The following is a 57,088-nucleotide window of genomic DNA, read 5'->3' as shown; positions in this document are numbered from 1 at the left end:
GGCTCTGGTCGACGTAGCTGAGCTGGACCGTGTCGCCGACCTTGATGTCGCCGGCGTCGGCGGCCACGCCACCTTCGCCACCGGCGGCTTCGACCAGCATGCGGAACAGGGTCGTCTTGCCGGCGCCGTTCGGGCCGATCACGCCGACGATGCCGGCGGGCGGCAGGGTGAACGAGAGATCGTCGAACAGCAGCTTGTCGCCGAACGCCTTCTTGAGACCGTCGACCTCGATCACCGTGTCGCCGAGGCGCTGGCCCGGCGGGATGGCGATCTCGAGACGCCGGTCGGCATCGGTCGACTGCTCGGCTTCCTGCTGCAGCTTCTCGTAGGCGGCGAGGCGAGCCTTGCCCTTGGCCTGGCGGGCCTTCGGGGCCATCTGGACCCACTCGAGTTCGCGCTGCAGTGAGCGGCGGCGTGCCTCGTTCGACTTCTCCTCCTGGGCGAGGCGAGCTTCTTTCTGCTCGAGCCACGACGAGTAGTTGCCCTCGAACGGGATGCCACGGCCGCGGTCGAGCTCGAGGATCCACTGGGCGACGTTGTCGAGGAAGTAGCGGTCGTGGGTGATCGCCACGACGGTGCCGGTGTAGTCCTTGAGGAAACGCTCGAGCCAGTAGACCGACTCGGCGTCGAGGTGGTTGGTCGGCTCGTCGAGCAGCAGCAGGTCGGGCCGCGAGAGGAGGAGGCGGGCGAGTGCCACACGGCGCTTCTCACCGCCGGACAGCTTGGTGACGTCGGCGTCGTCGGGCGGGCAGCGGAGGGCGTCCATCGCGATGTCGACGTTGCGCTCGAGCGACCAGGCGTCCGTGGCGGCGATCTTGTCTTCGAGTTCGGCCTGTCGCTTGCCGATCTTGTCGTAGTCGGCGTCGGGGTCGGCCCACTGGGCCATGACCTCGTTGTACTCGTCGATGATCGACTGGACGGCGGCGACGCCGTCCATGACGTTGCCCTTCACGTCCTTGTTCGGATCGAGCTCCGGCTCCTGGGCCAGATAGCCGACGGTGAAGCCCGGCGTGAGACGTGCCTCGCCCGAGTAGCCGTCGTCGAGACCGGCCATGATCTTGAGCAGCGACGACTTGCCGGCGCCGTTGGAGCCGATGACGCCGATCTTGGCGCCGGGGTAGAACGACAACGAGATGTTCTCGAGCACCGTCCGATCGGGCGGATAGTGACGAGCGAGCTTGTAACACGTGTAGATGAATTCGTGCGCCATGACGCGCGAGAGGCTACCTGCCGTCCTCTCCGGCGCTCGTCGTCAGGCGAGGATCGACCGGAGCTCGGTGAGCAGCGCGAAGCTGGTCTCGTTGCCGACCAGGCCGGCCTGCATCCGGTTCATCATGTACGCCATGGTGACGCGGTTGTCGAGATCGTTGACGACGATCGATCCGCCCCAGCCGCCCCAGTAACACACCCGGCCGCTCGTGATGCCCGCCGCGTCGTCGGGATTGGCGATGGCGTAGCCGAGGCCGAAGCACACGGGCATGCCGAGCACGAGGTCGACGCCCGACGACTGCACGTCGAAGATCCGCTCGATCGTGTCGGCCGACAGCAGTTGCGTGCCGCCGGCCGCGCCGCCGTTCGACACCGCCGACTGGATCGTCGCCACGGAGCGGGCGTTGCCGTGGCCGTTGGCGGCGCCGATCGTGGCATTGCGCCAGCCCTCGGTATGGGCGATCGACGCCTCCGGCGCCGGACCGGTGAACGTCTTGATCATGACGCTCTCCATGTCGATCTCTTCCGGCATCGGGAGGGGCGGCGGCGGGACGACGTTGCTGATGCGACCCCAGTTGCTCTCGGGTGACCCGATCGTGAAGTCGGCGCCGAGCGGGCCGGCGATCTCGTCGGCGAAGAACTGCTTGAGGCCACGACCGTCGACTCGGCGGATGACCTCGCCGACCAGATGGCCCTGGTTGAGGGCGTGGTAGCCCGAGGCGGTGCCTGCTTTCCACCACGGCGCCTGGGCCGCCAACATCTCGGTCGCCTTGTCGTCGTCGAGGATGTCGTCGGGCGTGACCGGCTGGGCCCATGCCGACACGCCGCTGGTGTGGCTCATCAGGTGCCGCACCTCGATGTCGCCCTTGCCGTTCGAACCGAACTCCGGCCAGTAGGCCGCCACCTTCTCGTTCGGGTCGAGCTGTCCGCGATCGATGAGCAGGAGTGCCGACAGCGCCGTCATTGTCTTGGTCGTCGACCACACGTTGGTGATGGTGTCCGACTCCCACGGCTGCGTCTTCGCCTCGTCGGCCCAGCCGCCCCAGCAGTCGGTGACGACCTCGCCGTCGACGGCCACGGCCAGCGACGCGCCCAGGTCGTACCCGTTCTCGAGCTGCTGGTGCAGGATGCGGGCGAGCGGCTCGAAGCGGTCGTCGATGGTGCCATGGAGATCGGTCATGGCCGGAACCTAACGAGCAGATGGCTGCATCGACGAGGGGAGCGACGGATCGTCGACGCGGACAGGGACACACCGACAAGACTGGACGAATGGCGAACGCACTGGGAGGCACCGACGTCCACGACCTCTGGTCCGATTCGGTCGAGGACACCTTTCGCATCTTCGTCGGCCACTGTGGCGCCGAGCCGCGCGGAGTCCTCGTGGTGACGGATGCGAACGGCCTGTTCGGGCTCACGGTCGACACGGTTCGAATGATGCAGATCCCCGCGCTCGTCCCATCACTTCTCGTCGTGGGCGTGGGGTACCCCGACGCTGCGACCATCGTCGACACCATCAGCGTCAGGACCCGAGATCTCACCCCGACGCCGATCCCTCGAGCCGCCGCCTCGGGTGGTGCCGACGCCTTCATCGAGTTCATCTCGACCGAGCTGCGACCGTGGTTGTCCGAGCGGTTCCCGGGCGCGTCCGACGACACCACGTACTTCGGCCACTCGCTCGGGGGACTGTTCGGAACGTACGCGTTGCTCACCGCACCGACCACCTTCGATCGGTACATCGTGAGTAGTCCGTCGCTGTGGTGGGACGGCGAGGCCATCTTCGACATCGAACGCAGTGCGAGCGAACGAGATGGCCTGCGCTCGGAGGTGTACTTCGGCATCGGGTCGCTCGAGACCGACGCCGGTCGCCGCATCGAGGGTCGGAACCTCCCGACGGGGCACGTCGCGAAACCGCCGTCGGCGCATCTCGACATGGTGGCCGACATGCGCCGATTCGTACGCCAGCTCGCCTCGAGGAGTGATCCGACTCTCACGCTGGTCAGTGCCGAGATCGACGACGAGTTCCACGCCACGGTCCCCGGCGCTGTCCTGAGTCGCGCGCTTCGCACCTTCTTCGCGACCGCGGACCACGGCGGCGTCGACTGACCGAGCCCACCCGTCGACCGCGCTCGTTCGCGTCAGGCGGCGGGGAGTTGTTGGAGGTGGATGAGGATGGTGTCGATGGGGTTGGTGGGGGCGATGTCGGGTGGGCGTTCGCCGACGGGGAGGATGATGGTTCCGTCAGGGCGTTGGGTGTGGGGGCGGCCGTGGTCGTCGTGGACGATGGTGAGGCCGTCACGGTGTTTGATGCGGTTGTGGACGCCGCAGAGTGGCACGGCGTTGGTTTGGTCGGTGGGGCCTCCGGTCGACCACGGTTCGTTGTGGTCGACCTGGCACATTCGTGCGGGTAGTCGGCAGCCGGGGTAGATGCATGTGCTGGCGAGCAGGAGTGCTGCTTGTCGGGCGGGTCCGGTGAAGAGGCGTTGTTTGGTGCCGTAGTCGATGACGTGACCGTTGGAGTCGACGACGACTCGGCGGACGTGGCCGGTGAGGAGGGCCCGGAGGGCGATCATCGGGTGGATTTTCGAGCCGGTGGAGGTTTCGCAGCGGCGTTCGAGGAAGGCTTCGGGGTCGTCGAGGAGTGCTTCGGCGAGGCCGTTCATGGCGGCGTCGAGCTGTTCGCCGGTGTCGGGGTCGGCGATGATTGGTTGGTCGTCGATCATGTCGCCGGATGGGAGGGTGATGCCGGCGTGTGTGAGGACTTCGTGGGTGGAGTGGTCGTCGATGATGATCGCGACGGTCGGTTCGGGCAGGGCGCGTCCGTCGGGTGATGCGGCGGCGGCGGCGACCATGGCGATGAGGGCGTCGAAGCGTCGTTGGCCGGCGGTGCGCGGCAGCGGCCATTGTTCGGGGTCGTCGGGGTGTTCGGCGCGGCGTTGGGTGAGGTCGTGTTGGTATTCGGCTTCGACGAATGCTTCGAACACCGCGACGAGTTGGGTGGCTTGGATCGGGTCGCCGCCGGAGGCTTCGATGACGACTTCGCCGTTGAGGTCGACGACGCGTGCGTCGCGTGATTCGACGGCGTCGGCGAGGTCGGCGAACGCGCCGTCGGTGTCGAGTTGTTCGATCAGGGCGTCGATGTCGCCGCGGAACTCGGCGTAGGAACGGTGTTCGGCGAGTTCGACGAGGACGTCGACGATCGTGCCGAGCAGGTTCGCGATGCGCGGGTTCTGGAAGATGCGGCCGATCTGGAGGGCGTGGTCGGTCGAGAACCGTCCGGCGGCGAGGGCCTCGCCGATGGTGGGGTGGGTGTCGAGGAGGCGGGCGAGGGCTCGGTCGCGGCCGATGGTGCCGTCACCGCAGTCGAGTTCGCTTCGGAGCCAGCCGGCCGACGATCGGTGGGTGATGCGGTAGATGCCGCGGTTCTCGGCAACGGCGATCAGGGCGGCTCGTTCGGCAGCGGCGGAGCGGGCGGCGAGTTCGTTGGCACGCAGCGCTTCGGTGATCTCGGCGTCGGTCATGCCGACCACGGTGTCGAGGACGGCCTCGAACATGGATCCATGGTAGCAGACACACGTTCGCTACAACAGCATGAAGGTGTAAAGATCGTGATAATTGGAAGCTACTTCCCCACGTACATCTTGGTGGCTTCGTGGGCGTTCGCCGGTAGGAACGAAGCATGGAGACGGCCGCCGAACGCTTCGACCTGCAGATCGCCCCCACGCCGGGCTGGAAGCGGCCGATCCTCGCCGTGGCGGCGTTCGCCGTCGGCTTCGGCGCCAATGACTCCCTGTCGACCGGCGGGCGTCGCGCCCGAGTGGTCGAGCGAGCGTCCGGCACCGTGGTGCACACCGAGACCGAGCCGTGGCTCACGAACGGTGAGACGGCGTTCGACTCACTCGTGAGCGATCACGCCGACGCCTCCGCCGAGGCGTTCGCCGCCCGTTGGCTCGGCTGACCTCTCGTCGCCGGCGGAGCTTCGTTCCGCCGAGTGTGCCCTCCTGGCGTCAGGCCACTGCGAGCCCAACGATCTGGTTTCGATCGAAGAACACGGCGGCCACTCCAACCGGACTCGGTTGCGGCCTCAGTTGGCCTCGATGACCGTGCAGGGGAACGACTGACCGATGGTCAGGCCGCTGTTCGACTGGCCGCCGGCCTTCGTGTAGCTGCCCCCGGCCGGGATGAAGGCGTCCCAGTCGTCGCCGCTGAGGGTCACACTCGTGGCATCGCTCGCCGCGACGGTGGCGTTGTGCCAGCCGCCGAGCGGAACCTCGCCGGTGGTGATTCTCACCTTCCAGCTGGCGAGGTCGACCGTGCCCTTGTTCGTCACGGTCAGGCTCACGGCGCCACTGTCCTTCCACCAGATGCTGGTCGTGTCGAGCGAGCAGGTCACGGCGTCGAGGTCGGGCTCTGGCGTGACGTCGGTGCACGAGAAGGTCTGGCCGGCCGACAGACCGCTGCCGCTGAGCTGGCCGCCGGTCGTGATCGCCGCGCCGACTGCGATGGTCCCGTTGTGGCGGGCGTTCGAGACGATGGTCGAGGTGCCCGATGCGACGGCGGTGGCGTTCCAGGTCCGCAGCGCATACCCCTTCGTGTCGACCTCGACCGCCCAGGTGCTCACGCGGCGATCGCTGTCGTTGGTGACCTTCAGGGTCACGTTGGCGCCGCTGCTCCATGCGTCGGTCACCGTGAGAACGCAGGCCGTGCCGGCCGGCACCGGCTTCGCCGGAGCGACCGTGGTCGTGGGTGCCGCGGTCGTGGCGGGTGCTGCGGTCGTGGTGGGTGCTGCGGTCGTGGTGGGTGCTGCGGTCGTGGTGGGTGCTGCGGTCGTGGTGGGCGCGGCGGTGGTCGGGGCCGCGGTCGTGGTCGGGGCGGTCGTCACGGGCACAGCGGTCGTCGATGAGGCGACGGTCGTCGTGCTGCCGTCGGCGCGGACGACCCGGTAGGTGGTGTTCTCGACGACGACGTCGTGCAACTCCGATGCCTCGCGCAACAGGCCGGCCGACACGAGTTCGTCCTCCTCGGCGTAGTGGCCGAACTGCGCGGCGTAGGCCTCCTGCGCCGTCTCGATCGTGCGCTCGTCGGCGGCGATCGTCGCCGCCTGCGCGTCGTCTGATCCGCCCCGAACGGCGAAGACCACGATGGTGGCCAGGATCCCGAGCACGGTGATGACCACCAGCATCTCGATGAGCGAGAACCCGCGATCGCTCGAGGTGGTGGGGGAGGGCTGCGTCGTCATGGTTGCAGCATCCCCACTTTGCATCGATTTTAAACTCTTAACGCAATCTCTTGATTATCGCTTGACGAACGAGAACCCGGCTGCGCAAGCGCGCCCCCGGCGCTACAGGGAGTAGACCCTCGACGCCGTGCCGCGGAACAACTCGTCCTGTTCGGCGTCGGTGAACTCGTCGGCGATCTTCTTGAAGGCGTTCCACACCGTTCGGTACGACAGCGAGAACCGATCGACCGGGAAGTTCGACTCGAACATGCAGCGCTCGGGGCCGAAGCACTCGATCGTGTGCAGGTAGTGAGCCCGCTGCGCGGCCACGAACTCGTCACTCGTCGGCGGACGTTCGGCCGCATGCCAGCCGTACCCGTTGTCGGGCATCGCCATCCCGCCGAGCTTCGCCACCACGTTCGGGCACTCGGCGATGTCGGCGATGTCGACCTTCCACTGCTCGAAGATCTCCTCGCGGTGGTCGGCCCACGGACCGACCCCGAGCGGTGTCCCGAAGTGATCGAGCACCATCGTCGTGCCCGGCGTCGCACGAGCGAGCTCGAGAAAGTCGCGGTTCTGGTCGTGGTAGTGCCACGAGTCGTAGGTGAACCCGCGCTGGCCCAGCCGGGCGACACCTCGTCGGAAGTCGGGCTGGTGGGCCAGGTCGGCCGGTGCGCGCCCCGGGATGCGGAGTGCCTCGGGTCGGCTGCACGAGGCGAGGGCGTGGCGGACGCCCTTGAAGAGGCCGCCACCGGCGTCGACGTGGAGATCGAGGAGTTCGTCGAGATCGTCGCGCCGCAGATCGATGCTGGCGACGATGCCGCCGATCAGCCCGGTCGTATCGGCGGCAGCCTCGGCGGCCACGAAGCGGGTCTCGCCCAACGACTGAAGGTGTGGTTCGGCCTCGTGGTCGTAGCACGAGTGGCACTCGATGAACACCGTCCGCTCGATGTGGTGACCGTCGCCGGCGTCGGCATGCAGATCGGCCATGCCGTACGGGATCGCGCCGTCGGGCTTCCACAGGTGATGGTGCGGATCGACGATCGGGCGGTCGGGGTCGATCACGTCCTCCACCACCTGGTCGAACCATTCCTGTGTGCCGGGAGCCGCTGCGGTCATCCGCCGATGCTGCCAAGCCGGTCCACGCCCGAACGTGTCGGAGCGACGCCAGACTGGGCGCATGCTCCCCGACGAGGCCCGCTCCGCGCTCGACCGATGGTTGGCGGTCCACGACGAGGTGGCGCCGGGCGTGATCGAGGGGCTCTACGCCGTCGGTTCGCTGGCCCTCGACGATTGGCAACCCCGCTCCGACATCGACATCGTCGCGTTCACCGCCGACCCTGCCACCGACGACGACGCTGTCCTCCTCCGCGAGGCGCACGACGTGGCGACGGCCGAACTCGACCGGTCGATCGACGGGCCCCGCCTGGCGTGGGGTGACGTCACCGTCGCACCGATCTCGCTCCACCGACCGTGGTCGCTCGACGGCGAGTTCCGCCACGACGGTGACTGCTTCGAGATCAATCCGATCACCTGGTACACGTTGGCCGTCCACGGCGTCGCCGTTCGCGGCCCAGACCCGGCGGCGCTCGGGGTGGTCACCGACGTCGACGACCGCCGGATGTTCGTGCGCGACAACGTCGGCACGTACTGGAAGCAGGTGGCGGAGACGATCAACGCGGCAGCCGACGACCCCGAACGATCGCAGTTCGACGCCGAGGTCACCGAGTGGTGCGTGCTCGGCATCGCCCGCATGTTCGCCACGTATCGAACCGGCCGTGTGTTCTCGAAGTCGGCGGCGGGGGAGTACCTCGTCTCGGAAGCGCCGGAGTACGGGCCGCTCGTCGACCACGTACTCGCCATCCGTCAGGCCCCCGAGGCGCTCGAGCCGGTCGACCGGGCGACGGCGGCCGCCACGGCGGCGCTGCTCGACCGGGTCGTGTTCACCATCACCGGCTGACCGGGCGCGATCTAGGATCAGCGCTGGCATGACGACCGGACCGTTGCAGCGATGAGCCCGAACTCGTACGGGATCGGGATCGACATCGGCGGGACGACGACCCGTGTGGTCGTGTTCGACCACGCCGACCGGGCCGTCCACCACGACGTGGCCCCGACGGTGCCCGGCCCCGAGCCGCTCGTCGACGATTTGACATGTCGCGTCGCCGCCGCGATCGAGGCATCGCCGTCGCGACCGTCCACCATCGGGATCGGGATCCCCGGGACGGTGCGAGACGGTGTCGTCGCGATGGCGCTCAACGTCGGCATCGACGGCAAGCTCGATCTCGCCGGCCGACTCGCCGATCGGACGGCGTTGCCGGTCAGGGTGGAGAACGATGTCAACGCCGCGGCGCTCGGTGCATGCACGGCGCTGTTCGCCCCCGACTCGAGCTTGACCTACCTCAGCATCGGCACCGGCGTCGCTGCCGGCACGGTCGTCGCCGGCGACATCGTCCGGGGAGCGGTCGGCGCAGCCGGCGAGCTCGGTCACGTACCCCTGCCCGGCCGAGTCGAGCGGTGTGTCTGTGGGCAGTCCGGTTGCATCGAGGCGATCGCGTCCGGTCGTAGCGTCATCGCCCGCATGCGCGCCGAGGGACTCGACGGTGCCGTCGTCGAACTGTTCGAGACGGCGGATGGCTCCGGTGTCGCAGCCGAGACGGCGGCTCAGATCTGCGGCGACATGGTCGGCGCGCTCGGTTGGGCGGTGCAGCTCGCCGTGCTCATGAACGATGTCGAACACATCGTCCTCGGCGGGGGCGTTGCGGTCGCGCTCGGCGATCGCCTCGCCGACGCGGTCCGGTCCGATCTGGCCGAACGTGAGCGGCGGGCACCGTTCCTGCGTGAGATCGACCTGTCGGGACGCGTGCGTGCCGCTGTGCCGGGTATCGAGCTCGGTGCCTTGGGCGCTCACCGCTCCGCGCTCATGACCGTCGGGAGTGAGCGGTGACGGCTGCCGGAACACTCTGGTCGTCGTACGACGACATCGCCCGCAGGGTCACACTCCGATTCGAGGCGGCGATCGACCTCGATGCCGGCTGGCAGCTCGCCTTCACGTCGCTGCAACAGCTGACCCCGATCGACAGCGACGCAATCGAGCTCGTCGAACAGCTGGCCAGCTATCACCTCGTCACCGCCTCGGAGCCGGCCTCGCTCGCCGCCGGAGCCTCGTGGGCGATCGGTGAGTGCGAGGTCAGCCATCAGGCCCGCCATGCCAACGACGGCCCGGCATCGTCGTACGTCGTGACGGCGGACGGTTCGACGATCGCGGTCGACGTCGTCCCGATGACGGGCCCGCCGGCGCTCGCAACCGCTCGGCCGAGCGTGCACGACCTCCAGTTGGGCGACACGCCGGACGATCGCCCGGCACTGCTGCCGTACCCGTCGCACGTGGCGGTCACCGACGACACGAGAACGTCGACGACGACGGCTCGCCTCGCCGCGTTCGACGATGGCGCCGATGTCGCGTGGCGAGCGACCGAAGCGCTCACGACCCGTCGCGGCCGGCCCGTCCTGACCGATGACGGGATCGCCACGGTGTCGGCCCGTCTCGACGCCCGGTTGGGGGCGTCGGCCTACCGCATACTCGTCGACGGCACGTCCGTCGAGGTGACCGCGGGTGACATCGACGGTTTCCGGTACGCGTTCGTCACGCTCGCGCAGTGGTTGCCGTGCGGTCTGCCCGCCGCAGCGCGTGTCGTCGACCGGCCCCGGTACGCATGGCGTGGCGTCCATCTCGACGTCGCCCGTCAGTGGTTCGAACCCGACGTGGTCGAGCGTCTGATCGACGATGCGGCGTGGCGCAAGCTGTCGCGAGTCCACCTCCACCTGACCGACGACGAGGCCTGGCGGCTCCCGGTACCGGCCCACCCGGTGCTGACCGAGATCGGTGGTCGGCGTGGCCACGGCCTGCCGGTGCCACCCCTGCTGGGCTCGGGCGCCGATCCCACCGGGCGCGGCTACACGCCCGACGAGATCGGTCGCTGGGTGCGGCGCGCCGACGAGTTGGGTGTCGTGCTCGTCCCCGAGATCGACCTGCCCGGCCATCTGCATGCCGCACTGGTGGCGATGCCGCAGCTGCGCGACCCCGACGACACCTCGGCGGCCACGAGCGTGCAGTACTTCGTCGACAACGTGCTGGTGCCCGGCGCCCCGGCGACCCGGCGGTTCATCACCGACGTCGTCGACGCGGTCGCCGAGCTCTTCCCGTCGTCACCGTGGATCCACGTCGGCGGCGACGAGGTCCCCGACGGTGCGTGGAGCGGTTCGCCGATCGCCCGCGAGTGGGCGCGTGCGAACGGCCTGTCGACGACGAACGAGATCGAGGCGGCCATCCACCGCGAGGTCGTCGAGGCGATCCGCGAACGAACCGGTCGCGCTGTGGGCGCCTGGGAGGAAGCGGCGCGCACGAGGGGTGCCGTGCCGGGTGACGGGTACGTCGTCGGCTGGCAGTCGATCGACATCAATCGCGAACTCGCTGCCCGCGGCTTCGACGTCGTCATCGCTCCGGGTCAGGCCTACTACCTCGACATGGCCGAGAACAGTGCGTGGGAGACCCCGGGCATGAGTTGGGCGGGCGCGACATCGCTGGCCGACGTGTGCGCGTTCGACCCCGAGTCGGGCTGGTCGCCCGCCGAGCGCGCCCACATCGTCGGGCTCCAGGCGTGCCTGTGGACCGAGTACGTCCACGACGAGGCAGCGATCCGCGATCGCTTGTTTCCGAGGCTGGATGCGATCGCCGAGCGTGCATGGACCGGCTCCATCGTCGGCGGGCCGTCGTCGGTCGACCGCCGCTCCGCAGCCATCCGCTGAGCGGCACGTAGGGTGGCGCCATGACCGGTGGACGCACGTTCGTGGTGCTCGACGTCGGCGGGACGACGGTGACGGTCGCCCGTGTCTCGGCGTGCCGGATCGACGGTGACCCGACCACCGTGTCGAGCCGCCAGTCCGAGCCGGCCGCCTCGATCGTCGGGCACTTCGTGTCCCTGATCGCCGACGTCGTCACGAACGAGACGAGCTCGGTCGTCGTGGCGATGCCCGATCCGTTCGACTTCGAGGCCGGGGTATCCCACATGGAGCACAAGTTCGCGGCGCTGCGCGGCGTCGACCTCGGTGCCGAGCTGCGAGCCCGCACGGGGCTCGAGCCGTTCTTCGTGCACGACGCCGCAGCCGCAGCGGTCGGTATGTGGGTCGAGCAGGGGCGCCCCGTCGGCAATGTCGGGGCCGTCACGCTCGGCACCGGGGTCGGCTCGGCGCTGTTGATCGACGGTGTGCCACAGCCGGGCCACGACGATCTGTGGGCCACGCCCTATCTCGACGGCACGTTCGAAGACGTCGTGAGCACACGTGGCCTGCGAGCCGACCATGCAGCGCGCTCCACCGACGACGTGAACGTCGCCGAGATCGCCGTGCGAGCGTCACACGGCGACGAGTCGGCCGTGGCGGCGCTGCACTGGTACGGCCATCATCTCGGTCTCGGCATGGCCCGCTATTTCCACGTGGCCGCTCCCGACGTGATCGCACTGTCCGGTGGCATCACCGGAGCCTGGCCGCAGTTCGTCGAACCGATGACCGCGAGCTACGTCGACCACGGTGGTACCGGGCGGCTGGTCCGATCGACCGCCGAGTATCCGGCGTTGATCGGTGCGGCGGCGCTCGCCGAAGCCCGTCCCGTCTGACCTGCATGCCAGAATCGCCGACGATGCCACCGTCGAACGCACCCCTCCTCGCCGCCGGACCGGAAGTCGTGGCGATCCCGGGTCCGAGCGTGATGCCCGCTCGCGTCCTCAACGCGATGCACCGCTCGATGCCCGACATCTACGCCGGAGACCTGACCGATGTCATCGACGAGGTGTTCGATGCGCTGCCGGCGATCGCCGGCACGACGAGCCGGGCGTTCGTCCCGATCGGCAACGGTCACGCCGGGTGGGAGATGGCGCTGTCGAACACCCTGTCGCGCGGCCAACTCGTGCTCGTGCTCGACTGCGGCCGGTTCGCCGCGATCTGGGGCGAGATGGCCGAGTTCAACGGGCTCCGCGTCGAGACGATCACGGCCCCGTTCGGTCGGGCGATCGACCCGGCCGTCGTCGAAGAACGGCTCGCCGCCGACACCGGCCACGAGATCGCAGCGGTGCTCACGGTCCATGTCGACACGGCGTCGTCGGTGCGCAACGACATCCCGGCGATCCGGTCGGCGATCGATGCGGCCGGCCACCCGGCGATGTTCATGGTCGACTGCATCGCCTCGATGGGCTGCGAGCGGTTCGAGATGGACGCATGGAGGGTCGACGTCACGATCTCGGCCAGCCAGAAGGGGCTGATGACGCCACCCGGACTCGCCATGGTGTGGGCCGGCCCGAAGGCGTTGGCCGCCCACGAGTCGGCCGACCTGCGCACGCGGTACTGGGACTGGACGTACCGCACCGAGGACGGCCCGTACTACCTCCGCTTCTGCGGCACGCCGCCGGTGTCACACCTGTTCGGCCTCCGCGAGGCGCTCCGCATGATCGACGAGGAAGGCCTCGAGGAGCGCTACGCCCGACACGTCCGCCTCGCCGACGCAGTCCGGGCTGCGGTGCGTGCCTGGTCGACCGAGGGCGGTCTCGGGTTCACGGCGGCTGTCGCGGAACAGCGCTCGCACGCCGTCACGTCCATCCGGACCGGGTCGATCGACGCCGATGCGCTGGCCCACCGTTGCCGCGATCAGTTCGGTGTGACCCTCGGTGTCGGGATCGGCGGTGAACCCGGCACCTCGTTCCGCATCGGCCACATGGGCCACGTCAACGCGCCGATGGTGCTGGGCGTGCTCGGCGCCATCGAGTCGGCGCTCGCCGACCTCGGCGCCCCGACGGCCGGCTCGGGCGTGGCCGCGGCGAGTGCGGCGATCGCCGCCGCCGGCCACGACGGGTGAACGTCCGCGTTCAGATGTGACGGACGTCGTCGCTCCGCCCCTTCACCGATCGTTCATCTTCGTCTAGCGTTCGTGCCCATCGAGGGGGCAACGATCGACGTCACGTTCTACGGGGTCCGGGGGTCCACCCCCTGTCACGGTCCCGAGGTCTCGCGCTACGGCGGCAACACGTCGTGCGTCGCCGTCGACGTGCCCGGACACGACCCGATCATGTTCGATCTCGGCACCGGATCGCGTTACCTCGGCGTCGAGCGCAGCACCGAGGGCTTTCACGCCGACTGTTTCGTCAGCCACCTCCACTGGGACCACATCCAGGGCCTGCCGTTCTTCCCGCCGCTCCTCGCCCCCGGGAACCGGCTCGACCTGTATGCGCCCCGTCCCGAACGCCACGAGTCGGTGGCCGACGTGATCGACACGATCCTCTGTCCGCCCCTCTTCCCGGTCGGTGTCGCCGACCTGCCCGGCGAGGTGGTGTTCCACGATCTCGGCAACGACGAGGTGCGCATCGGCGACGTCACGGTGACGAGCCGGTACATCCCGCACATCGGGCGCACGCTCGGGTACCGGGTCGACTGGAACGGCATCTCGGTCGCGTACCTGAGCGATCATCAGCAACCCGGCGTCGACGTGTACGACATGTGCCCCGGCGTCGAGGCGCTGTGCCGAGATGTCGACCTGCTGATCCACGACGCCCAGTACACCCGCGACGAGTTCATCCAGCGTTCGACGTGGGGTCACTGCACGATCGACTACGCGATCTGGACCGGCAAGGCCGCCGGCGCCAAGCAGGTCGCTTTGTTCCACCACGACCCGATGCACGACGACCGCATGCTCGATCAGGTCGCCTCGGTGTGCGGACGTCACTGCACCCCCAACGTCGTGGTCGCTCGCGAGGGGCTCACGATCCAACTCGGCGCGTGAACACCGTCGGCATCGTCGCCTCGGTGCTGCTCGGCGCCGTGTTCGTGGTCGCCGGCGCCTCCAAGCTCGCCGCGGGGGAGCAGTGGCGCACGGACGCCCGCAACCTCGGCGCCCCCGACGTCGCCGCCGTGGCGGTGCCGTGGATCGAACTCGTCATCGGTGCCTTGCTGATCGTCCAGCTCTGGGTGCCGTGGCCGGCGGTGGCGGCCGCGCTGATGCTCGTCGCCTTCTCGGCCCTGCTCGCCGTGCGCATGCGCGACGGCGATCGCCCCTCGTGTGCGTGTTTCGGCCAGTGGTCGGCGTCACCCATCGGCCCCGCCCACCTCGCCAGGAACGCCGCCTTCCTCACCCTCGCCGCCCTCGCCACGTTTGCGTGAACAAACTGCGGAACTATTCCGCAGTTTGTTCACGCCTTCGTCCGGGTCGGGCGTCAGGGGGTGGTGGGTGCGGTGGTGGTGAGGATGAAGGCGAGTGATCGCGACTCGTCGCGCCAGGCTTCGTAGCGGCCGCTGGGGCCGGCGTGTCCGGCGCCCATCTCCGTTCGGAGCAGGAGCGGCACATCGTTCGTCCGGACGTCTCGCAGCTTGGCGGTCCACTTGGCCGGCTCGTGATAGCTGACCCGCGGGTCGTTCAGGCCGGCCGTGATGTAGAGGGCCGGGTACGCGGCGGCGACCGTGTTGTCGTACGGCGAGTACGACGCCATGTACGACGCGAACGGCTCCGACCGCGGGTCGCCCCACTCCTCCCACTCGGTGACCGTGAGCGGGAGCGACGGATCGCTCATCGTGGAGACGACGTCGACGAACGGCACTTCGGCAACGGCGGCGGCGAAGGCGTCCGGGCGCATCGTGATGCAGGCACCGACGAGCAGACCGCCGGCGCTGCCGCCGCGGATGGTGAGCCGATCGGGTGCGGCGACCTTCGTCTCGACCAGGTGGTCGCGGACGGCGAGGGTGTCGGTGAACGTGTTGCGCTTGTGGAGCAGCTTGCCGTCGAGATACCAGTTGCGGCCGAGTTCGCCGCCGCCACGCGGGTGGGCGAGTGCGAACACGACGCCACGGTCGAGCAGTGAGAGGCGAGCGACCGAGAACCACGGCGGCATCGACGCCTCGTACGACCCGTACGCGTAGATGCAGGTGGGTGCCGTGCCGTCGAGCGGCGTGTCGACGTGGCGGACGATGTCGACCGGCACCTCGGTACCGTCGTCGGCTGTCGCCCAGAGACGCTGCGACACGTAGGCCTCGAGATCGACGTTGGGGGTCGGCACCTGCTTGACGACGGTGACGTCGCCGGTCGTGACGTCGACGTCGATCACCCGACCCGGCGTGGTGAGCGACTGATGGCTCAGCCGGAGCGTCGTGGTGTCCCACTCCTCGTTCGGGCCGAACTCGACGTCGTGGGGTTCGGGGTCGATGGCCAGCACCGTCTGATCGCCGGACCGTGTCACGACGCGCACCTGCGGCTGGCCGTGACGCCACTCGTGCAGCGCGAGGTGGCCGGCGAACGGCTCGATCCCCGTGATGCGTCGCCCTGGTTCGTGACCGATCAACTCCGACCAGTCGCCCGGCGCATCGATCGGCGCCTCCATCACCCGGAAGTCGACGGCGTCGTCGTTCGTCAGGATGACGAGACGATCGCCCCAGTGGTCGACGTGGTACTCCATGTCGGCGGCCCGCGGACGGATCAGCAGCGGCTCGGCGGTCGGGTCGCTCGCAGGGATCAGCAGCGATTCCGACGACAGCTTGCTGCCGGACTGGATCACGATCCACTCGCCGCTCCGGGTGCTGCCGATGCCGACGAAGAAGCGCTCGTCGTCGTCCCGGTACACCTCGACGTCGTCGTCCTGTGCCGTGCCGACCCGGTGCCGCATCACCCGGTACGGGCGCTCCTGCTCGTCGGGCATCACGTAGAACAGGTGGTCGGCGTCGGCCGACCACGCCACGCCCGCCCACGTCGAGTCGTGCAATTCGTCGGCCAGATCGTCGCCGGTGTCGAGGTCGCGGATGCGGAGGGTGTAGTGCTCGGCGCCCGTGACATCGGCCGACCAGGCGAGGCGGCGATGGTCGTTGCTGACCTCGAAGGCGCCGAGGTCGAAGAACTCGTGTCCGTCGGCCTCCGCGTTCTGGTCGAGCAGGACGAACTCGGTGGCGGTGGCAGCAGAACGCCCGCGGCAGTGAATCGGGTAGCTCTGCCCCTCGACGGTGCGGCCGGAGTAGAACCATTCGCCGAACGGCACCGGAGCCGCCTCGTCGGTTTCCTGCACGCGCGACTTGATCTCGCCGAACAGCGTGTCGAGCAGTTCCCGGCGCTCGGCGAACCACCCGTCGGCGTAGCTGTTCTCGGCCTCGAGGTAGGCGATCGTGGCCGGGTCGTCGCGTTCTCGCAGCCACGCGTACGGGTCGTCGACCGCGCCGGTCGGGCGCTGCCAGGTGTGAGGACGTCGTTCCGCTCGGGGTTCGTTCACCCGGAGCAGGCTACGGCCTGGGAGCGCATCGACTCGGCGCTCTAGCGTGGCCGCCATGAGCAGGTTCGACGTCGTCGTGGTGGGCAGTCTCAATCTCGATCTGGTGGCGCGGGCGACGCGCCTGCCCGGGCCGGGCGAGACGGTGAACGGTTCGACGTTCGCCGAAGTCCCCGGTGGCAAGGGGCTGAACCAGGCCGTGGCGGCTGCCCGCGCCGGGGCGCGCGTCGCCATGGTCGGAGCGGTCGGCGACGACAACGCCGGCGACGTGCTCCGGAGCGTGCTCGCCGGCGACGGCATCGACGCCGCCGGCCTGTCGATCGTGTCGGGTGTGCCGACCGGCCGCGCCCTGATCGGCGTCGACGACGCCGCCGAGAACTCGATCATCGTCGTGCCGGGAGCAAACGCCCACGTGACGCTCGGTGAGGTGCCGGCGTCGAGCGTGGTGATCGCACAGCTCGAGATCGATCCGGCCCTCGTCGCCGAGGCATTCCGGACCGCCAAGGCGGCCGGGGCGACGACCGTGCTCAATCCGGCGCCCGCCGAGAACGTCACCGACGAGGTGCTCGCACACTGCGACATCGTCATCCCGAACGAACACGAACTCGAGCTGCTCGGTGGCGCCGAACGACTCGCCGAACTCGGTGTCACGACGCTCGTCGTCACGCTCGGCGCGGCGGGTGCCGACCTCGTCGAGGCGGGCAGCGACCCGGTCCGCATCGACCCGTTCCCCGTCGCCCCGGTCGACACGACCGGCGCCGGCGACGCGTTCTGTGGAGCGCTGTCGGCGCGTCTCGCCGCCGGAGACGAACTGCCCGACGCACTGCGCTTCGCCGCCGCGAACGGCGCCTTGGCGACCACGGTGGCCGGGGCGGTGCCGTCGCTCCCGACCGCCGACCGGACCCGCGCCCTGATCGAAGGACGTCCGGTGCCACCGCCCGCCGACGCCGACGCCGTACGCTCGCCCGCCGACACCGCAGCGGCCTATCTCGCCGCCTTCGCGACCGGCGAGCCCGAGCAGGTGGCGGCGAACGTCACCGACGACTTCGTCAACGATCACGCCTCCGCACTCGGCTCGGGCTGCGAGGGCATCGACGAGTACCGCCGACGTCTCCCCGGATTCCTCGGGTCGTTGCCCGGCCTGCGCTACGACGTCGAGCAGCTGATCGTCGACGGCTCGAACGTCGCCGCGCCGTATCGGCTCACGGCCACGAGCGACGGCAAGCCGGTCGAGATCCGTGGCGTGATGGTGATCGAGACCCGCGACGGCAAGGTCGCCAAGCGCACCGACTACTGGGACGCCCTCACCTTCCTCCGCCAAACCGGCCAAGCCTGACCCCATTCGTCGGGATGATCGGGACTTGCGGCCCTGCTGCCCTCTGGTTACCCGGTGGTAACTTGAGGGTGTGGGAATTCCGCTCCGACACGTGACCCTGCACGGGCACGACGTGACGTACCGGCTGGCCGAGGCCGGCTCCGACCGTCCGACGTTGCTGCTCATCCATGGGCTCGCCGGCAACTCGCGCACCTGGAAAGACGTCATGCCGGCCCTGGCCGACGACTTCTCGGTCCTGGCGCCCGACCTGCTCGGGCACGGCGAGTCGGCCAAGCCGATGGGCGACTACTCCCTCGGCGCGTTCGCAAGTGGACTGCGCGACCTGCTCGCCAAGCTCGATATCGGTTCGGTGTCGGTGATCGGCCACTCGCTCGGCGGTGGGGTCGCGATGCAGCTCGCCTATCAGCACCCCGATCTGGTCGATCGGCTCGTGCTGATCGGCAGCGGCGGACTCGGGCGCGAAGTCAGCTGGATCCTCCGACTCCTCACGTTGCCCGGCGCCGAGTACCTCATGCCGCTGTTCTTCCCGCCGATGGTCGTCGACGGCGGCAACGAGGTCGGCAAGGCGATCCACGACCGCGGTTGGAGCGTGCCGCACTTCGGCGAGATGTGGCGGGCCTACGCCTCACTGAGCCAGGCCGAGAATCGGCGAGCGTTCGTCAAGACGATCCGGTCGGTGATCGACCCGGGTGGCCAGACCGTGAACGCGACCGACCGGCTGTACCTCGCCGCGGCCATGCCGACGCTCATCGTCTGGGGCGACCAGGACGGCATCATCCCCGTCCAGCACGCGTACGCCGCCCATGAGGCGATCCCGCACAGCCGACTCGAGATCCTGGAGGGTTGCGGCCACTTCCCGCACGTGCAGGAGCCCGAGCATCTGGTCGAGGTGATCCGGGAGTTCGTGAAGACGACCAGTCCACTCGAGGGCGGCCTGCGTCCGTTCCGCGACGCCCTTCGCAGCGCCTGACGCGGCCCGTCAGGTGGCGACGAGGGCGGCGAGGCGGCGGCGCCATTCGACCGAGGCCTTGTCGGCCTGGACGCTGGCGGTCGCCTGTTGGTCGAGGGGCAGGACGCCGGGCACGCGTTCGAGCATGAACTTGTCTTCGGCTCCGATGCGTCGGTCGAAGGTGATGATCTCCTCGGCCGGCACGCTGAAGTCGTCGTTGCGCCACACCACGAACGTGAAGTACGACGTGGTGTCGTCGATCGGGGTCGAGCACAGCAGGATGATGTGGTCGAGGCCCGTCTCGTAGTGGATCGTGCTGCGGACCGTGAACGGCAGGTGCATGCCGGTGCTCATGCGGCGATGGACCGTGTCGCCTTCCTGCCCCGATGACTGGGCGCCGCCCTTGTCGTTGCCGACTTCGACCTCGTAGGCGTACCCGTACCAGCCGTCGTCGAGTTCGTCGAGGTCGATCTTCGGCACCTCGAACAGGTCGTCGTTGCCGAACGTGTCGCGGTGGACCCAGCCGAAGTGGGCGATGTCGAGGAAATTGTCGGTCATGCGCGTCGCCGATGTCTGCCACACGTCGACGCCGGTGTTGATCCGGCGGTACTCGGGATTCGAGTCGTACGAGATCATCGGGATGTCGCCGTGCGGCTCGGCCGGGCACAGCCACACCAACCCGTACGCCTCCTGGGCGTTGATCGCCGGCAGGTGCGCCTTCGGAGGCACCGGCTTGCCCTGGCCCGACGACGGCACGAGCACGCACGTGCCCTCGGCGCCGAACGTCCAGCCGTGGTACGGGCAGGTGAGGCAGCCGTCGGCCACGGTGCCGATGCTGAGGGGCGACTCGCGGTGGGTGCAGCGATCGGGGGCGGCGACCACCCGACCGTCGGGGCCGCGCCACACGACGTACTCCTCGCCGAGCAGCTTCACGCCGATCGGCGTTTCGTCACCCGGGACGCCGAGATCGGTCGACTCGGCGACGGGGTACCAGTGGTGGCGGAGTGCTCCGTGTTCGATCAGCATGGGGTCCTCATCATTCGTCTCGATCACTCGGATCGACCCTTCGACGCTCGAGCATCGGAATGGTCTGATGGTCTAACCATAACGCACGGGTGGGGCCACGGTCGAGCGGAGGGCGTCGATCAGTCGTCGCACGGTGGGACGGTCGATGCCGACGCCGAGGAGCACGACGGCGTCGTCGTCGACGGGGAGTCTGGCGGCCATACCGCCCGCTTCCACCGACGTCGCGGCGTCACCGGCGACCTCCCCGACGATCAACGCTGTGGTGACGTGGCGGGCCGTGCCGACGCCGACCGACGTGGAGCCCGCCTCGGCCAGCGCGCCGAGCAACTCGTCGTGGTGGAACAGTGCCCGGCCGCCGCGCTCGACCCGCAGCGACGTCTCGATGGTGCCCGGCGCCTCGCCCGACCGGCCGAGCGAGTACTCCTCGACCAGTTCGCACGTGGCCTCCTCGGCGAGGTCGACCCGGGTCGTCGCCCGGTGATTGGAGCCACGGACCGTGATCGTGGGTTCCGGAGCCAGCACGAGCCGGCCGCCGGCTCCGACGGCGACCGTGGTCGTCATCGACGACACGGCGGGCGTCGGTGCCGGCCAGACGAGCATCGCGCCGATCGAGCCGATCGACGCCGTCGCCTCCGAGCCGATCACGACGTCGAGCTCGAGCTCATCACCGCCGACCGGCGACGCAGCGGTCGCGGCGAGCATGATCCTGTCGCCACAGCGCCTGACGGCGAACGGGGGCTCTGCCGTCCGATCGACGACCTCGTCGCGGCCGTGGCGGCGCTCGACGCGGATCCGAGCGGCGGCGCGCACTACGCGGCGTTCCGTACCGCGAGCAGGCTGCGGATCCAGTCGGCGACCGGGCCCGCCGCCACGTCGCCGACCATCGACGTGAGTACGACCGGGCCGCCCGATCGCCGTTCGACGGCATCCGCGTACATCCGGTCGACGTCGGAGCCGACGTGCGGAGCGAGGTCGACCTTGTTGATCACGAGCAGATCGGCGAGGGCGACGCCGGGCCCGCCCTTGCGCGGGACGTCGTCGCCGCCTGCGGTGTCGAGGACGAAGATCTGGGCATCGACGAGGCCGCTCGAGAAGATCGCGGTCAGGTTGTCGCCGCCGGACTCGACCAGGGTGACGTCGACCGGACCGTGCCGGGCCTCGAGCTGTTCGACGGCGTCGAGGTTGGCGGCGATGTCGTCACGAATGGCGGTGTGCGGGCAACAACCCGTCTCGACCGCCATGATGCGCTCCTCGGGCAGCACGGCGGCCGCCTTCAACGCCTGGGCGTCTTCCGACGTGAAGATGTCGTTGGTGACCACCACGAGCGACAACTCGTCGCGCAGCGAGCGGCAGAGTTGGCCGACGAGCGTGGTCTTCCCGCAGCCGACCGGGCCGCCGATGCCGATCCGCAGGGCTCGACCCCGCGGGAGCGGCTTCGACGCGGTGATCGATCGGTCGGGGAACAGTTCGCCGTCGGGATGGTGCGGGGGCATGGGGTTCTCCGGGTTCTGGTCGTGGGTGGGGCGTGTCAGGCGACGAACAGGCGGGCGTCGAGCGATCCGTGGTGTTCGCCGAGGATCTCGGTCAGGAGCCCACCCGATGCAGGCAGGTGGGCGGGGTCGTCGACGAGCCAGGGTTCGTCGACGAGTGCGGTCGCGGCAGCCGTTTCGGTGGCTTCGGCCTGCACGGCGGCGACCTCGATCGGGTCGAGGCCGAGCAGCCGGACTCCGGCCGTCGCGACCGCGCCGGCGAGATGGTGGAGCGCCAGCACCGCGGCATCGACCGGTCGGGCGCCGGCCGACGCTGCGGCGGCGCCCAGCGCGATCGGTTGGTGCGGGCCACCGGGTGTCGCGGCGACCTCGGCCAGCGCCGCCGACGGCCACGTTCGAGACGCCACTCGCACGAGCTGCCGCCCCAGCCGCCGACTCGCGTCGCGCAGGTAGGGCGAGGGCATCCGAGCCGAGTACTCCCGGTCGGTCGCGGCCAGGTCGGATGGGGTCAGACCCCAACCGACAGGTCGGCGGCCTTCCGCATCGATGAGATGTCGGTTGGGGTCTGACCCCATCCGACAGGTGAAGGCCGTGAACGCGGCGTCGGTCCGGCCGGTGGTGGCGAGTCGTGCCCGTAGGTAGCGGTCGAGCGACTCGACATCGCGGACGTCGCCGATCGCGACGGCCTGCTCGGTGCCGGCGGAGTGGGCGTGCCCACCGGTCGGGAACCGGGCGTCCGCGAGGAGCAGGAGGGAGGGGGCGACCATCAGAACAGGAAGTAGCGCTGGGCCATCGGCAGCTCCTCGGCGGGTGCCTCGGTGATCAGCTCGCCGTCGATCCGGACGGCGAACGTGTCGGGGTCGATGTCGATGCGCGGTGTGGCGTCGTTGAGTGGGAGGTCGGCCTTGCCGCGTGAGCGGGTGTCGGCGACCGGTCGCAGCTCGCGTGCGACCCGCAGGCGGTCGGGGAGGCCGTCGTCGAGGGCGGCCTGAGCGACCCACGACACGGAGCGACCCGGTGCAACGGCCGGTGCGGCACCGAACATCGGACGGGGCAGCTCGGGCTGCGGCGTCGGGATCGACGCGTTGGCGTCGCCCATCGTCGCCCAGGCGATCATGCCGCCCTTGAGCACGGCATGGGGACGGACGCCGAAGAAGGCCGGGTCCCACAGCACCAGGTCGGCGAGCTTGCCGACCTCGACGGAGCCGACCTCGCGCTCGAGACCGTGGGTGATCGCCGGGGCGATCGTGTACTTGGCCACGTAGCGCCGTGCGCGCAGGTTGTCCGCGGCGCCGTCGCCGGGCAGCGATCCGAGCCGTCGTTTCATGACGTGTGCCGTCTGCCAGGTGCGGATGACGACCTCGCCGATGCGGCCCATCGCCTGCGAGTCCGACCCGATGATCGAGATCGCACCGAGGTCGTGCAGGACGTCCTCGGCGGCGATGGTCGAAGGCCGGATGCGGCTCTCGGCGAACGCCAGGTCTTCAGCCACCGCCGGGTTCAGGTGGTGACAGACCATCAGCATGTCGAGGTGTTCGTCGACCGTGTTGACGGTGTGCGGCCGCGTCGGGTTCGTCGACGACGGCATGACGTTGGGGTGACTGGCCACCGTCATGATGTCGGGAGCGTGACCGCCGCCGGCGCCTTCGGTGTGGAACGTGTGGATCGATCGGCCGCCGATCGCGTCGAGCGTCGACTCGACGTAGCCCGCCTCGTTCAAGGTGTCGGTGTGGATCGCGACCTGCACGCCCGACTGGTCGGCGACGGTCAGGCAGGCGTCGATCGCCGCCGGGGTCGTGCCCCAGTCCTCGTGCAGCTTGAAGCCTGCCGCACCACCGCGCAGCTGTTCCCACATCGCCTCGTGATCGGTGGTGTTGCCCTTGCCGAGCAGCGCCACGTTCACGGGCCAGTGATCGGTCGCCTCCAGCATCCGTTCGAGGTGCCAGGCGCCGGTGACGGTCGTCGCCTTGGTTCCCTCCGCGGGGCCGGTGCCCCCACCGACGATCGACGTGATGCCGGCGGCAAGCGCCTCGTCGAACAGTTGTGGGCAGATCAGGTGGACGTGGCAGTCGATCGCTCCGGCAGTCACGATCTTGCCGTTGCCGGCGATCACCTCGGTCGACGGACCGATGACCAGTGCCGGGTCGACACCGTCCATCGTGTCGGGGTTGCCGGCCTTCCCGATGCCGACGATCCGTCCGTCGCGGAGACCGATGTCGGCCTTGACGATGCCCCAGTGGTCGAGCACGACGGCCCCGGTGATGACGACGTCGGGTGCGCCGTCGACCCGGCGCAGGGTCGACTGGCCCATGGACTCGCGGATCACCTTGCCGCCGCCGAACACGACCTCGTCGCCGCCGGCGCAGTGATCCTCGGTCACCTCGATCCAGAGGTCGGTGTCGGCCAGGCGGATGCGGTCTCCGGTGGTGGGCCCGTAGAGGGCGCGGTAGCGGGAACGATCGATCGTGCTCATGAGGCGCTCCCTGTCGTGTCGTCGGAGTTGTCGTGGGCGTCGTCGAGCGCGCCCCCGACTTCGCCTCGCAGGCCGGGGATCACACGGTTGCCGACGAAGGGGACGAGGTCGACGTCCATGGCGATGCCGGGTTCGAATCGGATGGCGGTGCCGGCGGGCACGTCGAGGCGGTGGCCGCGTGCGGCCTTGCGGTCGAACGCGAGCGCATGGTTGGCCTCGGCGAAGTGGTAGTGGGAACCGACCTGCACCGGACGATCGCCCTCGTTCTCCACTCGGAGCTGCAGCACGGGTCGTCCGATGTTGATCTCGATCGGGTCGTCGGGGCCGACGATCTGACCCGGCACGAGGTCGCCCGGCGGCTGTGACCCGCTGCCGATCGGTTCGTGCAGGGTGACGAGCTTGGTGCCGTCGGGGAAGGTGGCCTCGACCTGGATCTCGGGTACCAGAGCGGCGACACCGTCCATCACGTCGTCGGTGGTGAGCACGTGGCGTCCGGCTTCCATCAGGTCGGCGACTCGACGTCCGTCGCGCGCCGCCTCGAGCACCCACGCCGTCAGCACCGCCACGGTCTCGGGGTGGTTGAGACGCAGGCCGCGTGCCCGACGGGCGAGTGCGGTCTCGGCCGCGCCCCGCACCATCAGGCGCTCCTGTTCGTGGGGCGTCAGCCGCATGGGTTCATCCGATCAGATCGAGTGCGACGCCGGCGTGGCAGCCGACGGTGCCGTCGACGACCTGGGTCACGCCCAAGTCGACGGCCACCGAAGCCAGAGAATAGGCCTCGTCCATCGTGAAGCCGCCACGGTCGACCATCAGCCGCAGCACCTGGTCGGCCGCCATCTTCATCGCCTCGTCGAGGTCGTCGCCGAAACCGTGCGTGTACCAGTGGGTGTCGGTCTTGAGGAGCGGGCTCGTCGTGGAGACGTCGTCGGCGAGCGACAGGCGCAGGGTCACGTCGAGCGAGGCTTCGATCGCTGTGCCGCACATCTCGCCGTCGCCCTGGGCGAAGTGGGGGTCGCCGACGTAGAAGCCGGCTCCCTCGGCGAAGACCGGGTAGTGCACGGTGGCGCCGGGGCCGAACCGCCAGTTGTCGACGTTGCCGCCGAACACACCGGGCGGGATGCTGCTGCGGCGTTCGCCTTCCGGAGCGACGCCCATCAGGCCGAGGTGCGGCCGGACCGGAACGGTGACCTGGCGACCGAACGGTTCGCGAGCGGCCGGGTCGGGCGGTGTCACGATGCCCGGGATGTCGTACAGCTCGAGCGTCTTGAAGTCGTAGCCGAACATCGGGCGGGCGCTGGTGGGGAACGAACCGTCCGACGGCATGTCGACCAGTTCGTAGATCGTGATCCGCTCCTTGCCGAACTCCTGGTGGAACAGGCCCCAGTTGGCCGCGCAGTTCGAGCCGTACGGCATGCGAGGCTTCATCGAGAGCAGCTCGACCCGCAGGGTGTCGCCCGGCTTCGCGCCACGGACGTTGATCGGCCCGGTCATGATGTGGACGCCGGGGGAGCGCTCCGACTCGGGGATGCCGTCCCAGATCTTCGTGACGCCCTCGTCCATCAGGAGATCGGGCGCGTCACCGGAGTGGTGGGTGACTGCCTCGATGGTGATCGTGGTGCCGGGCTCGACGTCGAGCACGGCGGGTTGCTCCCGGTCGAGGTAGCCCCAGTAGCAGGTGTCCGGCGTCGCCATCAGTCGTTCCGTCATTGGACTGACCATAAGACCAAAGCGTGAACGCCATGTTTCCGGTCGGTCACGATCCCGGTTCTCGCCGCGACATGAAGGCAGGATCGGCGGTAGACCCGGAGGGCATGTCGACCACCTCGCGCCTCACCCTGCTCGTCGCGGCCGTCGCGCTCGCAGCCGCTGCATGCAGCGGCTCGGACGCCGCCGCACCGGCGACCACCGTGCCTGCGACGACGGTGCCCGTCACGACCGCAGCGCCGACGACCGTCGCTGCGACGACGACGGCGGCGACGACGGCAGCAGCCCCGACGACCGCAGCGGCGCCCGTCGACGACGGCACCGTCGATCTCGCCGACTGGCGGTTGACGATGGAGGTCCTCGACGAGGCACGGTGGAACGACCTCGCCGAGGAGACATCGGCGATCTACCTGATCGGTCCCATCCACGACGAGGACAATTCCGTGCTGGAGCTGACGGCACAGCTGCTGCCGAGTGATGCGATCGCACTCGACGGTGACATCGGCATCGGGTTCGCGGCCGACGTCGGCGCCGACGGGCTCGCCTTCCTCACCGGCACCTGCGAGGTCGGCAGCTTCTCGTTGTGCAGTGTCGTGTCCACGACCGCCGGCGGCGAGATCGTGACCGACGACTCGATCACCGATCTCGAACTCGACTTCCACGAACTCCACTACGACGACGACGGCGAGGGCTTCTGGAGCATCAGGTACCCCGAGATCGACTGCACGACGTCGGAGGCGCTGCCGTGTGTCGACGTCGCCGCCGACGAGACAATGGTCGGCTGCGTCGTCACCCACGTGGACCCCGACGGCATAGTCGATCAGGAGTGGGACCTGCTCGAACACCTCCCGGCCGACCTCTGGGAGTTCCAGCGTGGCAACGCCGTCACCTGGAATCTCGACCCGGTGCACTGCAACAGCGTCGAGGTCGAGGACGACACCGGGCTGCTGCTCGTATCGACGCGCAACCTCAACACGCTGTTCGCGCTCGATGTCGAGTCCGGTGAACTGGCGTGGACATTCGGGAGCGATGACGGTGCGGCAGCGCTCGACGTGGCCGACCCAGGCGGCCTGCTCGGCGATCCGGGCTCGGAACCCCAGCAGGCGCTGCTGAGCGCTCCCCACCATCTCGTGCCGCTCGGTGACGGCCGCTATTCGGTGTTCGACAACGCGAGCGACACCGAACGACCCGCCCGAGTGATCGTGTTCTCGGTCGACGGCGATGTGGCGACGATCGAGACGGTGATCGAGGATGCGACCGGGGCCAACTCCGGCTGTGCCGGTTCGGCGTCGCGTCTCGGCGAGTCGGACGACCTGTGGGTGGTCGCCTGGGGGTGCTCGGCGACCGGGGTGTCGATCATGGCTGCGGACGGCACCGAGATCGCTCGCGTGCGCGACGTCGACGGCACGGCCGACGGCCGTCGCCAGACGGTCGACGAGGCGGTGGAGCTGATGGTCAGCTACCGCGCCCTCGTCGCCGAACCCGGTCTCCTCCGCTGAGGAACCGGCGGTCGTCCGGCCCCTTCCGATCGCGTCGGGTCGGACGGCCCTGGTCGGCGACGTCGTCGAGCGCGACGCTGTCAAGCGCGGCCTGGCGGCGAGTGCTGGTGCCGTACTCGAGGAAAGGAAGGCAGCCATGCCCGTTGACGTCACGGTCGAGAACTTCGCACGAGCCGAGTCCGACACGGCGATCAGGAAGGTCGCCGGTGCCGTCGGTCTCAACACCTGGGTTCATCTGCGCCGACCGACTCCGATCGATCGCCAGGACGTCATCCGGATGAACTACGACACGCTGTACTCCTCGGCGGTGCTCGACCTGGCCGAGCCGGCGACCGTCGTGATGCCCGAGACCGGCGGCCGATACCAGAGCCTGCACGTGATCGACCAGGACCACTACAGCTTCGCGTTCACCGAACCCGGCGAGTACGAGCTGTCACAGGATCGGGTCGGCACTCGATACGCCTACTTGATCGTCCGCACGTTTCTCGACCCTGCGGACGTCGCAGCGACCAATGCACTGCAGGACGGCCTTCGGATCGAGGGCGGCGGGAGCGGAGCACTCGACCTGCCCGACTGGGACCTCGAGCAGTTGTCGATCGCACGCGATGCCCTCAACACGCTCGCCAAGCTCGGGATCAGCAACGAAGGAGGGTTCGGAGCGAAGGGGGACGTCGACCCGATCAAGCACCTGGTCATGGCGGCCGCCGGATGGGGAGGCATGCCGCTGCAGAACACCTTCGCCGTGCTCGGCTCGGTCGAGCGCAACGACGGAACGCCACATCTCGTGACGGTCCGTGACGTGCCGGTCAGGGCGTTCTGGTCCGCGATCGTGTACGACGCCGACGGCTTCATCCCCGAGAACGACCAGGGCGTGTACAGCTACAACAACGTGACCGCCACACCCGATCCTGACGGGTCGATCACCATCCGTTTCGGTGGTGACCCGAACCTGGGCAACGTCATCCCGGTTTCGGAAGGCTGGAACTACGTCGTCCGGATGTACGAGCCGGAACCCGAGATCCTCGACGGATCCTGGACGTTCCCCGAGATCGTCCCGGCCTGACCACACCGGAAGCGGCGCCGCTCGACTCCACGGGCGCCGCTACGGTCGACCCATGAACGACGACGAGCTCGCTGCAGGCCTCGCTCCGACACCGGGGTACCGGTACGCCGACGTGGTCGGTGACCGATTGTTCGTCGCCGGTCAGGTGCCACACGACGAGCACGGGACCGTGGTGGGTGTCGGCGACCCGCGCCGGCAGGCGACCCAGTGCCTCGACAACCTTCGCAGCGTGATCGGTGTGCACGGATTCGAACTCGCCGACGTCCGACAACTGACGATCTACGTCGTCGGTGAGCACACGAACCTGACGACGGCGTGGGACGCGGTGACCGCGTGGTTCGAGGGGCCGGTGCCACCCGCCACGCTGCTCGGCGTCAACGACCTCGGCTACACCGACCAGCTCGTCGAGATCGACGCCACCATCCTGCGAGCCTGACGGCTGTCGAGTTCAGCTGATCAGTCCCGGTTGTTCGACACCCAGCAGCTGGCCCAACGGCCGGTGGCAGCCCCGAGCGCGCAGGAGCTGCTCGTCGCGCTCGACGTTCCGCGCGATGGGCGCCAGCCGAACGAGGCTGAACGCACTGAACGGCAGTCCGACGAAGTAGACCCACCACGGTGCGGCGCCGACCGAGAGTCCGAACGCCGCCAGCGCCGGGATCTCGGCGATGGCGACGCGCAGGAAGAAGCGGCTCCGGTAGCTGTCGACGAGCGAACCGTCCGACGTGCAGTCGAGGCGTCGGGCGACGAACCGGTCGCCGAGCAGCGACGCGAGCCCGACGATGACGATCAAGCCGACGGAGATCGCCGGATCCCAACGCTGCTCGTCGTTGCCCAGCATGAACGCCACGACGCCGATGAGGGCGAACGCGCCGCAGAACTGGAGGAAGAGTTGTCGGAGCCTCGCGAGCTCACCGTCGTCGGACGGCGACCTCGTGGCGTTGAAGAACCGCATCGCCTCAGACTGGCCGGTCCGGCCGTCGAGACGGTGGATGTGTTCGTTCGTACCGGTGAGGAGCGTCGTCACCAGACGCCGATGAGGCTGCCGGCGAGGTAGAGGGCGGCGACGATCATGAAGATGCGCACGAGTTGTTCGCCGCCCTTGACGGCGAGCTTGGCGCCGAACCAGCCGCCGGCGAGGAAGCCGGCAGCGAGGATCAGCGCCGGGCCCCAGACAACGTCGCCGTTGATGATGAACACGGGCAGGGCGATCGCCGTCACGACGAGGTTGATGAACACCTTGATGTTGTTGGCGGTCACCAGGTCGTAGCCGGCCCGCGTCAGCGCCGTGAGCAGCACCAGTCCCACGCCGGCCTGGAACGCGCCGCCGTACATACCGATCCCGAGAAAGACGGCGAAGGTGACCCACGCCGGCCACGGCTCGACCTCGAGCTTGGGCTTCGGCTTGAGCACGGTCAGGATGACGATCGGGATCATCAGCACCCCGAAGACGGTCTCGAACGTGTCGTCGGCGATCTGGCTGATCGCGACCGAGCCGATGACCGAACCGATCACCGTCGGCAGCAGCACCTTCGACGAGCCGTCGAGCGACGTCGCCTTCGAGTTGCGGAACGACAGCACCGCCGATGCGCTGGCGGCGAGGATGCCGACACGGTTCGAACCGTTCGCCTGGTTGCCGGGTACGCCGGCGAGCACCAGCAGTGGCACGGTCAGCGCGGACCCGCCACCGGCCATCGTGTTGATGACGCCGGCGGCCAGGCCGCCGACGACGAGGAGGATCGCCTCCCACCAGGTCATGAGTCACGCTCCATCGCGTCGGGCATCACAGAACGGGGAACTTCGCCCGGTCGGGCAGTCCGGAACGGGCGACGATGTCTCCGCCGCGCTGCTGGGCCTCGGCCCACAGCGCCGCTTCGTCGATCGTCGTCATGTGGCCATCCTCCACGACGACGCGGCCGTCGACCAAGACGGTGTGGACACCACGACCGTCGGCCGACCAGACCAGCTGGTTGACGACGTTGAACAACGGTCGCCACTCGGGCCGGTCGGTGTCGTGCAGCACCACGTCGGCACGCTTGCCGACTTCGAGCGAGCCGATCTGGTCGTCCATCGTCATCGAGCGAGCGCCACCGAGGGTCGCCATCTCGAGCGCCTTCTCGGCTGGGAACATCTGGGGGTCGATCCGGCCGTCCTTGAAGAGCCCGGCGACGAGGTAGGTGGCCCGCATGAGGTCGGAGTAGTTCGAGGCGTTGTTGCCGTCGGTGCCGATCGAGACGTTCACGCCTCGCTGCACCATCTCGGGCATCTTGCCGATCTGGGTCACGCCGTAGCTGACCTTGAGCGCGGTGGTCGGGCAGTGGGCGACACTGGTGCCGGTGCGAGCCATCGTGTCGATCTCGCGATCGTCCACGTGGACGCAGTGCGTCGCACAGGCGTCGTCACCGAGCACGCCGATCTCGTCGAGGTGCTCGAACGGGCGCTGCCCGAACTCCGCGATGAAGCCGTCGGGGTCGGACTTGGCGGGCGACATGTGGAAGCTGAGTCCGACGTCGTGGGTGTCGGCGAGCTCGCGCGCCGCCTTCCAGAGTGGGTCGGAGCAGGTGGTGTGGCCGACCACCGTCGACCAGGCACCCAACCGACCCTCGGCGAACGAGCGGTAGCGGGTCAGCTGGTCGTCGAGCCGGGCGATCGCCTCGTCTGTCGTTTGCCGGTACACGTCGGGTTCAGGGGGAAGATCCCACACCCAGGCGCCGAGGCGTCCCCGGATGCCCGTCTCGGCGAGACCGTCGAACACCTCGTCGAGGAGGCGGACGGTGCCGGCTTCGAGGAAGGTGGTGGTTCCCGACCGCAGCATCTCGGTGGCTGCCAACTGGGCGGAGCACCGCTCGTCACCCTCGGCGTAGGCGGCGTACAGGTTGGTGAGCCACACGAACACGTTCTCCTCGAACGGGGTGTCGTCGGGCACGTAGCCACGGGTCAACGGTTCGCCGGTGATGTGGATGTGGGTGTTGACCATGCCCGGCGCGGCGACGAATCGGTCGCCGCCGAGGCGCTGGGCCGGGGCGTAGCGCCGCTCGAGGTCGGCCGTCTTGCCGACCTCGACGATCACTCCGTCGTGGATGGCGATCGAGCCGCGATGGATGATGTCGCGGGTCTCGTTCATGGTCACGACGTACCAGGCGTCGACGAGGGTGTCGATCGGCTGGGGAGCGTCGGGGTGCGCGTTCGAGTCGGTCATGGTGTCGTACCTCCAGGTGCGAGCGTGCCGACGGCGACCATCTGGAAACCGATCGGCTCGATGAGGCGGAGTGCCTCGAAGCCGGCGTCGCGCAACTCGGTGGCGAGGTCGGCGTATCGGAACACGCGGCCGTGGCGAGTGCTGGCCATCATCGTGACGCCCATCATCAGGGCGTGTGGTTCGAGCGCGCGCTGGCGGTCGGCGAAGTAGTCGCCGATCAGCACGCGTCCACCGGGCTTCAACGCGCGTGCGGCGCGATCGATCAAGGCGCGGGCACGGTCGCCGCTCTCGGCGCGCAGGATGTGGCCGAGCACGACGAGGTCGTACGAGTCGTCCTCGACGTCGATCTCGAGGTAGTCGCCCGCTCGGATCTCGCAGCGATCGGTCAGCCCGTGCTCGGTCAGCTTGGCCTCGGCGAGGTCGACGACCCCATCGAGGTCGTTCACGACCGCCGTGGCGCCCGGGTTGGCGCCGAGGATCGCGCACGACCACGGCGCCGCGCCGGCGCCGAGGTCGAGCACCAAAGGTGCAGGGAGCGCCGAGTAGCGCAACTTGAGGTCGGCTCGGCTCGCGCAGCGGAAGATGGTCGTGAACGTGCCGGCCACGAGCGGTCGGTAGAACGCGGCCGGGTCGTCGTCGATCGGTGACGGCGGCGCGCCGGTGCGCACCGTTTCGGTGAGGTCGCTCCAGTTCGCGAGCGGGCCCGGTGAAACGGGGACCAGATCGACCATCGAAGCCGGGCCGTCGACGAGGAGGTACCGCTTGGCGGTGTCGTTGAGCGAGAAGTGCCCGTGATGGTGCTCGAGGAAGCCGAGCGCGACCACGCCTTCCAGCAGTGTCGTGAGGTGCGGGGCCGACACGTCGAGTTCGCTCGCGAGTTCCTCGCCGGTTCGACGGTCGGCCCGGGCGAGCGCCTCGAACGCGCCGAGCTCGAGCGCGGCGACGAGCACGTGGAAGCGCCCGTACCCCTCGATCGCCGCCCAGACCGGGGCTGCGGCGGGTGGCTTGTAGTCGGTGTACGGACGGCCCGTGCGGGCCATCGTGTGGGTCTTCTTCAGTTCGGGGAAGGGGGAGTCACCCGATGCGGTCACGGCCGGAGCACGACCTTGCCGAACACGTCGTTGTTCTCGAGGCGGTCCTGGGCTTCAGCCGCATCCGCGAGGGCGAACTGGGCGTCGATGACCTGCGGGTAGCGCCGGTCGCAGAACTGCTCCCAGAGCGGCCCGAACTCCTCGGGGGCATAGGGATCGGACCCCATGATCTTGATCCCGGAGTGGAACAGGAAACCGAGGCTCGGGATGACGGCCTCGTCGCCCGAGGTGTTGCCGCAGCACACAAGGCGGCCGCCGATCGCCAGCGAGAAGATCGACGGCGGGAACAGGGCCGTGCCGACGTGGTCGAACACGACGTCGACGCCGCGGCCGTCGGTGACCTCGCGAGCCCACGTGGCGACGTCGCCGGTGCGGTTGTAGCAGACGTGCGCTGCGCCGAGGTCGCGGGCACGTTCGAGCTTGGACTCGCTGCCCGCGGTCGCGAGTACGGTGCACCCGCGGTCGACCGCCATCTGGATCGCAGCAACCGACACGCCGCTGCCCGCTGCATGGATCATCACGGTCTCGCCTGGCTGGAGATCGGCGACCGCGAAGAGGGCGTGGCCGGCGGTGAGGAAGGTCGTCGGGAACGTTGCCGCGTGTGCGAGTTCCATGTCGTCGGGCACCCGGTAGAGGTGGGACGCCGGTGCGAGGCACCGCTCGGCGTAGCCGCCGGCGACCGTGCCACCGATCACGCCGAGATCGCCGTACAGGTCGCCCATGCCGGCCAGCTTCGACGAGTCGGTGACGCCCGCCAGCGACGGGTCGACGACGACTCGGTCACCTTCCGACCAGCCCGCCGCGGCGGCCTCGTCGCCGACAGCCGACACGACACCGGCGACGTCCATGCCGGCGATGTGGGGGAGCGTGTAGCCGGGCAGCGTGTACCAGCCGTTGCGCTGGACGAGGTCGAGTCGGTTGAGTGCGCACGCAGCGACGTCGACGACGACGTCGGCGGGCCCCGGTTCGGGGTCGGCGACGTCGGTGTACTGCAGCACCTCGCTGGTGCCGTGATGGTCGTACTGCATGGCTTTCATCGGGCACCTCCTCGGCGGCGGAACGTTCGGTCGAGCGACGGCGGGGTCCACCCACGGTCGGCAGGGTTCAGATCGGTACCCGGGGCCACGACCTCGTCGATCGCGTCGAGCACGTCGTCGGACAGCACGACGTCGCGCGCGGTCAGCAGGTCGTCGAGCTGCGCCTCGGTGCGTGGCCCGATCAGGGCGACGTCGACATCGGGATGGGCGAGCGTGAAGCCGAGTGCGAGCTGGGTGAGCGTGAGGCCGGCATCGTCGGCGATCACCCCGAGTCGCTCGACGGCGTCGAACTTGTCGTCGTTGTCACCGTCGAAGTGGTCGGGGTTGGTGGCCGCTCGCGAGTCGCTGGGCGGGGGAGTGGTGCGTGAGTACTTGCCGGTCAACCACCCACCCGAGAGCGGGCTCCACACGATGACGCCGATGCCGTGGCGACGGCACGTCGGCAGCACGTCGCGTTCGATCGCCCGACAGAAGATCGAGTACGGCGGCTGCTCGGTGTGCGGTGCGGCGACGCCTCGCCGGTCGGCTGCCCAGCAGGTCTCCACCAACTCCTCGGCCGGGAAGGTCGAGGTGCCCCACGCGAGGAGCTTGCCCTCGCGCACCAGATCGGTGAGCGCGTCGATCGTCTCGCTGACGTCGGTCATCGGGTCGGGACGATGGACCTGGTACAGGTCGATGTGATCGGTGTCGAGGCGTCGCAGGCTGTCCTCGACCGCGCGCCGGATCCAGCGTCGTGAGTTGCCGCGCCGATTTGGGTCGAACTCGCCGTCGGGGCCAGGCATGCCGTTGTGGAACTTGGTGGCGAGTACGACCTCGTCTCGTCGTCCGGCGATCGCCTTGCCGACGATCTCCTCGCTCTCACCGAACGCGTAGACGTCCGCGGTGTCGACGAAGTTCAGACCCGCGTCGAGCGCTCGGTTGACGATGCGTGAGCACTCGTCGTGATCGGTGTTGCCCCATGCGCCGAGCACCATCGTGCCCAAACCGAGTGGGGCCACCTGGATGCCGGTTCGTCCCAAGACGCGCAGTTCCATGCTGGTTCTCTCCTTGCGTGCGATCAGCGTGCGTCGTGATGCGGCCAGAGGTGCGGCACCTCGATGCCGGCACGCTCGAGCAGCTTCGTCTGGCGGTGGGTCGCCATCTCGGCCAGTTCGTCCTGGGTGATCGCCGTCGGGCGGCCGTCGGACACGACCTGGCGGCCGGCGACCCAGACGTCGCGGACGCTGCGACCATCGGTACCCCACACGAGCTGCAGGCCGACGTCGCCGCGCGGCGTCCAGCCGGGGGTGTCGGTGCGGTGGACGACGATGTCGGCCTGCTTGCCGACCTCGATCGATCCGATCCGGTCGGCCATGCCGATCGCCTCGGCGCCGGCGATGGTCGCGAGCTCGAACGCCTGGTGCGCCCCGAATCGGGTCGGATCGACGGCCGCGTCGCGGGCGATGCCGGCGGCGACCGCAGCGGTGCGCAGGATGTCGATCGAGTCGCCGGCGTTGGTCGCATCGCAGCCGAACGCCACCCGGCCGCCGCGTTCGACGATCTCGGCGTGGCGCCCGTGGGCACAGACGCCCTGGCCGAGCCGCAGGTACGCCCACGGGCAATAGGCGATGGCGGTTTCGGTGTCGATGACGAGTTCGACCTCGGCGTCGTCGAGCCACACGCCGTGGCCGAGCAGCAGGTGTTCGCCGAGCACACCGAGGTCGTTCAGGTGGACGGCCGGGCGCTTGCCCGTCTTCTCGAGATAGCGCTCCGGATCGGACGACGTGGGCGAGAGGTGCATCGTCATGTTGGTCGACTTGGCACGTGCGAGGTCGGCGCCGCCGGCCAGGAGTGCGTCCGACGCCAGGTCGTGGCCGACGAGGGTGACCCAGCCCTCGACGAGCCCGCCGGCCGGGAACGAGTCGATCACCGCGGCCTGCCGATCGAGGACCTCGTCGGCCGGGGCGGTGAACGGGCCCTCTTCGATGTCCCAACCCCACACGCCGAGCGTGGCGCGCTGACCGAGGCGCTGGAGACCTGCTGCCACGCGATCGGCGTGGGCGACGGTGCCGGCCTCGACGACCGTGGTGACGCCGGCGGTGAGGGCCTCGACCGCCGACAAGATCGCCGACGCCTCGTCGTCGTCGGGCTCGTGGGCGGCGTGGACGGGCACCGACCACTCGAAGATCGATGCGCCGGGCGGCAGGAGGTCGGGGATGCAGCTCCGGATCAGCGGATCGCCGGTCAGGTGCTGGTGGGCGTCGATCATGCCAGGCGTGACGACGCACGACGACAGGTCGACCTCGGTGGCGCCGGGGTGAGCGGCGCGCAACTCCGACGTCGGGCCGACGGCGACGATGCGGTCGTCGGCGATCGCGATCGCACCGCCGACGAGCACGTCGCGGTTGGGGTTCATCGTGACGACGTCACCGTTGACGAGCAACGTGACGTCGGCGCTCGGTGCGGCGCCGGGCGCCGTGGTTGCCGGTGACACGATCAGCCGCGACGGGGCGTGCGCGAGAACACCTTGCGCACGAGCGGTTCGAAGTGGTCGAGCGTCTCGGCTTCGTAGTCGGGGTCGAAGGCGGTCTGGTCCCAGTCGTCGGCGAACCGCTCTGCCATCGCGTAGTGCTCGTGACCGAGATGCTTGCGGCGCATCTCGGGGTCCATGCCGATCCGGCCGTAGTAGTGGCGGCCCTGGAAGTCCTGGTGGTACTTCACGACCCAGTACGCCTCGTCGCTCACCCACGGGCGCAACATCTCCGCTGCGATCGCCGGGTGGTTCATGTTCGAGAAGGTCTTGCCGACGTCGTGGCACAGCGACGCGACGATCATGTCGTCGCTGGCGCCGTCGCGCTCGGCGCGGGTGGCGGTCTGGAGCGCGTGGTCGAGCTGGCTCACGGCGAACCCCTGGTGGAGCTGGTCCATCGACCGGAGCATGGCCATCATGCGGTCGCCGACGACCTTGAGGTCGTCGTCGAGATAGTCCTCGATGTAGGTCATGTACTCGGCGGAGAACTCCGCCATGCTGCCGCCGATCTCGCCCTCGAAGCCGGGGGAGCCGGGCACGGACACGCGCTCGCGCGCCGCAGCGATCTCGTCGGTTGACACGATGGTGTCGTCGGTCATGGTTCCTCCTGGTGGTGAGTCAGCGGTCGCCGACGAATCGGTCGGGCAGGCCGGTCGTGGTGCCGGCGACGCGGGCGCCGGGTGCTTCGTACGGATGGTCAGCGCAGGCGGTCTCGCTGATGGAGACGCCGAGGCCGGGGGCGGTCGGGACGGGGAGCGTGCCGTCGACGATCGAGTCGAGACCGAGCGGGGCTCCGTCGCCGAACGTCTCCCACACGGGCAGCAGCGTCGGCGGGTACTCGACGAGTCGGATCGCCGGGACGCTGGCAGCGAGATGCAGGTTGGCGGCGAGCGCCGCCGGACCGGAACAGACGTGGGGGACGACCCGCACGCCGTAGGCCGGCGCAGCCGTCGCCATCTTGCGAGCCTCGCTGATGCCGCCGGCGGTGGCGGCGTCGGGCTGGAGCACGTCGAGTTGGCGTCGGCGAAGCGCGTCGAGTGCGTCGTCGAGGCCGAACATGTGCTCCCCGTAGGCGACGGGAACGGGGGAGTGGGCGACGAGTGCTTCGATGCCCGCCCGTTCCGACTGCGGCAGCGGCTCCTCGATCCATCGCACGTCGAACTCGGTGAGCGCTTCGGCGAGGGCGCGAGCGGTCGGCAGCGTGTACGTCTCGCTGGCGTCGACCATCAACTCGACGTCGGCGCCCAGCATCGGACGGAGTTTGCGCAGGGTGTCGAGGTCGGAGTGCCATTCGGGGCCGGTGCGGACCTTGATCTTGCGCACGCCGCGATCGAGCAGGGGGCGGATCACCTCGTAGTGGTGTTCGGCCGGGCCTTCCTCGAGGAAGCCACACGATCCGTACACCTCGACGTGGTCGGCGGTGCGGCCGAGCAGTTCGGAGATCGATCGTCCGGCGGCCTGGCCGGCGAGGTCCCACAGTGCGATCTCGATGCCGGAACGGGCTTGGGGTGCGATCCAGGCGTCGCCGAGTCGCCGTCGGGTGAACAGGCGCATGCGGTCCGCGAGCAGGTCGACCGACACGAGCGGTTGGCCGACGATCAGCGGGGCGAAGACCTCGTCGATCAGGTGGGCGAGGACGCCGGCGTAGGAGCAGCCGTAGCTGTCGCACACCTCGCCCCACCCGACGCTGCCGTCGTCGGCGGTGACGCGCACGTAGAGGAACGACATGCGCTCACGGTCGGTGCCGTACGTGCACGGGAACGTGTCGATCCGAGCGATCGACGGTGCGGTCTTCACGACGCCATCACCCGAGCACCTGCTCGACGGAGAACTCGAGGTTGTTGCCGTCGGGGTCGGTGACGATGCAGATGTAGCCGACGACCTCGTTGCGGTACATCGGGCCGAGCAGGAGACAGCCCTCTTCCTTCGCCATCTCGGCGATCCGATCGACCTCCTCGCGGCTGTCGAGCGACAGTCCGAGGTGGCTGATCGAGGTGAGGAAGCCGTACTGCTCCTGGATGTCGCCGGTGATCTTGGTCGGGAGCTTGCCCTCGATCAGCACGATCACGAAGCGGGCCGCTCCGTCGGTCGTGCGGTCACGCTCGTTGGCGAGCCACGCAGTGCGCAGGTCGGTCTCCGGGTCGTGACGCTCGTGGATGACGGCCAGGTTCGTGTACCGCTCGTAGAACGCCAGCGTGGCGCCGAGGTCTCGCACCGGCAGTGCGATGTGGGTGAGCAGCGTCGGGATCTTCGACGTCTGTTCGGCGGCGGTGCCGGTCTGGGTTTCGGTCATGGAGGAGCCCCTCTGCTACTTGAGACCGCGGATGAATGGTTGGGCGAGCGACGCCGGCGGGCGGACCCGGCTGGCGAAGATCGACATGGCGACGATCGTCACCACGAACGGCAACGAGGTCAGCAGGTCACCGTTGAGCTCGTAGCCGAGTGCCGGGAGCGACAAGCGGAACGACAGCACGGCACCGAACAGCAGACAGCCGGCGATCGTGCCGCGCAGCGTCCACCCACCGAAGATGACTGCGATCAGGGCGATGAAGCCACGTCCGCCGACGATCGAGTCCTCGAACTGGCCGACCGCGCCGAGTACGAGGTACGCACCGCCGATGCCGGCGGTGACGCCCGTGACGTAGATGCTCTCCCGACGTCGCTTGTTGACGTCGATGCCGCTCACGTCGGCCGACTGAGGGTTCTCGCCGGTGGCTCGCAGTTCGAGCCCCCAACGGGTCCGGAAGACGATCCACCAGCAGATCGGGACGACGGCGTAGATCAGGTAGAAGATCCACGTTCGGTCGAACAGCGCGGCGCCGACGAGCGGGATGTCCGCCAGGAGCGGGATGCGCTGCGAATCGGCCTGGCTCGTCACGGGGTCGAGTTCGGACGCCAGGAAGCTGGTGAGTCCGAGCACGAGGATGTTGAGGGTCAGGCCGACCACGAACTGGTTGGCGACGAGCCGGTGGCTCATGTTCGCCTGTACGGCGGCGACGGCCACGCCGCCGACGATGCCGGACAACACGGCGACCACCTCGTTGCCCGTCTGGTGCATGCCCATGGCGGCCGAGAAGGCGCCGGCGAGGAACATGCCCTCGAGCGAGATGTTGAGGGTGCCCGACCGTTCGGCCACCCATTCACCGGTGGCACCGAAGGCGAGGAAGACCGCGAACGTGAGGGCGTTGATGTAGGCCGCCTCCGACGTCAGGACGTCGCCGATGGCGCTGAGGAAGTCGATCACGTCCGGTCACCTCCGCTGTTCATCTGGCGTCGTCGTTGTCGCAAGAACAACAGCGCCGGGGGGATGAGGAGGGCCAGGACGAGCAGGCCCTGCACCACGTCGGTGATGCGTCGCTCGACGCCGGTTGCAGCAAGGAAGCCCGATCCGGTGCGCAGGCAGGCGAAGACGAAGGCGATGACGATCGCGACCGATGCGCGCTGACGCGACACCAGTGCGACGAGGAGTCCGGTCCAGCCGATGTTGGCGGGAAAGCCGGGCACGAGGGTGTAGTTGCCGAAGTCGCCGCCTGCGAGCATCATGCCGCCGGCCAGGCCGGCGAACGCACCGGAGACGAGCAGGGCGCCGCCGCCGTACCGGGATGCGGCGACACCGGCCCGTTGCGCGGTGCGGGGGTTGTGACCGAGCATCCGGAGCCGGAGACCCCACACCGTGCGGGCCATGGCGGCGGCGATCAGGAACGCGAGCGCGATCGCGATGAATGCCGAGATCGGGAACTCGTTGCCGAACAACTCGATGCGTGGGATGCGGGTGTTGTCGGGGAGCTGCTGGCTGATCTGCTGTCGATTCGCTCGGCCCTCGGCCGGAGCGAGCAACAGCCACTGGTTCTTGAGGCCGTATCCGACCAGCTGTGCGGCGATCGTGACCAGCAGCAGGGTGGTGAGCACTTCGGGGACGTTGCGGGTGTACCGCAACACGCCGGCGATGCCGGCCCAGAGAGCGCCGCCCACCACGCTGGCGGCCAGCAGCAGCACGATCACCCACGGTCCGGAAAAACCGAGCTTGGTGCCGAAGTAGGCGCCGAACGCTGCGCCGATGTACAGCTGACCCTCCTGGCCGATGTTCACCAGGCCGGCCCGGTTCGAGACGATCGTGCCGATCGCGACGAGCAGCAACGGCACCGCCACGCCGATGGTGGCACCGATGCGGCCCGGCCCGCGGATGCTGCCGTCGAGCAGCGCGTTGAACACCTCCGACGACGAGCCGCCGGTGACCTCGACGAGCAGTGCCGAGAGGCCGAGCGCAGCAGCGATGCAGATGGCATAGAGGAAGACGACCTCGCCGATCGCCTTGAAGCGGTCGGCCGTCGGTGTCGCCGGGTTGGGGTGATGCGGCTCCTCGGTGAGGGTGCCGTCGGTGCCCATCTCGGGCTTGAAGTCGTCGGAGCCGACACCGTGGTGGTGTTCGGTCGGGTGCGACTCGCCGCCGGCGACCTGCTGAGCGGTCATGTTGCCTGGTTCGACCGTCATACGGTCTGGCCTCCCATCATCAGACCGATGCGCTCGAGGTCGGCGTCCTGCCGATCCATCTCGCCGATGATGCGACCGTCGGAGATGACGATGATCCGGTGGGCGAGGTCGAGGATCTCTTCGAGTTCGCTCGAGATGAGGAGCACGCCGACACCGTCTTCGGCGGCGCGGCGGAGTCGGTCGGTCATGTACTCGATCGCGCCGACGTCGAGCCCTCGTGTGGGCTGCGCTGCGACGAGCACCTTCGGTTCGTTCGAGAGTTCGCGCGCCAACACGACGCGTTGCTGGTTGCCGCCCGAGAGCGAGAAGAGCGGGGCGTCGGGGCCCGAGCAGCTGATCTCGAACTCCTCGATCAGTGCTTCGGCGGTGCGGTTCATCTTGCGGTGGTCGAGCACACCGGCTCGCGAGACCGGCTTGGTGTCGACGAGCCACAGGTTCTCGGCGATCGACATGTCGAGCACGACGCCGGAGTCGTGGCGATCCTCGGGGATGACGGCGACGCCTGCGGTGGCCATCGCACCCGCTTTGCCGGTGGCGACCTTCTGGCCGGCCACGCGAACCTCGCCCTCATCGATGTCGGTGAGGCTCGACAAGATGTCGGCGAGCGGTCGCTGGCCGTTGCCCTCGACGCCGGCGACGCCGACGATCTCGCCGGCACGGACGTTCAGATCGAGGCCGTCGAGGATCGTGCGCCCTTCTCGGTCGCGGAGGGTCACGTGGTCGAGACGGAGGACCTCCGGGGTCGACTCGTGCTCGGTCTGGGGCACCTCGGTGCCCTCGAGCGCGGGGTCGACGACGCCGAGCGCCACGCGCTCGGAGCGCAGCGAGACGGACCGGCCGACCATCGCTGCTGCGAGGCTCGATGCGTCGACCGTCTCGGTCGCCACGTGGTCGACGACGCGGCCCTGCCGCATGATCGTGACCTCGTCGGTCGCCTTCAGGATCTCGTCGAGCTTGTGGCTGACGAGCGCGACGGCGCGCCCTTCGCCGACGACGACCTGGTGGAGGGTTTCGAAGAGCTGCTCGCTCTCTGCGGGGGTGAGCACCGACGTCGGCTCGTCGAAGATGATGATCGACGGGTCGCGGCGGAGGCACTTGATGATCTCGACCCGCTGACGCATGCCGACGGGGAGCTCACCGACCACGGCGTCGGGGTCGACGTCGAGGCCATAGCGATCTGAGATTTCGACGATGCGGTCACGCACGTCGGAGGGGTGGAGCTTGCCGTCCTCGCCGAGGGCGACGTTCTCCCACACCCGGAGGGGTTCGACGAGGCTGAAGTGCTGGTGCACCATGCCGATGCCGTGTTCGGCGGCGTCGAGCGGGTCACGGAGACGCACGCGGTCTCCGTTGATGGTGACCGTGCCCGAGTCGGGGATGACCAGGCCGATCAGGATCTTCATGAGCGTCGACTTGCCGGCGCCGTTCTCGCCCAGCACACCGTGGACGTGACCGGGCCGAAGCACGAGGTCGACGTTGTCGCAGGCCTGCACGCTGCCGTAGCGCTTGCAGATCTGGTCGAGTCGGACGGCGGCGCCGGCGGGCGCCGGACCCGAAGGTCCGGCACCCGCATGCACACCGCTGGTGGGCTGATCAGCCACCGAACGCCTCAGCGGCGATCTCGCCGAAGTTGGCGTCGAGGTCGCCACTGGCGACGAGGGCGTAGGCCTCGTCCATCTCGGCCTGCTGCTCGGGGGTGGCGTCGCAGATGACGGCGCCGGCCACGTCGGGCTCCTCGCCCGGCGAGTAGACGATGATGTCGCCTTCCTGGGCGCTGCCGTCGAGGATCTGCGGGAAGATCTCACGCACGTAGTCGCCACCGTCGAAGCGGACCGCGATGTCCCACGAGAGGTCGCCCTCACGGGTGCAGACGTCGGAGGCACCGGCGCTCAGCACGATCTGGCCGCCCTCGTTGGCGAGCTGCACGATGGGCTCGTGGGCGCCACCGAGGTACGGGTAGATGGCATCGGCACCCTCGGCGACGGCGTTCTCGTAGGCAGCCGACGCGTTCTGGATGTTGTCGAAGTCGAACGGGAAGTCACCGGTCGGCACGTAGGTGAAGGTGAGCGACTCGTCGACGGACTCGAGGCCGAGCTGATACGCCAGGTAGTGCTGGATCTCGAAGCCGAGATCGCAGCAGCCCAGGAATGCGACCGAATCGCCGCCGCTGTCACGCAGGGCGATGCCCGTCGCGACGCCGGCCGTGTAGGCGATGCCCGCACCGTTGTCCTGGCTCTGCAAGTAGAACTCGCTCTCGGGGAAGCCGGCGCCGCAGTTGCAGTACCAGAAGATGTCGCTGTACTCCTCGGCCAGGTCGGGCATCGGCTCGGCGATCTCGCTGGCGCCGACGATCATGATGTCGATCGGCTGCTGGGCGAGGTTGGCGAGCTCGGTGGCCGCGTCGGCCGCCTGGATGTTGTCGACGACGATGACCTCGCCCCAGCCGTTCTCGGCGGAGAAGGTCTCGGCGGCGTCGACGACGGCCTGGTAGTAGGCGCCGTCGTCACGGGGGCCCGCAGCGGCGATACCGATGCGCACCTCACCGTCGCCGTTGGCGTCGAGGTCGGTCGTCTCGCCCGACGGTGCGTCGGTGGCCTCGGGTGCGTCGGTCGTTTCCGTGTCGTCGGGCGCATCCGTGGTCTCGGTGTCGTCCGGTGCGTCGGTCGTCTCGGTGTCGTCGGGCGCATCCGTGGTCTCGGCGGCCTCGGTGTCGTCCGACGAATCGTCGTCGTCGCCACCGCATGCCGCGGCCACCAACGACAGGGCCACCACGGAGAGTGCGGCTCGTCGCCAGCGGGAACGGCTGGTGGGTGGGTTGGTGATGGTCATCGCTGCGGGTTCCTCCTCCTGGAATCGGTCTGATGGTCAGACCAGTTGTAACGTAGCCTGCGCACGTTTCCGGCGTGTTGCCGGAACGAGTCAGATTGTGGGTCGGCGGTGTCGGAGCGGGCCCCGGCTCGCCGTCGGTCAGCCGTTGATCTGTTCGCGGTAGCGCTTGACCAGCCAGCGGTTGAAGTTGACGTGGCTCTCTTCCTGCCACGAGTAGCGGCCACGCGGGGCGAAGCGGGAGCGAAGCCCACGCTGCACCTTGGTGGTGGCGTCCTGGTCCTGTTCGACGAACACCTGCACACCCACGTCGGCGAGCTTGAGTTTGTGCTCGAACAGCGGATCGTCGAGTGCCGACGGATGGAAGATGTAGCCGATCTCGACGTCGATCGTCTCGGGCCCCTTCGGCCGCACGAGGAAGAAGAACGCCTGATCGGGAGCCGTGCCGAGGCACAGCGTCGGCGGCACCAGGGCGAACGTGGAGCGGGTGCGCTCCTCCTCGGTCAGGTCGGGGAAGACCGGCATGATCGAGTGGTGGGTGGCGTTGAAACCGCCGTCCATGTGGGTGTACCCACCCTCGCGGAAGATGACGTTGTTGTCGTCACTCCACTCCACGGGGAACTCGCTCATGTTGCTCGGGCAGAAGTCCTGGACGTACTGGTGGAGACGGTTGGCGTGGTAGCCGTCGTTGAAGTTCTCGAACATCACCTTCCAGTTCCACGGCATGTCCTCGAGCGTGAAGGTGCCGGGGCACACGGCGTCCTCGAGGTGATAGTTGTCGAGGTACGGGGTGTACGAGGTGAGGGTCGGGGCGAGCGGGGCGGCGTCGACGTCCATGTTGACGAACACGAAGCCCTGCCAGAGCTCGACGGCCAGGCGGGGGAGTCCCCACTCCGACTTGTCGAAACCCTCGGTCCGCTCCATCGCCGGCGCACCCAGCAGACGGCCGTCGAGGGCGTAGTTCCAGTGGTGGTAGGGGCACTTGAAGGTCGTGCCGTTCCCCTCGCCGTCGCACACCTGCATCGCACGGTGCTGGCACACGGCCGACATGGCGTTGATCTCGCCCTGCTTGTCGCGGGCGACGATGATCGGCTCGTCACAGATGGTGACGGTGAACCAGTCGCCCGGGTTCGGGATCCGCTCGACGCGACCGACGCACAGCCATTCCTTGGCGTAGATCGCCTCGCGCTCGAACGCGAGCGCCTCGGCGGAGGTGTAGAGCTGGGGCGGCAACGTGATCGCCGTCGCCACGTCGGTGGTCGAGCGCTGCATCTCGTCGAGGAACGCAGCGTCGATGCCCTCGGGCAGTGCCGGGGCGGTGGTGTGTTCGATCGTCATGACTTCTGCTCCGGGTTCTGGTTGGGGGTCGGGGACGTCGACGCGGCGACCGTTGCCGCGGCGTCGGCGAGGAGGAATTTTCGGATCTTGCCGACGCTGGTGCGGGGCAGGTCGTCGACGATCTCGTAGTGGCGTGGCTGTTTGGCCTTGCCGAGCCGTTCGGCGGCCCAGGCGTCGAGTCGCGACTCGAGACCGTTGCGGTCGGCCGACTCGGTCGGGACGACGAACGCCACGGGCACCTCGTCGCGGATCGGGTCGGGTGCGCCGACGACCACGACCTCGTGAACTTCGGCGTGGCTGCCGACGACCGCTTCGACCTCGACCACGGACACATTCTCGCCCGAGACCTTCAGGACGTCGGCGCGTCGGCCGTCGAAGTGGTGGCGCCCCTCGGCATCGAACGACGCCCGGTCGCCGGTGCGGAACCAGGCACCACGGAACGACGCCTCGGTCGTCGCCGGGTCGTCGAGGTAGCCCGCGAACAGCTCGTGGCCGGGCCGACCGCCGACGACGATCTCACCCACCGTGTCGACCGGGCACCGGTTGCCGTGCTCGTCGTGGATCTCGAGGATGCAGCCGTCGGTGACGGTGCCCATCGAGTCGGGCCTCGGGTCGTCGGTCGTGTCGGTGAGGACCGCCGGAATCGTCTCGGTCATGCCGTAGAGCTGGCGGGGGCGACAACCGATCCACTCGCCGAACGTCTCGAACTGGTCGTCGCCGAGGTTCTGGGCGAACCAGCAGTGACGCAGCTGCAACTCGCCGTCGGACGGGTCGAGCGGGCCGCCGCGGGCCAGGATCATCCGGATCGGGCCGGCGAACAGGCTGGCGTGGGTCGCTCGGTGGCGCGCCGCCTGCGGGATGAAGCCGCTCGCCGAGAACGTGTGCATCAACGCCACCGAGGCGCCGACCGCGATCGCACTGGCGAACGAGTAGTACTGGGCGTTCGCGTGGAACAGGGGGAGCACGACGATCTGGCGGTCGTCGGCGCCGAGGTCGGCAGCCGATGCCATCGTCGTGCCGGCGAAGGCGTAATTCGCCTGAGTGATCTCGACGCCCTTCGGTCGACCGGTCGTGCCGCTGGTGAACATCACCGCCGCACGATCGGTCGCCTGCACGTCGGGCCATTCGCCGACACCGTCGGCCGGCAGCCACTCGAACGAGGCGTCGGCCTCGTCGATCTGGATCACGGGGCGGCCACCGGCCGCGGGGAGATAGGTGTCGGCCCGACTCGCCGCGCACACACCGACCGCGGGGGAGGTGCGGTCGATGTGTTCGGCGAACTCGGGCGTCCGGCCCATCGGGTCGGACGGGACGATCCAGCCGCCGAGGCGGAGGGTCGCGACCCAGACCGCGATGAACGTGGGGGAGTTGGTGAGCGCGAGATGGACCGACGAGCCGGACTCGACGCCGCGTTCGGCCAGGGCCGCAGCGGTGCGCGCCACGACCTGGTCGAACTCGTCGTACGTCCAGTCGGTCACGTCGCCGGACGGCCCCTCGAACGTGAGGAACGGGGCGCCGCCACGGTGCGCGACCGCGGACGACCACAGGTCCACGAACGTGTGGGTGGTCGTCGCGGTCATGATCAGCCGTTCGCTCCGCCGGCAGCGACGGGCTCGCCGTAGCCGCCGCCGCCGGGGAGGCGCAAGGTGACGACGTCGTCGGGTTGCAGGGTGATGCGGGCCTGGGTGCGGACCGGTTCGCCGTTCACGAGGAACGAACCGGTCTCGCCCGCCTCACCACCGAAGATGCCCTTGGGTGCGTGTGCGAGGCGGCTGGTGACCGCGTTGAGTTCCCACTCGCGCGTCGTGTCGACCGAGAACTCGATCGTCTGGCCGAGGCCGCCCGTCTGGGCGCCCGCTCCGCCGGAGCCCTCGCGCAGCGCCTTGGTGGAGAAGCGGATCGGGGCCGATGCCTCGACCACCTCGATCGGCACGGCGGCGACGCCGGTCGGGTACGAGCAGGCGTTCAGGCCGGGCTTGGTCGCACGGGCGCCGACGCCGCCGGCATAGGTGAACATCGCGGTGATGAACGGGCTGCCGTCGTCGTGGTTGCCACTGACCTGCATCGTCCACACGGCGCCCGAGCCTTCGGCCATGGCGCCGTCGGGACGGACCTGGGCGAGCGCCTTCAGCAGCGCGTTCGGCAGGAACATGCCGACCACGTGGCGGGCCGTACCCGGCTGCGGGGGCTGAGCGTTGACGATCGAGCCCTCGGGAGCGATCAGCTCGATCGGGGCGAGGCTGCCGTAGTTGTTCGGGATGTCGGGGCTGAGCACCGAACGGATCGCGAACGTCGTGTAGGCGTGGGTGTAGTTCTTCACCACGTTGATGCCCCACCGGCTGGCCGGGGAGGTGCCGGTGTAGTCGACGGTGATCGTGCCGGTGTCGGCGTCGACGATCAGCGCGCACTGGATCGTGATCTCGCTGCCGTCGGCGAGGTCGAGCAGGGCCGATGCCTCGTAGCGGCCGCTCGTCAGTTCCTTGATGCCGGCTCGGGTCGCCGCTTCGGAGCGAGTGACGATCTCGTCGGACAGATCCTCGATGTCGTCGAGGTCGTGACGGTCGCACAGGGTCGACAGGCGCTGGGCGCCCACTTCGCCGGAGGCGATCTGGGCGTGCAGGTCGCCGGCCATGTGATCGGGCTGGCGCACGTTCGAGAGGATGAACTTCCAGACGTCCTCGTTGCGCTCGCCGTTCTTCATGAGCTTGACGATCGGGATCCAGAGACCCTCTTCGAACACGTCGCGGCCGCCGGCACCGATGCCGTAGCCGCCGACGTCGGTGTGGTGGATGGTCGAGCCGAACAGGGCGATCAGCTCACCGTTGCGCCACGCCGGCACCAGCACGGTGACGTCGAGCAGCTGGCCCGCGGTCTTGTACGGGTCGTTCGTGATGAGCACGTCGCCCGGCTCGAGGCTGTCGATCGGGTACTCCTCCAAGATGTTGGAGACGGCCATCGCCAAGCTGTTGATGTGACCGGGCGTACCGGTGACGGCCTGGGCGACCATGCGGCCGCGACGGTCGAACACGGCGTTCGCGAGGTCGCCCGCCTCGCGAACGATCGGGCTGAACGCCGAACGCTGGAGGGCGCGAGCCTGCTCGTTGACGGTGGCGATCAGGCTCTGCCAGCAGATCTCCAGTTCGATCGGGTCGAACGTGCGGGTCATCGGGAGGCTCCGTTCTGGTCGGCGCTGATCATTCGGGTGGCGACGAGGCTGCCGTCGGCGGCGACCTCGACCTGCCAACCCGGGCGGATCACGCTGGTGGTTTCACGCTCCTCGACGATCGCCGGACCGTCGAAACGGTCGCCGGCGCCGAGGTCGACGCGCTTGTACACGGGGGTGTCGATCGGGTCCTGGGCCCGTCCGAACACGACGGGACGGGTACGAACCGGCTGGGCGCCGGTACCGGGGGCGACGGGATCGGGATCGATCGGCTGGGTTTCGCTCGCCACCGACAGGCGCCAGGTGACGACTTCGACGGGCACGTCGGGGATCGCGAGCCCGTAGATGCGACGGTACTCCGACTCGAACGCGTCGAGCACATCGCTGGTCTCGAGGGTCCATTCGTCGCCCTCGTCGACCCACACGGTGACCTCGTTGCCCTGGCCGGCGTAGCGGGCGTCGACGCCGTAACGGAACCGCACCTTGTCGGCGTCGGTGCCGGCGGCGGCGAGCACGCGACGGCCCTCGGCGCGCAGCTCGTCGAGGAGGCCGTCGCGCTCGGCCGGGTCGAGCTGGTCGATCCGGCGCGGCATGGAGCGGGCGAGGTCGATGCGGACGGGCGACACGAGCGTGCCGAACGCCGACAGCACCGAGGCGTTGACGGGGAAGACCACGTGGTGCGACTCGAGCAGTTCGGCGACGCCGCAGGCGTGGACCGGGCCGGCACCGCCGAAGGCGAGTAGGCCGATGCCGCGGAGGTCGACACCCATCTCGACGGCGTGCATGCGAGCGGCGGCCGCCATGTTCTGGTTGACGATCTCGTGGATGCCGGCGGCGACTTGGACATCGTCGAGGTCGAGCGACTCGCCGACGCGAGCGGCTGCCGCAGCGGCGGCGGCCTGGTCGAGGGGCATGTCGCCGCCGAGGAACGAGTCGGGGTCGAGCATGCCGAGCACGACGTCGGCGTCGGTGACGGCGGGCTCGGTGCCGCCACGCCCGTAGGCGGCCGGGCCGGGCTCGGAGCCGGCCGACTCGGGGCCGACCTTGAGCAGGCCGAACTGGTCGACGCGGGCGAGCGAACCGCCACCGGCGCCGATCTCGACGAGGTCGACCGACGGGACGGAGCAGGGGAAGCCGGAGCCCTTCTTGAAGCGGTAGGCACGGGCGACCTCGAACACGTTGGTGAGTTCGGGTTCGCCCCCGTCGATCAGGCAGGCCTTGGCGGTGGTGCCGCCCATGTCGAAGCACATCAGGCGGTCGGCGTCGAGTCGGCGGGCGAACCAGCTGCCCGCGAGTGCACCGGCAGCCGGGCCGCTCTCGACCAGGCGGATCGGGATGCGTGCGGCGTCGTCGGCGGACACGACGCCGCCGTTCGAGAGCATCATCAGCACGGAGCCGCCGAAGCCCTCACTGGAGAGCCACTTCTGCAGCTCCTCGAGGTACGGGCCGATGACGGGCATCGTGGCGGCGTTGCACGCCGTCGTGATCATGCGCGGGTACTCGCGGATCTGGGGCGACACGTCGGACGAGATGCACACCGGCACGCCGAGTTCGGCGGCGAGGTGTTCGGCGACGACGCGCTCGTTCTCGCCGTTCACGTACGAGTTCAGGAAGCAGAGTCCGACCGACTCGACCTCGGCGGCGCGCAGCTGCTCGGTGAGCGCCGCGAGTGCCTCGGGGGTCGGTGCGTGGACGAGCTCGCCGGTCGCGCTGACGCGCTCGTCGAGTTCGAACGTGCGGTCGCGGGGGATCGGCGGCGCCGGGAACTCGATCTGGAGGTCGTACATGTCGTAGCGGTGCTCGTCACGGATGAGGAGCGTGTCGCCGAAGCCCTGGGTCGTGACGAGGCCGGCTCGGCCGGTCTTGCCCTCGATCAGCGCATTGGTGATCAGCGTCGTGGCGTGCACGATCGGCGCCGTCACGTCGCCGGGCTTGATGTCGGCTCGCGCCAGCAGTGACGCGATGCCGGTCCGAACCCCGTCGAGTGGGTTCTGCGGGGTGGTGAGGGTCTTGTCGACCACGACGTTGCCGGACGCTGCATCGAGCAGCACCACGTCGGTGAAGGTCCCTCCGATGTCGACAGCGATGCGCCAGTCGGCGGTCATGCCGTCACCTCCTTGTTGTTCGAGGACTGGTTGTACGAGTTCGTGGCCTGCAGATCGGCGCGCGGGGGAGCGAAGACGTCGAGGATCCAGCACTCGTCGTATTCGTCGTCGCCGATGAAGACGGAGTCGCCGTGGTCGACGGTCTTGGGCGCCAGGTAGACGTCGCCGGCGCCGAGCACCGTGCGGGTCGGGTCGTCGGGGTCACCGATGCGGAAGTCGAGCGCCCCGCGCATGATGATGCCGAGCTGTTCGTGTTCGTCGTGGCGGTGGAGGAACGATCCCTCGGCTCCGCCCTTGATGCGCCAGAAGCACAGCTGGAGCTGCTCGCCGGTGATGATGCGGTGACGGAAGCCGGGTCGGCTCGTCTCGACGAACTCGTCGTCCTCGAAGAAGTGGCAGTACTGGTTGTCGGCGATCTCACGCATCGCTCCCGCTGTCGGCGCGACCTTGTGCGAGGTCGATGCGAGATGGGATCCGAAGCGTGCGACCTCGGCGCCGATGTCGAGCGGGCGCACGATCGCTTCGTGCTGCTCGTCGCCCCACTCGTCGGCCGGGACGAGCCACATGACCTCGAACTCGATGCCGTCGGGGTCCTTTGCGTACAGGCTCTTGTTGGCGCCGTGGTCGGAGGCGCCGATGAGCGAGCCCGCCTCGCTCAGCTTCTGACGGTACGCCTCGAGGTCGGCGAGCGTCGGTACTTCCCACGCCACGTGGTAGAGCCCGACCTGTTGGCGGCCCGCCGTGGAGGGCTGGGCGCCTTCGCCGATCGTGAAGCAGGCGAGATCGTGATGGTTCGTCGACGCCGGGGCACGCAGGAAGACGAAGGCGCCTTCCGGGTGGTCGATGACGGTCGAGAAGCCGAGCACGTCTTCGTAGAACTTCTGGTGGCGCCGTGCGTCTCGCACATAGAGCACGGCGTGGTTCATTCCGGTGATCATCGGTTCCTTCGAGGGGTCGGCGCCACCTTGGGCGCTCGGTCTGATGGTCAGACCATAACGCAGGGCGTCGAACCGCGCCAGTCGAAGTTGTGAATCCCGGGTTACCGGATGGTGTCGCGCCGGGCGCGACGTGATCGAGGTGATCTCAGACGAGGCGGTCGATCATGCTGCGCTCGACGGCAGCCAGGTGCTCGGTACCCCGAGCCATTGCGGCGTCGGCGTCGCCGTCGGCGATCGCCCTGGCCAGTTCGGCGTGCTGCGCCGTGGCGTCGGCGACGATCGTGTCGACGGCGTCGCGGTTCAGATCGCTCGACAGCATCTGGCCGATCTCGTCGGAGTGGAACAGTCGGGTCATCACCTTGCCGTGAACCTCGACCAAGAGCGGATTGCCGCAGGCACGCGCGATCACCGAGTGGAAGTGATGGTCGAGCGGGCGGAACCGCTCGAGCTCCATGTCGGCTCGGAACTCGGCCGCGAGCTCGCGGATCTCGGCGCGCTGTTCGTCGGTGGCCCGCTCGGCGGCGAGGCCGATCATCGGCAACTCCAGCAGGCGACGGGTCTCGAACAGCTGGCGGACGAACTCCTTGCGGCCGTCGATCCGGTCGAAGCTGACGTCGGGGAGGTGCTCGACGACGTACGACCGGTTGCCGCGACGTTCGACGACGCCCATCGAGATGAGGCCCTGCATCGCTTCGCGCACCGAGGTGCGCGCCACGCCGAACTGGTCGGACAGGTCACGTTCGGACGGGACGCGCGCGCCCGGCGCGAGGGTGCCGTCGGTGATCCGTTGGAGCAGCTGCTCGCGGATCTGCGAACTGAGGGTCTCCCGGGTGACCGGTGCGAACCCGAAGGTCGTGTCGGTGGTGCTCATTCGTGTGGTGCTGTGACTTCCCGCTCCCGTGTCGGCGATGGGCCGACCGTGCGCCGTGGTTGCGCTTCCACAGCATAGGCGGAAACGGCGGTACGAGGTCGGATGGTCTGACCAACGCGACGCAGCGTCGGCGTGGCCGATCGCCGGGGTTTCCCCTGGTCGTCGACGTCCGTCGGAGGCTTCGGTCCAATGGTCGGACCATCTTCGTATCGGATCGACCCGGAGACGAAACGTCCCGGAAACAGAGTGGTCTTAGGTTTCGCCGCCATGTCATCGAGTTGTCGGATCGCTCCGGACGACGCTGCGTCCGGAACCTCGGTCGCCTCGTTCATCAGCGTCGACGGGGTCCACAAGATCTTCCGTCGAAAGGGGCGGGCCGTCCCCGCGCTTCGTGGTGTCGATCTCGACATCCAGGCCGGCGAGTTCGTGAGCCTGCTCGGGCCATCGGGGTGCGGCAAGTCGACGCTGTTGCGGATCATCGGCGGTCTCGTCGAACCAGACGCCGGCACCGTGACCGTCGACGGGCTGTCGCCGCTCGACGCTCGGGCGGCCAAGTCGTTCGGGCTCGTGCCGCAGGCGTCGTCGCTCGTGCCCTGGGCCACCGTCGACCGCAACGTGAGGTTCCTGTCGCAGCTCGAACCCCGCAGGTCGGGTGGTCACGACCCCCTCGACGACGATCAGATCGACGACCTGCTCGACACGGTCGGACTCCGCGACTTCCGCGGTGCCTACCCCCACGAGTTGTCGGGTGGCATGCAGCAGCGGGTCTCGCTCGTGCGCGGCTTCGCACTCGGCGCACCGGTGTTGTTGATGGACGAACCATTCGCTGCGCTCGACGAGATCACGCGTGCCGACATGCGGTACCTCCTGCTCGAGTTGTGGCAGCGAACGGGCACCACGGTGATCTTCGTGACCCACTCGATCACCGAAGCGGTGATCCTGTCCGATCGGGTCGCCGTCATGGCGGCGCACCCGGGTCGCATCGCTGCGCTCGACACGATCGGGCTCGACCGGCCCCGCACCCCAGAGATGGAGGACACCGACGTGTTCCACGATCACGTCCGCATCCTGCGGACCCACTTGCTGGACCAGCACGCATGACCGACCGAGCGGTGCACCCCACCCACGAGATCGGCGCGATCGCCGACGGGGTCGATGTCGAGTCGCTGTTGCTCGCCGACGCCAAGGGTGCGAGGCGTGATCGGATCATGGCCTTCGTCGCGCCGGTGGTCGGGGTCGTCGGCTTCTTGGCCGCGTGGCAGCTCCTCGTCGATCTGTTCGACGTCGAGCGCTTCGTGTTGCCCGCCCCGATCGACATCTTCCGGCACCTCGCGGGTGACCCCGGGTTCTACGTCGACAACGCCAAGACCACGATGTGGGAGGCGTTTCTCGGCTTCGCCATCGCCATGGTCCTCGCGTTGGTCGCTGCGACGGTGATGGCGCACTCCCGATTCGCCGAGCGGGCCGGCCTCCCGCTGGCGGTCCTCATCCAGGTGACCCCGATCATCGCCTACGCGCCCGCCGTGGTCGTCTGGCTGGGATTCGGGCTGAAGCCGATCATCGTGATCACCACGTTGGTGTGTTTCGTGCCGTTCCTGATCAACGCCATCGCCGGGCTGCGCTCGGTCGACCCCAACCTGCTGGAACTCGCCCGGTCCGTCGATGCGCCGCGTCGTGTCATCTTCTGGCGGCTGCGGTTGCCCTCGTCGATGCCGTTCCTGTTCTCCGCCGCTCGCATCGCCGTGGGGCTGGCGCTCATCGGCGCGGTGCTCGGCGAGTTCTTCGCCGGGACGACGTCAGGACTCGGCTACGCCGTCAAGACGGCGCAGGCCCGCCCCATCCAGCTCCTCGACCAGCTGTGGGCGAGCATCTTCGTCCTCGGCTTCATCGGTGCCACCGCCACCCTCCTGATCGCCGGGCTCGAGCGGATCACGCTCCATTGGCACCAGTCGACCCGCCACTGATCTCCCATTCCCCATACCCGCAAGGAGAACCCCCATGACCCCCTCGAACCACCGACCGGTCCACCCCCGGCGTCGAACGCGTCGGGCCGTCGGCGCACTCGCCGCGCTGGCGCTCGTCGTCACGGCGTGCGGCGACGACGACGAGGACGCCGACAGCGGCGACGACACGGCGTCGGCCGAGGCCGTCGAGACCACGACCGAGACGACGGAGGCCGCCGACACCACCGAGGCGCCCGACACCACCGAGGCGCCCGAAACGACCGAGACGACCGAGGTCGCGAGCGACGGCGAGATCGATCCGGAGCGCTGCGCCGCCAATGAGGAGATCGGCACACTCACCTACCTGTCGAGCTTCGACTTCGCTGCAGCGGCGTCGATCATCGACGTGATCGTCGCCGAGGATTCGGGGTACTTCGACGCCCTGTGCCTCGACGTCGACCTCAAGCCCAGCTTCTCGACGGCGAACTACCCGCTGGTGGCCAGTAACCAGGCCCAGTTCTCGTCGGCGGGCAGCTTCACCGAGGTCCTGAACTTCTCGGGTGAAGGCGCCGAGTTCGTCGTCATCGCCGACTACGGCAAGACGCCGATCAACGCGCTGATCACGCCGGAAGGCGGAGCGACCGACCTCGCCGAACTCGAGGGGCAGCAGATCGGTATCAAGGGGGACCTCGGTCCGTCCCTGGTCGCGATGCTCGCCGAGGCCGGTCTCGAACGTGGCGCCGATTACGAAGAGATCCTGCTCGACGGTTTCGACCCGCAGGCGCACCTGGCGACCGGGATCGCAGCGCTGCCGGTGTACAAGTCGAACGAACCCGGCCAGCTCGACACCGCCGGCGTGCCGTACACCCTGTTCGACCCCGCCGAAGCGGGCATTCCCGGCTCGTTCGGACTCCTCTACACCTCGGCGTCGTTCGCCGAGGAGAACCCGACAGTGGTCGAGGACTTCACCCGCGCGGCCTTGATGGGAATGGCCGACGCGATCGCCGACCCCGAAGCCGCCGTCGAGATGGCGACTGCCCGCATCGAAGCCGCCGGCAACAGCTACTACCTCACGTACGAAGGTGAGCTCTACCGCTGGCAGCAGGAGATCGCCGAGGTCGTCGGCGCAACGCCCGACGGCGAGGGCGTCGGCATCGTCGATCCCGAACTGTTCCGGGCCGAGTACGACTCGTACGTCGAATCCGGCGTCTGGCCCGACGGTGCGCCGCCGTTCCTCGAGGCGTACGACGCCTCGATCGCTGCCGGCGTGTACGACGGCGAGACCGTCATCTTCCCGGGCTGATCGATGAGCCTGCTCGGACGTTCATCGATGCGAGCACAGGTTCAACACGGGTTCGCGTCGGGCGCCGACGTGCGGATCGTCGACGTCCCGGTGCCCGTGCCCGGCACCGGAGAGGTGGTGATCGAGGTGCAGGCCTGTTCCCTCAATCGCCTCGACCTGTTGCAGCAGGAGGCGCCGCTCGTGCGGGGCTTCTCGGTGCCCCACATCGCCGGACTCGACGTCGCCGGCACCGTCGTCCGCCACGGGGCGGACGTCGGTGCCGGTGGCCCGGCGATCGGTGACACCGTCATCGTCAACCCGGTCAGCTCGTGCGGCCAGTGCGCGAACTGTCGAGCCGGCTTCGACCCGTACTGCAGCGACGTCCGGTCGATCGGCTCGACGCGCGACGGCGGATTCGCCGAGTTCGTGGCCGTCCCGGCGGCGAGCTGCCACGCGGTGCCGGCCGGTCTCGACGAGATCCAGGCCGCTTGTCTGCCCGTCGCGTATGCGACGGCGTGGCGGGCCCTCGTGACCGCTGGCGGCGTCGCGCCGGGGGAGTGGGTGCTCGTCAACGCAGCGACCTCCGGTGTGTCCACGGCGCTGGTGCAACTCGCGATCGCCCACGGGGCTCGCGTGATCGGCACGGCGGGCGGCGCCGCCAAGATCGATCACGCGCTGGGACTCGGGTGCGAGTTCGTCGTGGACCACTACGACGACGACGTCGTCGCTCGGGTCATGGAATGGACCGGGGGACGCGGCGTCGACCTGGTGGTCGACCACGTCGGTCCGGCTCTGTTCGAGGCGTCGATCGCTGCGCTCCGGCCCGAGGGCCGGATGGTGTTCTGCGGGACGACGACCGGCACGGACATCGAGATGTCGTTGCCCTCGGTGTACCACTGGGGGAAATCCCTGATCGGGTCTGGTGGGTACTCCGACGACGAGTTCACCGAGATGCTCGCATTCGTCGAACACCATGCGCTCGAACCCGTGATCGACTCGGTGTGGCCGTTCGACCGGATCGGTGACGCCCAGGCCCGGATGGAGGCCGGTCGGTTCTTCGGGAAGATCGTGGTGACGTTCGAGTCGCACGGTGCGGTGGCCAGCTCGAACGGTCGAATGGTCTGACCATCGGACCTATGGGCTAGGGTCTCGGTCATGTCGTATCCGAACACCTTGATCTTCGTCGACTTCCCGTCGGCCGACCCCGAAGCCACCGCCGAGTTCTACGAGGCCGTCTTCGGCTGGGAAGTCGAGGGCCGCCCCGCCGGTGTGTTCCACCGCATCGTGCCCGGCCAGAACTTCCAGCTCGACGACGGCTCACAGGGCCCGACGGGCAACCTGCACATGGGCATCCACAACACGGCGAATGCCCGCCCGTACCCCGACCCGGAGGGCGCCGAGCCCCGCGAGCCGGCGACGAACGGCCGCACGACCCGAGTGTGGATCCTGGTCTCCGACGACGACTCGATCGACCGCATCCTCGGCGAGGCCGTCAAGCGTGGGGCCAAAGAACTCTGGCGCGACCACTACTGGGCCGAGTTCAATGGCTTCAACGCCGCCTTCGAAGACCCGTGGGGCAACACCTTCGTGCTCTGGGTCAAGGGTGGCGACGACCCCCAGATCCCGGAAGGATGGACCAATGAGTGAGGCGCTCCACGACCTGCGGCCGAAGACGGCGCGCTGGACCCACGTCGCGCTCCGTGTCACCGACATGGACGCCACGGTCGACTGGTACACCACGTTCACGCCGCTCGAGGTGCTCGAGCGGCGTGAGGACGAGGACGGGTTCGGTGCGTGGCTCGGCCACCCCGACCCCGACAACCCGTTCATCCTCGTGTTGGCCCAGTTCCTGCCCGACAAGGATCCCTTCGCCGGTGCCACCACGGCCACGCTGACCCCGTTCAGCCACCTCGGCATCGAGCTGCCGACGAAGGAAGACGTCGACGCCGTCGCCGCCAAGGGCGAAGCCGCCGGCTGCCTCGGCATGCCGGCCCGTCAGATGCCCGACCCGATCGGCTACATCTGCATGCTGACCGACCCCGACG

At 69.0% G+C, this 57,088-nt stretch carries 53 protein-coding genes (2 of these 53 cut by a window edge); 20 read left to right on the top strand and 33 right to left on the bottom strand.

The features are described 5' to 3' along the window. On the bottom strand, positions 1-1,210 hold the 5' portion of the coding sequence (gene ettA / locus BDK89_RS14890) for an energy-dependent translational throttle protein EttA (RefSeq protein ID WP_133869696.1). The gene continues 482 nt to the left of window position 1, outside the view; only the first 1,210 of its 1,692 coding nucleotides appear in the window; its start codon is at positions 1,208-1,210; its stop codon lies beyond the left edge, outside the window. A 42-nt stretch (positions 1,211-1,252) separates the two neighbouring features. After that, positions 1,253-2,389 (bottom strand): serine hydrolase domain-containing protein, encoded by a 1,137-nt coding sequence (locus BDK89_RS14885; RefSeq protein WP_133869695.1) that lies wholly within the window; start codon positions 2,387-2,389, stop codon positions 1,253-1,255. 89 nt (positions 2,390-2,478) lie between these two features. Between BDK89_RS14885 and BDK89_RS14880 the strand changes: the two genes are divergently transcribed. Beyond that, positions 2,479-3,312 carry an alpha/beta hydrolase gene (locus tag BDK89_RS14880; protein ID WP_166657596.1) on the top strand — a complete coding sequence of 278 codons (834 nt, stop codon included), beginning with the start codon at positions 2,479-2,481 and terminating at the stop codon, positions 3,310-3,312. Between the two features lie 32 nt (positions 3,313-3,344). On the opposite strand, the gene BDK89_RS14875 is transcribed toward BDK89_RS14880, so the two are convergent. Further along, positions 3,345-4,760, bottom strand: coding sequence for an HNH endonuclease signature motif containing protein (locus tag BDK89_RS14875; RefSeq protein ID WP_133869693.1), 1,416 nt, complete (start codon positions 4,758-4,760; stop codon positions 3,345-3,347). Positions 4,761-4,885: 125 nt separating this feature from the next. Here BDK89_RS14875 and BDK89_RS14870 point away from each other — a divergent pair, with 125 nt between their 5' ends. Continuing rightward, on the top strand, positions 4,886-5,164 hold the full coding sequence (locus BDK89_RS14870) for a hypothetical protein (RefSeq protein ID WP_133869692.1): 279 nt from the start codon (positions 4,886-4,888) through the stop codon (positions 5,162-5,164). 126 nt (positions 5,165-5,290) lie between these two features. On the opposite strand, the gene BDK89_RS14865 is transcribed toward BDK89_RS14870, so the two are convergent. Together BDK89_RS14865 and BDK89_RS14860 are read right to left on the bottom strand one after the other, a co-directional pair. Next, positions 5,291-6,445, bottom strand: coding sequence for a cellulose binding domain-containing protein (locus BDK89_RS14865; protein ID WP_166657780.1), 1,155 nt, complete (start codon positions 6,443-6,445; stop codon positions 5,291-5,293). A gap of 102 nt (positions 6,446-6,547) precedes the next feature. Continuing rightward, positions 6,548-7,543 carry an amidohydrolase family protein gene (locus BDK89_RS14860; protein WP_133869690.1) on the bottom strand — a complete coding sequence of 332 codons (996 nt, stop codon included), beginning with the start codon at positions 7,541-7,543 and terminating at the stop codon, positions 6,548-6,550. Positions 7,544-7,604: 61 nt separating this feature from the next. Here BDK89_RS14860 and BDK89_RS14855 point away from each other — a divergent pair, with 61 nt between their 5' ends. The 7 genes from BDK89_RS14855 to BDK89_RS14825 all read left to right on the top strand — a co-directional run bounded on the left by BDK89_RS14855 (position 7,605) and on the right by BDK89_RS14825 (position 14,629). After that, the gene (locus BDK89_RS14855; protein ID WP_133869689.1) at positions 7,605-8,384 is read left to right on the top strand and encodes an aminoglycoside adenylyltransferase domain-containing protein; all 780 of its coding nucleotides are present in this window, start codon (positions 7,605-7,607) and stop codon (positions 8,382-8,384) included. A 51-nt stretch (positions 8,385-8,435) separates the two neighbouring features. Beyond that, positions 8,436-9,371: an ROK family protein gene (locus BDK89_RS14850; RefSeq protein ID WP_133869688.1), complete on the top strand. Its 936-nt coding sequence runs from the start codon at positions 8,436-8,438 to the stop codon at positions 9,369-9,371. After that, the gene (locus tag BDK89_RS14845; RefSeq protein WP_133869687.1) at positions 9,368-11,233 is read left to right on the top strand and encodes a beta-N-acetylhexosaminidase; all 1,866 of its coding nucleotides are present in this window, start codon (positions 9,368-9,370) and stop codon (positions 11,231-11,233) included. Before BDK89_RS14850 ends, BDK89_RS14845 begins: the two co-directional genes overlap by 4 nt. Positions 11,234-11,253: 20 nt before the next feature. Beyond that, on the top strand, positions 11,254-12,099 hold the full coding sequence (locus BDK89_RS14840; protein ID WP_133869686.1) for an ROK family protein: 846 nt from the start codon (positions 11,254-11,256) through the stop codon (positions 12,097-12,099). A gap of 23 nt (positions 12,100-12,122) precedes the next feature. Then, positions 12,123-13,331 (top strand): pyridoxal-phosphate-dependent aminotransferase family protein, encoded by a 1,209-nt coding sequence (locus tag BDK89_RS14835; RefSeq protein WP_133869685.1) that lies wholly within the window; start codon positions 12,123-12,125, stop codon positions 13,329-13,331. Between the two features lie 72 nt (positions 13,332-13,403). Continuing rightward, a complete protein-coding gene (locus BDK89_RS14830) occupies positions 13,404-14,252 on the top strand; it encodes an MBL fold metallo-hydrolase (RefSeq protein WP_133869684.1) in 849 nt (282 codons plus the stop codon). Continuing rightward, entirely contained in the window at positions 14,249-14,629 is a 381-nt protein-coding gene (locus tag BDK89_RS14825; RefSeq protein ID WP_133869683.1) for a MauE/DoxX family redox-associated membrane protein, read from the top strand. Before BDK89_RS14830 ends, BDK89_RS14825 begins: the two co-directional genes overlap by 4 nt. 53 nt (positions 14,630-14,682) lie before the next feature. Here the strand turns inward: BDK89_RS14825 and BDK89_RS14820 are convergent, their stop codons facing one another. Then, positions 14,683-16,725 carry a S9 family peptidase gene (locus BDK89_RS14820; protein WP_424955304.1) on the bottom strand — a complete coding sequence of 681 codons (2,043 nt, stop codon included), beginning with the start codon at positions 16,723-16,725 and terminating at the stop codon, positions 14,683-14,685. Positions 16,726-16,771: 46 nt separating this feature from the next. Here BDK89_RS14820 and BDK89_RS14815 point away from each other — a divergent pair, with 46 nt between their 5' ends. Both BDK89_RS14815 and BDK89_RS14810 read left to right on the top strand, forming a co-directional pair. Continuing rightward, positions 16,772-18,049 (top strand): PfkB family carbohydrate kinase, encoded by a 1,278-nt coding sequence (locus BDK89_RS14815; protein ID WP_133869681.1) that lies wholly within the window; start codon positions 16,772-16,774, stop codon positions 18,047-18,049. Between the two features lie 70 nt (positions 18,050-18,119). Next, positions 18,120-19,019 carry an alpha/beta fold hydrolase gene (locus BDK89_RS14810; RefSeq protein WP_208294083.1) on the top strand — a complete coding sequence of 300 codons (900 nt, stop codon included), beginning with the start codon at positions 18,120-18,122 and terminating at the stop codon, positions 19,017-19,019. Between the two features lie 9 nt (positions 19,020-19,028). Here BDK89_RS14810 and BDK89_RS14805 read toward each other — a convergent pair whose 3' ends face one another. The 7 genes from BDK89_RS14805 to BDK89_RS14775 form a co-directional block, all read right to left on the bottom strand. Then, positions 19,029-20,024 (bottom strand): aromatic ring-hydroxylating oxygenase subunit alpha, encoded by a 996-nt coding sequence (locus BDK89_RS14805; protein ID WP_133869680.1) that lies wholly within the window; start codon positions 20,022-20,024, stop codon positions 19,029-19,031. Between the two features lie 72 nt (positions 20,025-20,096). Further along, positions 20,097-20,726: an urease accessory protein UreD gene (locus BDK89_RS14800; RefSeq protein WP_133869679.1), complete on the bottom strand. Its 630-nt coding sequence runs from the start codon at positions 20,724-20,726 to the stop codon at positions 20,097-20,099. 107 nt (positions 20,727-20,833) lie between these two features. Continuing rightward, positions 20,834-21,517 carry an urease accessory protein UreG gene (gene ureG / locus BDK89_RS14795; protein WP_133869678.1) on the bottom strand — a complete coding sequence of 228 codons (684 nt, stop codon included), beginning with the start codon at positions 21,515-21,517 and terminating at the stop codon, positions 20,834-20,836. A gap of 35 nt (positions 21,518-21,552) precedes the next feature. Continuing rightward, positions 21,553-22,281, bottom strand: coding sequence for an urease accessory protein UreF (locus BDK89_RS14790; RefSeq protein WP_133869677.1), 729 nt, complete (start codon positions 22,279-22,281; stop codon positions 21,553-21,555). Then, positions 22,281-23,987: an urease subunit alpha gene (locus BDK89_RS14785; protein ID WP_133869676.1), complete on the bottom strand. Its 1,707-nt coding sequence runs from the start codon at positions 23,985-23,987 to the stop codon at positions 22,281-22,283. The genes BDK89_RS14790 and BDK89_RS14785 overlap by 1 nt, the downstream gene beginning before the upstream one ends. Then, positions 23,984-24,658 carry an urease subunit gamma gene (locus BDK89_RS14780; protein WP_133869675.1) on the bottom strand — a complete coding sequence of 225 codons (675 nt, stop codon included), beginning with the start codon at positions 24,656-24,658 and terminating at the stop codon, positions 23,984-23,986. Before BDK89_RS14780 ends, BDK89_RS14785 begins: the two co-directional genes overlap by 4 nt. A gap of 4 nt (positions 24,659-24,662) precedes the next feature. Beyond that, positions 24,663-25,694 (bottom strand): acetamidase/formamidase family protein, encoded by a 1,032-nt coding sequence (locus BDK89_RS14775; protein ID WP_133869674.1) that lies wholly within the window; start codon positions 25,692-25,694, stop codon positions 24,663-24,665. 104 nt (positions 25,695-25,798) lie between these two features. On the opposite strand from BDK89_RS14775, the gene BDK89_RS14770 reads away from it, so the two are divergent. From BDK89_RS14770 to BDK89_RS14760, 3 genes are all read left to right on the top strand, one after another. Then, positions 25,799-27,190 (top strand): aryl-sulfate sulfotransferase, encoded by a 1,392-nt coding sequence (locus BDK89_RS14770; RefSeq protein WP_133869673.1) that lies wholly within the window; start codon positions 25,799-25,801, stop codon positions 27,188-27,190. Positions 27,191-27,326: 136 nt separating this feature from the next. Continuing rightward, positions 27,327-28,253, top strand: coding sequence for a DUF1254 domain-containing protein (locus BDK89_RS14765; protein ID WP_133869672.1), 927 nt, complete (start codon positions 27,327-27,329; stop codon positions 28,251-28,253). A 52-nt stretch (positions 28,254-28,305) separates the two neighbouring features. Then, a complete protein-coding gene (locus BDK89_RS14760; protein ID WP_133869671.1) occupies positions 28,306-28,689 on the top strand; it encodes a RidA family protein in 384 nt (127 codons plus the stop codon). A 12-nt stretch (positions 28,690-28,701) separates the two neighbouring features. On the opposite strand, the gene BDK89_RS14755 is transcribed toward BDK89_RS14760, so the two are convergent. From BDK89_RS14755 to BDK89_RS14655, 20 genes are all read right to left on the bottom strand, one after another. After that, complete coding sequence (locus tag BDK89_RS14755) at positions 28,702-29,277, bottom strand: hypothetical protein (RefSeq protein ID WP_133869670.1); 576 nt, start codon at positions 29,275-29,277, stop codon at positions 28,702-28,704. Further along, on the bottom strand, positions 29,274-30,008 hold the full coding sequence (locus BDK89_RS14750) for a sulfite exporter TauE/SafE family protein (RefSeq protein WP_133869669.1): 735 nt from the start codon (positions 30,006-30,008) through the stop codon (positions 29,274-29,276). Before BDK89_RS14750 ends, BDK89_RS14755 begins: the two co-directional genes overlap by 4 nt. Positions 30,009-30,033: 25 nt before the next feature. After that, the gene (locus BDK89_RS14745; protein ID WP_133869668.1) at positions 30,034-31,449 is read right to left on the bottom strand and encodes an amidohydrolase family protein; all 1,416 of its coding nucleotides are present in this window, start codon (positions 31,447-31,449) and stop codon (positions 30,034-30,036) included. Then, positions 31,446-32,540, bottom strand: a complete 1,095-nt coding sequence (locus BDK89_RS14740) for a class I SAM-dependent methyltransferase (RefSeq protein WP_133869667.1) — start codon at positions 32,538-32,540, stop codon at positions 31,446-31,448. The genes BDK89_RS14745 and BDK89_RS14740 overlap by 4 nt, the downstream gene beginning before the upstream one ends. After that, positions 32,537-33,577: a zinc-binding dehydrogenase gene (locus BDK89_RS14735; RefSeq protein WP_133869666.1), complete on the bottom strand. Its 1,041-nt coding sequence runs from the start codon at positions 33,575-33,577 to the stop codon at positions 32,537-32,539. The genes BDK89_RS14740 and BDK89_RS14735 overlap by 4 nt, the downstream gene beginning before the upstream one ends. Further along, the gene (locus tag BDK89_RS14730) at positions 33,574-34,611 is read right to left on the bottom strand and encodes an aldo/keto reductase (protein WP_133869665.1); all 1,038 of its coding nucleotides are present in this window, start codon (positions 34,609-34,611) and stop codon (positions 33,574-33,576) included. The genes BDK89_RS14735 and BDK89_RS14730 overlap by 4 nt, the downstream gene beginning before the upstream one ends. Before the next feature lie 23 nt (positions 34,612-34,634). Next, positions 34,635-36,050, bottom strand: a complete 1,416-nt coding sequence (locus BDK89_RS14725; RefSeq protein ID WP_243839181.1) for an amidohydrolase family protein — start codon at positions 36,048-36,050, stop codon at positions 34,635-34,637. A gap of 2 nt (positions 36,051-36,052) precedes the next feature. Then, positions 36,053-36,685, bottom strand: a complete 633-nt coding sequence (locus BDK89_RS14720) for an HD domain-containing protein (RefSeq protein WP_133869664.1) — start codon at positions 36,683-36,685, stop codon at positions 36,053-36,055. A 19-nt stretch (positions 36,686-36,704) separates the two neighbouring features. Continuing rightward, positions 36,705-37,883, bottom strand: a complete 1,179-nt coding sequence (locus BDK89_RS14715; protein WP_133869663.1) for a mandelate racemase/muconate lactonizing enzyme family protein — start codon at positions 37,881-37,883, stop codon at positions 36,705-36,707. A gap of 7 nt (positions 37,884-37,890) precedes the next feature. Beyond that, positions 37,891-38,379 carry a VOC family protein gene (locus tag BDK89_RS14710; RefSeq protein ID WP_133869662.1) on the bottom strand — a complete coding sequence of 163 codons (489 nt, stop codon included), beginning with the start codon at positions 38,377-38,379 and terminating at the stop codon, positions 37,891-37,893. 15 nt (positions 38,380-38,394) lie between these two features. Continuing rightward, positions 38,395-39,330: an ABC transporter permease gene (locus BDK89_RS14705; protein ID WP_133869661.1), complete on the bottom strand. Its 936-nt coding sequence runs from the start codon at positions 39,328-39,330 to the stop codon at positions 38,395-38,397. Further along, on the bottom strand, positions 39,327-40,577 hold the full coding sequence (locus tag BDK89_RS14700; RefSeq protein WP_133869660.1) for an ABC transporter permease: 1,251 nt from the start codon (positions 40,575-40,577) through the stop codon (positions 39,327-39,329). The genes BDK89_RS14705 and BDK89_RS14700 overlap by 4 nt, the downstream gene beginning before the upstream one ends. After that, the gene (locus BDK89_RS14695; protein ID WP_243839180.1) at positions 40,574-42,178 is read right to left on the bottom strand and encodes an ABC transporter ATP-binding protein; all 1,605 of its coding nucleotides are present in this window, start codon (positions 42,176-42,178) and stop codon (positions 40,574-40,576) included. Before BDK89_RS14695 ends, BDK89_RS14700 begins: the two co-directional genes overlap by 4 nt. Continuing rightward, positions 42,171-43,406, bottom strand: a complete 1,236-nt coding sequence (locus BDK89_RS14690; RefSeq protein WP_133869659.1) for a BMP family ABC transporter substrate-binding protein — start codon at positions 43,404-43,406, stop codon at positions 42,171-42,173. The genes BDK89_RS14695 and BDK89_RS14690 overlap by 8 nt, the downstream gene beginning before the upstream one ends. 138 nt (positions 43,407-43,544) lie before the next feature. Then, positions 43,545-44,741, bottom strand: a complete 1,197-nt coding sequence (locus BDK89_RS14685) for an aromatic ring-hydroxylating oxygenase subunit alpha (RefSeq protein WP_243839179.1) — start codon at positions 44,739-44,741, stop codon at positions 43,545-43,547. Further along, positions 44,738-46,321 (bottom strand): AMP-binding protein, encoded by a 1,584-nt coding sequence (locus tag BDK89_RS14680; RefSeq protein WP_133869658.1) that lies wholly within the window; start codon positions 46,319-46,321, stop codon positions 44,738-44,740. Before BDK89_RS14680 ends, BDK89_RS14685 begins: the two co-directional genes overlap by 4 nt. A gap of 2 nt (positions 46,322-46,323) precedes the next feature. Next, positions 46,324-47,907 (bottom strand): hydantoinase B/oxoprolinase family protein, encoded by a 1,584-nt coding sequence (locus BDK89_RS14675; RefSeq protein ID WP_133869657.1) that lies wholly within the window; start codon positions 47,905-47,907, stop codon positions 46,324-46,326. Beyond that, positions 47,904-50,009, bottom strand: a complete 2,106-nt coding sequence (locus BDK89_RS14670) for a hydantoinase/oxoprolinase family protein (RefSeq protein WP_133869656.1) — start codon at positions 50,007-50,009, stop codon at positions 47,904-47,906. Before BDK89_RS14670 ends, BDK89_RS14675 begins: the two co-directional genes overlap by 4 nt. Next, positions 50,006-50,947: a VOC family protein gene (locus BDK89_RS22465; protein ID WP_243839178.1), complete on the bottom strand. Its 942-nt coding sequence runs from the start codon at positions 50,945-50,947 to the stop codon at positions 50,006-50,008. The genes BDK89_RS14670 and BDK89_RS22465 overlap by 4 nt, the downstream gene beginning before the upstream one ends. Before the next feature lie 145 nt (positions 50,948-51,092). Then, positions 51,093-51,818, bottom strand: coding sequence for a FadR/GntR family transcriptional regulator (locus BDK89_RS14655; protein ID WP_133869655.1), 726 nt, complete (start codon positions 51,816-51,818; stop codon positions 51,093-51,095). Positions 51,819-52,085: 267 nt separating this feature from the next. Here BDK89_RS14655 and BDK89_RS14650 point away from each other — a divergent pair, with 267 nt between their 5' ends. The 6 genes in view from BDK89_RS14650 to BDK89_RS14625 are tightly spaced (at most 34 nt apart) and all read left to right on the top strand, a layout consistent with a single transcriptional unit that may run on beyond the window. Beyond that, positions 52,086-52,919, top strand: coding sequence for an ABC transporter ATP-binding protein (locus BDK89_RS14650; RefSeq protein WP_133869654.1), 834 nt, complete (start codon positions 52,086-52,088; stop codon positions 52,917-52,919). Then, positions 52,916-53,782 (top strand): ABC transporter permease, encoded by an 867-nt coding sequence (locus BDK89_RS14645; RefSeq protein WP_133869653.1) that lies wholly within the window; start codon positions 52,916-52,918, stop codon positions 53,780-53,782. Before BDK89_RS14650 ends, BDK89_RS14645 begins: the two co-directional genes overlap by 4 nt. A gap of 34 nt (positions 53,783-53,816) precedes the next feature. Further along, complete coding sequence (locus BDK89_RS14640) at positions 53,817-55,064, top strand: ABC transporter substrate-binding protein (protein ID WP_133869652.1); 1,248 nt, start codon at positions 53,817-53,819, stop codon at positions 55,062-55,064. A gap of 27 nt (positions 55,065-55,091) precedes the next feature. After that, positions 55,092-56,168, top strand: coding sequence for a zinc-binding dehydrogenase (locus BDK89_RS14635; protein ID WP_166657594.1), 1,077 nt, complete (start codon positions 55,092-55,094; stop codon positions 56,166-56,168). Positions 56,169-56,198: 30 nt separating this feature from the next. Beyond that, positions 56,199-56,690: a VOC family protein gene (locus BDK89_RS14630; RefSeq protein WP_133869650.1), complete on the top strand. Its 492-nt coding sequence runs from the start codon at positions 56,199-56,201 to the stop codon at positions 56,688-56,690. Then, positions 56,683-57,088, top strand: the 5' portion of a protein-coding gene (locus tag BDK89_RS14625) for a VOC family protein (RefSeq protein ID WP_133869649.1). 65 nt of this gene lie beyond the right edge of the window; the window shows 406 of its 471 coding nt (coding positions 1-406); the start codon lies at positions 56,683-56,685; its stop codon lies off the right edge, out of view. Before BDK89_RS14630 ends, BDK89_RS14625 begins: the two co-directional genes overlap by 8 nt.

The organism is Ilumatobacter fluminis (genome assembly GCF_004364865.1).
GTDB lineage: Bacteria > Actinomycetota > Acidimicrobiia > Acidimicrobiales > Ilumatobacteraceae > Ilumatobacter > Ilumatobacter fluminis.
This window is presented reverse-complemented; position numbering and strand designations above follow the sequence as displayed.

Bases quoted from the DNA above. Each gene is read 5' to 3' on its own strand.
- BDK89_RS14640 (WP_133869652.1), top strand. From the start codon at position 53,817: ATGACCCCCTCGAACCACCGACCGGTCCACCCCCGGCGTCGAACGCGT.
- BDK89_RS14750 (WP_133869669.1), bottom strand. From the start codon at position 30,008: ATGACCTGGTGGGAGGCGATCCTCCTCGTCGTCGGCGGCCTGGCCGCC.
- BDK89_RS14865 (WP_166657780.1), bottom strand. From the start codon at position 6,445: ATGACGACGCAGCCCTCCCCCACCACCTCGAGCGATCGCGGGTTCTCG.
- BDK89_RS14720 (WP_133869664.1), bottom strand. From the start codon at position 36,685: ATGACCGACGACACCATCGTGTCAACCGACGAGATCGCTGCGGCGCGC.
- BDK89_RS14700 (WP_133869660.1), bottom strand. From the start codon at position 40,577: ATGACGGTCGAACCAGGCAACATGACCGCTCAGCAGGTCGCCGGCGGC.
- BDK89_RS14670 (WP_133869656.1), bottom strand. From the start codon at position 50,009: ATGACCGCCGACTGGCGCATCGCTGTCGACATCGGAGGGACCTTCACC.
- BDK89_RS14770 (WP_133869673.1), top strand. From the start codon at position 25,799: ATGTCGACCACCTCGCGCCTCACCCTGCTCGTCGCGGCCGTCGCGCTC.
- BDK89_RS14760 (WP_133869671.1), top strand. From the start codon at position 28,306: ATGAACGACGACGAGCTCGCTGCAGGCCTCGCTCCGACACCGGGGTAC.
- BDK89_RS14780 (WP_133869675.1), bottom strand. From the start codon at position 24,658: ATGCGGCTGACGCCCCACGAACAGGAGCGCCTGATGGTGCGGGGCGCG.
- BDK89_RS14800 (WP_133869679.1), bottom strand. From the start codon at position 20,726: ATGCTCGCCGCGACCGCTGCGTCGCCGGTCGGCGGTGATGAGCTCGAG.
- BDK89_RS22465 (WP_243839178.1), bottom strand. From the start codon at position 50,947: ATGATCACCGGAATGAACCACGCCGTGCTCTATGTGCGAGACGCACGG.
- BDK89_RS14835 (WP_133869685.1), top strand. From the start codon at position 12,123: ATGCCACCGTCGAACGCACCCCTCCTCGCCGCCGGACCGGAAGTCGTG.
- BDK89_RS14875 (WP_133869693.1), bottom strand. From the start codon at position 4,760: ATGTTCGAGGCCGTCCTCGACACCGTGGTCGGCATGACCGACGCCGAG.
- BDK89_RS14805 (WP_133869680.1), bottom strand. From the start codon at position 20,024: ATGCTGATCGAACACGGAGCACTCCGCCACCACTGGTACCCCGTCGCC.
- BDK89_RS14635 (WP_166657594.1), top strand. From the start codon at position 55,092: ATGCGAGCACAGGTTCAACACGGGTTCGCGTCGGGCGCCGACGTGCGG.
- BDK89_RS14815 (WP_133869681.1), top strand. From the start codon at position 16,772: ATGAGCAGGTTCGACGTCGTCGTGGTGGGCAGTCTCAATCTCGATCTG.
- BDK89_RS14645 (WP_133869653.1), top strand. From the start codon at position 52,916: ATGACCGACCGAGCGGTGCACCCCACCCACGAGATCGGCGCGATCGCC.
- BDK89_RS14860 (WP_133869690.1), bottom strand. From the start codon at position 7,543: ATGACCGCAGCGGCTCCCGGCACACAGGAATGGTTCGACCAGGTGGTG.
- BDK89_RS14850 (WP_133869688.1), top strand. From the start codon at position 8,436: ATGAGCCCGAACTCGTACGGGATCGGGATCGACATCGGCGGGACGACG.
- BDK89_RS14650 (WP_133869654.1), top strand. From the start codon at position 52,086: ATGTCATCGAGTTGTCGGATCGCTCCGGACGACGCTGCGTCCGGAACC.
- BDK89_RS14785 (WP_133869676.1), bottom strand. From the start codon at position 23,987: ATGAGCACGATCGATCGTTCCCGCTACCGCGCCCTCTACGGGCCCACC.
- BDK89_RS14685 (WP_243839179.1), bottom strand. From the start codon at position 44,741: ATGACGATCGAACACACCACCGCCCCGGCACTGCCCGAGGGCATCGAC.
- BDK89_RS14710 (WP_133869662.1), bottom strand. From the start codon at position 38,379: ATGACCGAAACCCAGACCGGCACCGCCGCCGAACAGACGTCGAAGATC.
- BDK89_RS14655 (WP_133869655.1), bottom strand. From the start codon at position 51,818: ATGAGCACCACCGACACGACCTTCGGGTTCGCACCGGTCACCCGGGAG.
- BDK89_RS14880 (WP_166657596.1), top strand. From the start codon at position 2,479: ATGGCGAACGCACTGGGAGGCACCGACGTCCACGACCTCTGGTCCGAT.
- BDK89_RS14630 (WP_133869650.1), top strand. From the start codon at position 56,199: ATGTCGTATCCGAACACCTTGATCTTCGTCGACTTCCCGTCGGCCGAC.
- BDK89_RS14765 (WP_133869672.1), top strand. From the start codon at position 27,327: ATGCCCGTTGACGTCACGGTCGAGAACTTCGCACGAGCCGAGTCCGAC.
- BDK89_RS14680 (WP_133869658.1), bottom strand. From the start codon at position 46,321: ATGACCGCGACGACCACCCACACGTTCGTGGACCTGTGGTCGTCCGCG.
- BDK89_RS14790 (WP_133869677.1), bottom strand. From the start codon at position 22,281: ATGGTCGCCCCCTCCCTCCTGCTCCTCGCGGACGCCCGGTTCCCGACC.
- BDK89_RS14885 (WP_133869695.1), bottom strand. From the start codon at position 2,389: ATGACCGATCTCCATGGCACCATCGACGACCGCTTCGAGCCGCTCGCC.
- BDK89_RS14735 (WP_133869666.1), bottom strand. From the start codon at position 33,577: ATGAAAGCCATGCAGTACGACCATCACGGCACCAGCGAGGTGCTGCAG.
- BDK89_RS14730 (WP_133869665.1), bottom strand. From the start codon at position 34,611: ATGGAACTGCGCGTCTTGGGACGAACCGGCATCCAGGTGGCCCCACTC.
- BDK89_RS14870 (WP_133869692.1), top strand. From the start codon at position 4,886: ATGGAGACGGCCGCCGAACGCTTCGACCTGCAGATCGCCCCCACGCCG.
- BDK89_RS14675 (WP_133869657.1), bottom strand. From the start codon at position 47,907: ATGACCCGCACGTTCGACCCGATCGAACTGGAGATCTGCTGGCAGAGC.
- BDK89_RS14855 (WP_133869689.1), top strand. From the start codon at position 7,605: ATGCTCCCCGACGAGGCCCGCTCCGCGCTCGACCGATGGTTGGCGGTC.
- BDK89_RS14840 (WP_133869686.1), top strand. From the start codon at position 11,254: ATGACCGGTGGACGCACGTTCGTGGTGCTCGACGTCGGCGGGACGACG.
- BDK89_RS14690 (WP_133869659.1), bottom strand. From the start codon at position 43,406: ATGACCATCACCAACCCACCCACCAGCCGTTCCCGCTGGCGACGAGCC.
- BDK89_RS14745 (WP_133869668.1), bottom strand. From the start codon at position 31,449: ATGACCGACTCGAACGCGCACCCCGACGCTCCCCAGCCGATCGACACC.
- ureG (WP_133869678.1), bottom strand. From the start codon at position 21,517: ATGCCCCCGCACCATCCCGACGGCGAACTGTTCCCCGACCGATCGATC.
- BDK89_RS14775 (WP_133869674.1), bottom strand. From the start codon at position 25,694: ATGACGGAACGACTGATGGCGACGCCGGACACCTGCTACTGGGGCTAC.